This window comes from Stenotrophomonas sp. PUT21 (genome assembly GCF_052232875.1).
In the GTDB taxonomy this organism is placed as follows: Bacteria; Pseudomonadota; Gammaproteobacteria; order Xanthomonadales; family Xanthomonadaceae; genus Stenotrophomonas; species Stenotrophomonas maltophilia_N.
In genome coordinates, this window is the sequence record NZ_CP197645.1 from 115356 (window position 1) to 170343 (window position 54988).

General features: G+C 67.6%; 54 protein-coding genes and 1 riboswitch (2 of these 55 only partly in view). Of the genes, 28 read left to right on the top strand and 26 right to left on the bottom strand.

The genetic code is table 11. The features are described from left to right. From ACTT2I_RS00535 to ACTT2I_RS00555, 5 genes are all read left to right on the top strand, one after another. Positions 1 to 1162, top strand: the 3' portion of a protein-coding gene (locus tag ACTT2I_RS00535) for an RNA polymerase sigma factor (RefSeq protein WP_421100279.1). It extends 92 nt beyond the left edge of the window; the window shows 1162 of its 1254 coding nt (coding positions 93–1254); its start codon lies off the left edge, out of view; the stop codon is at positions 1160 to 1162. A gap of 69 nt (positions 1163 to 1231) precedes the next feature. Further along, the gene (locus ACTT2I_RS00540) at positions 1232 to 2881 is read left to right on the top strand and encodes a M28 family metallopeptidase (protein ID WP_421100278.1); all 1650 of its coding nucleotides are present in this window, start codon (positions 1232 to 1234) and stop codon (positions 2879 to 2881) included. 204 nt (positions 2882 to 3085) lie between these two features. Continuing rightward, positions 3086 to 4345, top strand: a complete 1260-nt coding sequence (locus tag ACTT2I_RS00545; protein WP_421100277.1) for a sensor histidine kinase — start codon at positions 3086 to 3088, stop codon at positions 4343 to 4345. After that, positions 4335 to 5108: a LytR/AlgR family response regulator transcription factor gene (locus tag ACTT2I_RS00550; protein WP_088432747.1), complete on the top strand. Its 774-nt coding sequence runs from the start codon at positions 4335 to 4337 to the stop codon at positions 5106 to 5108. The genes ACTT2I_RS00545 and ACTT2I_RS00550 overlap by 11 nt, the downstream gene beginning before the upstream one ends. Before the next feature lie 29 nt (positions 5109 to 5137). Beyond that, positions 5138 to 5482 carry a hypothetical protein gene (locus ACTT2I_RS00555; RefSeq protein WP_421100276.1) on the top strand — a complete coding sequence of 115 codons (345 nt, stop codon included), beginning with the start codon at positions 5138 to 5140 and terminating at the stop codon, positions 5480 to 5482. Positions 5483 to 5521: 39 nt separating this feature from the next. On the opposite strand, the gene ACTT2I_RS00560 is transcribed toward ACTT2I_RS00555, so the two are convergent. Beyond that, entirely contained in the window at positions 5522 to 6136 is a 615-nt protein-coding gene (locus ACTT2I_RS00560) for a hypothetical protein (RefSeq protein ID WP_026070179.1), read from the bottom strand. Positions 6137 to 6454: 318 nt separating this feature from the next. Here ACTT2I_RS00560 and ACTT2I_RS00565 point away from each other — a divergent pair, with 318 nt between their 5' ends. Then, the gene (locus ACTT2I_RS00565; RefSeq protein WP_421100275.1) at positions 6455 to 7372 is read left to right on the top strand and encodes an oxygenase MpaB family protein; all 918 of its coding nucleotides are present in this window, start codon (positions 6455 to 6457) and stop codon (positions 7370 to 7372) included. A gap of 170 nt (positions 7373 to 7542) precedes the next feature. On the opposite strand, the gene ACTT2I_RS00570 is transcribed toward ACTT2I_RS00565, so the two are convergent. After that, entirely contained in the window at positions 7543 to 9663 is a 2121-nt protein-coding gene (locus tag ACTT2I_RS00570; protein ID WP_421100274.1) for a M13 family metallopeptidase, read from the bottom strand. 306 nt (positions 9664 to 9969) lie between these two features. Between ACTT2I_RS00570 and ACTT2I_RS00575 the strand changes: the two genes are divergently transcribed. Then, positions 9970 to 12918 (top strand): bifunctional diguanylate cyclase/phosphodiesterase, encoded by a 2949-nt coding sequence (locus ACTT2I_RS00575; RefSeq protein ID WP_421100273.1) that lies wholly within the window; start codon positions 9970 to 9972, stop codon positions 12916 to 12918. A 36-nt stretch (positions 12919 to 12954) separates the two neighbouring features. Here the strand turns inward: ACTT2I_RS00575 and ACTT2I_RS00580 are convergent, their stop codons facing one another. Continuing rightward, positions 12955 to 13836 carry a LysR family transcriptional regulator gene (locus ACTT2I_RS00580; protein WP_421100272.1) on the bottom strand — a complete coding sequence of 294 codons (882 nt, stop codon included), beginning with the start codon at positions 13834 to 13836 and terminating at the stop codon, positions 12955 to 12957. 111 nt (positions 13837 to 13947) lie between these two features. Between ACTT2I_RS00580 and ACTT2I_RS00585 the strand changes: the two genes are divergently transcribed. Both ACTT2I_RS00585 and ACTT2I_RS00590 read left to right on the top strand, forming a co-directional pair. Further along, positions 13948 to 14757, top strand: a complete 810-nt coding sequence (locus ACTT2I_RS00585; RefSeq protein ID WP_421100271.1) for a dioxygenase family protein — start codon at positions 13948 to 13950, stop codon at positions 14755 to 14757. Positions 14758 to 14888: 131 nt separating this feature from the next. Beyond that, positions 14889 to 16532 (top strand): Na+/H+ antiporter, encoded by a 1644-nt coding sequence (locus ACTT2I_RS00590; protein WP_088432754.1) that lies wholly within the window; start codon positions 14889 to 14891, stop codon positions 16530 to 16532. A gap of 73 nt (positions 16533 to 16605) precedes the next feature. Here the strand turns inward: ACTT2I_RS00590 and ACTT2I_RS00595 are convergent, their stop codons facing one another. Then, complete coding sequence (locus ACTT2I_RS00595; RefSeq protein WP_088432755.1) at positions 16606 to 16857, bottom strand: DUF3297 family protein; 252 nt, start codon at positions 16855 to 16857, stop codon at positions 16606 to 16608. A gap of 136 nt (positions 16858 to 16993) precedes the next feature. On the opposite strand from ACTT2I_RS00595, the gene ACTT2I_RS00600 reads away from it, so the two are divergent. Then, positions 16994 to 17536 (top strand): DUF6630 family protein, encoded by a 543-nt coding sequence (locus ACTT2I_RS00600; protein ID WP_019185746.1) that lies wholly within the window; start codon positions 16994 to 16996, stop codon positions 17534 to 17536. A 42-nt stretch (positions 17537 to 17578) separates the two neighbouring features. On the opposite strand, the gene ACTT2I_RS00605 is transcribed toward ACTT2I_RS00600, so the two are convergent. The 5 genes from ACTT2I_RS00605 to msrB (ACTT2I_RS00625) all read right to left on the bottom strand — a co-directional run bounded on the left by ACTT2I_RS00605 (position 17579) and on the right by msrB (ACTT2I_RS00625) (position 20842). Then, entirely contained in the window at positions 17579 to 17854 is a 276-nt protein-coding gene (locus ACTT2I_RS00605; RefSeq protein WP_019185747.1) for a DUF4031 domain-containing protein, read from the bottom strand. Positions 17855 to 17868: 14 nt separating this feature from the next. Further along, positions 17869 to 18378 carry a hypothetical protein gene (locus ACTT2I_RS00610; protein ID WP_421100270.1) on the bottom strand — a complete coding sequence of 170 codons (510 nt, stop codon included), beginning with the start codon at positions 18376 to 18378 and terminating at the stop codon, positions 17869 to 17871. Between the two features lie 93 nt (positions 18379 to 18471). Further along, entirely contained in the window at positions 18472 to 19419 is a 948-nt protein-coding gene (gene motB, locus ACTT2I_RS00615) for a flagellar motor protein MotB (protein WP_088432757.1), read from the bottom strand. 9 nt (positions 19420 to 19428) lie between these two features. Next, positions 19429 to 20283 carry a flagellar motor stator protein MotA gene (gene motA, locus ACTT2I_RS00620; protein WP_421100269.1) on the bottom strand — a complete coding sequence of 285 codons (855 nt, stop codon included), beginning with the start codon at positions 20281 to 20283 and terminating at the stop codon, positions 19429 to 19431. A 91-nt stretch (positions 20284 to 20374) separates the two neighbouring features. Continuing rightward, the gene (gene msrB, locus ACTT2I_RS00625; RefSeq protein ID WP_313211764.1) at positions 20375 to 20842 is read right to left on the bottom strand and encodes a peptide-methionine (R)-S-oxide reductase MsrB; all 468 of its coding nucleotides are present in this window, start codon (positions 20840 to 20842) and stop codon (positions 20375 to 20377) included. A gap of 127 nt (positions 20843 to 20969) precedes the next feature. Here msrB (ACTT2I_RS00625) and ACTT2I_RS00630 point away from each other — a divergent pair, with 127 nt between their 5' ends. Together ACTT2I_RS00630 and ACTT2I_RS00635 are read left to right on the top strand one after the other, a co-directional pair. Next, positions 20970 to 21392 (top strand): classical arabinogalactan protein 4, encoded by a 423-nt coding sequence (locus ACTT2I_RS00630; protein WP_421100268.1) that lies wholly within the window; start codon positions 20970 to 20972, stop codon positions 21390 to 21392. A gap of 174 nt (positions 21393 to 21566) precedes the next feature. Next, positions 21567 to 21737 (top strand): hypothetical protein, encoded by a 171-nt coding sequence (locus tag ACTT2I_RS00635; protein WP_019185753.1) that lies wholly within the window; start codon positions 21567 to 21569, stop codon positions 21735 to 21737. 68 nt (positions 21738 to 21805) lie between these two features. Here the strand turns inward: ACTT2I_RS00635 and ACTT2I_RS00640 are convergent, their stop codons facing one another. Then, complete coding sequence (locus ACTT2I_RS00640) at positions 21806 to 22285, bottom strand: Lrp/AsnC ligand binding domain-containing protein (RefSeq protein ID WP_046272909.1); 480 nt, start codon at positions 22283 to 22285, stop codon at positions 21806 to 21808. Positions 22286 to 22434: 149 nt separating this feature from the next. Between ACTT2I_RS00640 and ACTT2I_RS00645 the strand changes: the two genes are divergently transcribed. Both ACTT2I_RS00645 and alr read left to right on the top strand, forming a co-directional pair. After that, a complete protein-coding gene (locus tag ACTT2I_RS00645) occupies positions 22435 to 23745 on the top strand; it encodes a D-amino acid dehydrogenase (protein ID WP_293980337.1) in 1311 nt (436 codons plus the stop codon). Continuing rightward, the gene (gene alr / locus ACTT2I_RS00650) at positions 23724 to 24797 is read left to right on the top strand and encodes an alanine racemase (protein WP_421100267.1); all 1074 of its coding nucleotides are present in this window, start codon (positions 23724 to 23726) and stop codon (positions 24795 to 24797) included. Before ACTT2I_RS00645 ends, alr begins: the two co-directional genes overlap by 22 nt. Positions 24798 to 24874: 77 nt before the next feature. On the opposite strand, the gene ACTT2I_RS00655 is transcribed toward alr, so the two are convergent. Next, positions 24875 to 25441, bottom strand: coding sequence for a DUF3016 domain-containing protein (locus tag ACTT2I_RS00655; RefSeq protein ID WP_088432762.1), 567 nt, complete (start codon positions 25439 to 25441; stop codon positions 24875 to 24877). 218 nt (positions 25442 to 25659) lie between these two features. On the opposite strand from ACTT2I_RS00655, the gene ACTT2I_RS00660 reads away from it, so the two are divergent. Further along, complete coding sequence (locus ACTT2I_RS00660; RefSeq protein WP_421100301.1) at positions 25660 to 27660, top strand: hybrid sensor histidine kinase/response regulator; 2001 nt, start codon at positions 25660 to 25662, stop codon at positions 27658 to 27660. Positions 27661 to 27741: 81 nt separating this feature from the next. Beyond that, entirely contained in the window at positions 27742 to 28032 is a 291-nt protein-coding gene (locus ACTT2I_RS00665) for a DUF3247 family protein (RefSeq protein WP_088432764.1), read from the top strand. A 28-nt stretch (positions 28033 to 28060) separates the two neighbouring features. Here the strand turns inward: ACTT2I_RS00665 and ACTT2I_RS00670 are convergent, their stop codons facing one another. Continuing rightward, a complete protein-coding gene (locus ACTT2I_RS00670) occupies positions 28061 to 28324 on the bottom strand; it encodes a hypothetical protein (RefSeq protein WP_088432765.1) in 264 nt (87 codons plus the stop codon). Positions 28325 to 28466: 142 nt separating this feature from the next. Between ACTT2I_RS00670 and ACTT2I_RS00675 the strand changes: the two genes are divergently transcribed. Genes ACTT2I_RS00675 through ACTT2I_RS00685 form a run of 3 tightly spaced genes read left to right on the top strand, consistent with a single transcriptional unit; the run spans position 28467 to position 30978 of the window. Beyond that, the gene (locus tag ACTT2I_RS00675) at positions 28467 to 29588 is read left to right on the top strand and encodes a class I SAM-dependent methyltransferase (protein ID WP_088432766.1); all 1122 of its coding nucleotides are present in this window, start codon (positions 28467 to 28469) and stop codon (positions 29586 to 29588) included. Continuing rightward, positions 29585 to 30289 (top strand): pseudouridine synthase, encoded by a 705-nt coding sequence (locus ACTT2I_RS00680; protein WP_421100266.1) that lies wholly within the window; start codon positions 29585 to 29587, stop codon positions 30287 to 30289. The genes ACTT2I_RS00675 and ACTT2I_RS00680 overlap by 4 nt, the downstream gene beginning before the upstream one ends. Continuing rightward, positions 30286 to 30978, top strand: coding sequence for an HAD family hydrolase (locus ACTT2I_RS00685; RefSeq protein ID WP_421100265.1), 693 nt, complete (start codon positions 30286 to 30288; stop codon positions 30976 to 30978). Before ACTT2I_RS00680 ends, ACTT2I_RS00685 begins: the two co-directional genes overlap by 4 nt. A gap of 77 nt (positions 30979 to 31055) precedes the next feature. Here the strand turns inward: ACTT2I_RS00685 and fabB are convergent, their stop codons facing one another. Then, the gene (gene fabB / locus ACTT2I_RS00690; RefSeq protein ID WP_421100264.1) at positions 31056 to 32264 is read right to left on the bottom strand and encodes a beta-ketoacyl-ACP synthase I; all 1209 of its coding nucleotides are present in this window, start codon (positions 32262 to 32264) and stop codon (positions 31056 to 31058) included. Continuing rightward, positions 32264 to 32779, bottom strand: coding sequence for a 3-hydroxyacyl-[acyl-carrier-protein] dehydratase FabA (fabA, locus tag ACTT2I_RS00695; protein ID WP_070471641.1), 516 nt, complete (start codon positions 32777 to 32779; stop codon positions 32264 to 32266). The genes fabB and fabA overlap by 1 nt, the downstream gene beginning before the upstream one ends. Before the next feature lie 231 nt (positions 32780 to 33010). On the opposite strand from fabA, the gene dinB reads away from it, so the two are divergent. Next, the gene (gene dinB, locus ACTT2I_RS00700) at positions 33011 to 34093 is read left to right on the top strand and encodes a DNA polymerase IV (protein ID WP_421100263.1); all 1083 of its coding nucleotides are present in this window, start codon (positions 33011 to 33013) and stop codon (positions 34091 to 34093) included. A gap of 284 nt (positions 34094 to 34377) precedes the next feature. Here the strand turns inward: dinB and ACTT2I_RS00705 are convergent, their stop codons facing one another. Further along, entirely contained in the window at positions 34378 to 35292 is a 915-nt protein-coding gene (locus tag ACTT2I_RS00705) for an MBL fold metallo-hydrolase (protein WP_421100262.1), read from the bottom strand. Positions 35293 to 35409: 117 nt separating this feature from the next. Beyond that, on the bottom strand, positions 35410 to 36048 hold the full coding sequence (locus ACTT2I_RS00710; protein ID WP_088432018.1) for an NAD(P)-dependent oxidoreductase: 639 nt from the start codon (positions 36046 to 36048) through the stop codon (positions 35410 to 35412). 96 nt (positions 36049 to 36144) lie between these two features. On the opposite strand from ACTT2I_RS00710, the gene ACTT2I_RS00715 reads away from it, so the two are divergent. Next, positions 36145 to 37047, top strand: a complete 903-nt coding sequence (locus tag ACTT2I_RS00715; RefSeq protein WP_421100261.1) for a LysR family transcriptional regulator — start codon at positions 36145 to 36147, stop codon at positions 37045 to 37047. Between the two features lie 185 nt (positions 37048 to 37232). Continuing rightward, positions 37233 to 37883, top strand: a complete 651-nt coding sequence (gene gph, locus ACTT2I_RS00720) for a phosphoglycolate phosphatase (protein ID WP_421100260.1) — start codon at positions 37233 to 37235, stop codon at positions 37881 to 37883. 154 nt (positions 37884 to 38037) lie between these two features. On the opposite strand, the gene btuB is transcribed toward gph, so the two are convergent. Beyond that, a complete protein-coding gene (gene btuB / locus ACTT2I_RS00725; protein WP_421100259.1) occupies positions 38038 to 39879 on the bottom strand; it encodes a TonB-dependent vitamin B12 receptor in 1842 nt (613 codons plus the stop codon). A 124-nt stretch (positions 39880 to 40003) separates the two neighbouring features. Continuing rightward, positions 40004 to 40235, bottom strand: a riboswitch (cobalamin riboswitch). Between the two features lie 152 nt (positions 40236 to 40387). On the opposite strand from btuB, the gene ACTT2I_RS00730 reads away from it, so the two are divergent. Then, complete coding sequence (locus ACTT2I_RS00730; RefSeq protein ID WP_088432022.1) at positions 40388 to 40966, top strand: histidine phosphatase family protein; 579 nt, start codon at positions 40388 to 40390, stop codon at positions 40964 to 40966. 37 nt (positions 40967 to 41003) lie between these two features. Here the strand turns inward: ACTT2I_RS00730 and ACTT2I_RS00735 are convergent, their stop codons facing one another. After that, the gene (locus ACTT2I_RS00735; RefSeq protein WP_421100258.1) at positions 41004 to 41375 is read right to left on the bottom strand and encodes a TfoX/Sxy family protein; all 372 of its coding nucleotides are present in this window, start codon (positions 41373 to 41375) and stop codon (positions 41004 to 41006) included. Continuing rightward, positions 41372 to 41854: a GAF domain-containing protein gene (locus ACTT2I_RS00740; protein ID WP_088432024.1), complete on the bottom strand. Its 483-nt coding sequence runs from the start codon at positions 41852 to 41854 to the stop codon at positions 41372 to 41374. Before ACTT2I_RS00740 ends, ACTT2I_RS00735 begins: the two co-directional genes overlap by 4 nt. A gap of 118 nt (positions 41855 to 41972) precedes the next feature. Between ACTT2I_RS00740 and bioD the strand changes: the two genes are divergently transcribed. Further along, entirely contained in the window at positions 41973 to 42656 is a 684-nt protein-coding gene (bioD, locus tag ACTT2I_RS00745; protein ID WP_421100257.1) for a dethiobiotin synthase, read from the top strand. 3 nt (positions 42657 to 42659) lie between these two features. On the opposite strand, the gene ACTT2I_RS00750 is transcribed toward bioD, so the two are convergent. The 4 genes from ACTT2I_RS00750 to msrB (ACTT2I_RS00765) form a co-directional block, all read right to left on the bottom strand. Next, positions 42660 to 44090, bottom strand: coding sequence for an aminotransferase-like domain-containing protein (locus ACTT2I_RS00750; protein WP_421100256.1), 1431 nt, complete (start codon positions 44088 to 44090; stop codon positions 42660 to 42662). 153 nt (positions 44091 to 44243) lie between these two features. Beyond that, a complete protein-coding gene (gene msrA / locus ACTT2I_RS00755; protein WP_421100255.1) occupies positions 44244 to 44987 on the bottom strand; it encodes a peptide-methionine (S)-S-oxide reductase MsrA in 744 nt (247 codons plus the stop codon). Positions 44988 to 44998: 11 nt separating this feature from the next. Further along, positions 44999 to 46759 (bottom strand): cytochrome c biogenesis protein DipZ, encoded by a 1761-nt coding sequence (locus ACTT2I_RS00760; protein WP_293979645.1) that lies wholly within the window; start codon positions 46757 to 46759, stop codon positions 44999 to 45001. Between the two features lie 36 nt (positions 46760 to 46795). Further along, the gene (gene msrB, locus ACTT2I_RS00765) at positions 46796 to 47302 is read right to left on the bottom strand and encodes a peptide-methionine (R)-S-oxide reductase MsrB (RefSeq protein WP_088432029.1); all 507 of its coding nucleotides are present in this window, start codon (positions 47300 to 47302) and stop codon (positions 46796 to 46798) included. Positions 47303 to 47447: 145 nt separating this feature from the next. On the opposite strand from msrB (ACTT2I_RS00765), the gene ACTT2I_RS00770 reads away from it, so the two are divergent. Together ACTT2I_RS00770 and ACTT2I_RS00775 are read left to right on the top strand one after the other, a co-directional pair. After that, complete coding sequence (locus ACTT2I_RS00770; protein ID WP_088432030.1) at positions 47448 to 48170, top strand: response regulator transcription factor; 723 nt, start codon at positions 47448 to 47450, stop codon at positions 48168 to 48170. Next, a complete protein-coding gene (locus ACTT2I_RS00775) occupies positions 48167 to 49633 on the top strand; it encodes a sensor histidine kinase (protein WP_421100254.1) in 1467 nt (488 codons plus the stop codon). The genes ACTT2I_RS00770 and ACTT2I_RS00775 overlap by 4 nt, the downstream gene beginning before the upstream one ends. Positions 49634 to 49649: 16 nt before the next feature. On the opposite strand, the gene ACTT2I_RS00780 is transcribed toward ACTT2I_RS00775, so the two are convergent. Both ACTT2I_RS00780 and ACTT2I_RS00785 read right to left on the bottom strand, forming a co-directional pair. After that, a complete protein-coding gene (locus tag ACTT2I_RS00780) occupies positions 49650 to 50981 on the bottom strand; it encodes an ATP-binding protein (RefSeq protein WP_172407447.1) in 1332 nt (443 codons plus the stop codon). A gap of 4 nt (positions 50982 to 50985) precedes the next feature. Then, positions 50986 to 51675 (bottom strand): winged helix-turn-helix domain-containing protein, encoded by a 690-nt coding sequence (locus ACTT2I_RS00785; RefSeq protein ID WP_088432033.1) that lies wholly within the window; start codon positions 51673 to 51675, stop codon positions 50986 to 50988. 339 nt (positions 51676 to 52014) lie between these two features. Here ACTT2I_RS00785 and ACTT2I_RS00790 point away from each other — a divergent pair, with 339 nt between their 5' ends. Both ACTT2I_RS00790 and ACTT2I_RS00795 read left to right on the top strand, forming a co-directional pair. Beyond that, positions 52015 to 52626 (top strand): porin family protein, encoded by a 612-nt coding sequence (locus ACTT2I_RS00790; RefSeq protein ID WP_293985089.1) that lies wholly within the window; start codon positions 52015 to 52017, stop codon positions 52624 to 52626. 150 nt (positions 52627 to 52776) lie between these two features. Further along, on the top strand, positions 52777 to 54621 hold the full coding sequence (locus ACTT2I_RS00795) for an asparagine synthetase B family protein (RefSeq protein ID WP_443096758.1): 1845 nt from the start codon (positions 52777 to 52779) through the stop codon (positions 54619 to 54621). 94 nt (positions 54622 to 54715) lie between these two features. Here the strand turns inward: ACTT2I_RS00795 and ACTT2I_RS00800 are convergent, their stop codons facing one another. After that, positions 54716 to 54988: the 3' portion of a phasin family protein gene (locus ACTT2I_RS00800; protein WP_088432036.1), read on the bottom strand. The gene runs 93 nt beyond the window's last position; only the last 273 of its 366 coding nucleotides appear in the window; its start codon lies beyond the right edge, outside the window; it ends in the stop codon at positions 54716 to 54718.

The window sequence follows — 54988 nt, forward strand, 5'->3', positions numbered from 1 at the left end:
CGTCGGCCGTGCCGAAGAGCTGGTCCAGGACACCTGGCTGGCCGCGCTGGAGCGCTGGCCCAGCCAGGGTGTGCCGGACAATCCCGGAGCGTGGCTGATGACCACCGCGCGCAACCGCGCCATCGACGTGCTGCGCCAGCACCAGCGCGTCGCCGGCCAGCATGCGCAGTACGGCAGTGAGCTGGAGCCGCTGCCATTGCCGGCGCCGGACGACAGCGACGCGCTGGAAGACGATATCGGCGATGACCTGCTGCGGTTGATGTTCGTCGCCTGCCATCCGGTGCTGGCCGCCGATGCGCGTGTGGCGTTGACGCTGCGGCTGCTCGGCGGGCTGACCACCGAGGAGATCGCGCGCGCGTTCCTCGCCCCGGAGCCGACCATCGCCCAGCGCATCGTGCGTGCTAAACGCACCCTGGCGCAGAAGCAGGTCCCGTTCGAAGTGCCGCGCCAGGCCGCCTTGCCGGAGCGGTTGGCGTCGGTACTGGAGGTGGTCTACCTGATCTTCAACGAAGGCTATGCGGCCAGCGCCGGCGACGACTGGATGCGCCCGGCCTTGTGCGATGAAGCGCTGCGGCTCGGCCGCGTGTTGGCCAGCCGCCTGCCAACCTGGCCACAGGTGCACGGGCTGCTCGCCCTGATGGAACTGCAGACGTCGCGGACCGCCGCACGCACCGATGCGGCCGGCACGCCGATCCTGCTGCCCGACCAGGACCGCACGCGCTGGGACTGGTTGCAGATCGGCCGCGGCCAGGCCGCCCTGCAGCAGGCGGTCGCGCTCGGCGGTGGTGACGATCCCTATGCACTGCAGGCGGCCATCGCCGAGTGCCATGCGCGCGCGCGCCGCGCCGAAGACACCGACTGGGCGCGGATGACCGTGTTGTACGCGCGGCTGGCCCAGCGCCAGCCCTCGCCGGTGGTCGCGCTGAACCATGCAGTGGCCGTGTCGCGGGCCCAGGGTGCGGCGGCCGCATGGCCACTGGTCGACGCGCTCGGTGGGGATGCGCGCCTGCGCGACTACGCACCGCTGGCCGCGGTGCAGGGCGATCTGCTGGCCCAGCTGGGCCGTCCCGACGAAGCGCGGGCGGCCTTCGAGCGCGCCGCCGCGCTGACCGCCAACGCACGTGAGAAGGCGATGCTGCTGGCCCGCGCCGCGGCTGTGTAGACCGGCACTGCACTGCGCGGCGGCTCTGGCCTACACTCGGGCGATTGTCGGTCAGTCATGAGGTGCAGCGTGAAGCGTGTGGTAATCAGCCTGTTGGCGTTGTCGGTGTCGTCGGCCTTGATGGCCGCCACCCCCAAATTCGATGGCGCGCGGATCTCCGCCGACGTCAAGGAACTGGCATCGGACGCCTACGAAGGCCGCTCGCCGGCCACCGCCGGTGAAGAGAAGACCATCGCCTTTCTGAGCAAGCAGTTCGCGGCGGCCGGCCTGCAGCCGGGCGGCGACCTCAAAGACGGCAAGCGCCTGTGGACCCAGGCCGTGCCGCTGCTCAAGGGCGATATCGTCGGTACCCCGAGCCTGTCGCTGAGCAGCAAGGGCACGCCGCAGACCCTGAGCCAGGGCAAGGAAATCGCCGTGCGCGCCGCGATGAACGGCGCCAGCGACGTGGACATCAAGAACGCGCCGCTGGTCTTCCTCGGCTACGGCGTCAAGGCCGCCGAGCGCAACTGGGACGACTTCAAGGGTGTGGACCTGAAGGGCAAGATCGCGGTCGTGCTGATCAACGATCCGGATTTTGAAACCGGCCAGGGCGACTTCGACGGCAAAGGCATGACCTACTACGGTCGCTGGACCTACAAGTACGAAGAAGGCGCGCGCCAGGGCGCCCTCGGCGTGCTGATCGTGCACGAGACCGCACCGGCCTCGTATGGTTGGGCGACCGTGGCCGGCTCCAACACCAACACCATGTTCGATGTGGTCCGTGACAACCCGGCCGAAGCGCATCCGCTGCTGGAAGGCTGGATCCAGCGCGATCTGGCGGTGGAGCTGTTCAAGCGGTCCGGCCTGGATTTCGAGGCGCTCAAGAAGCAGGCGCAGACCCGCGAGTTCAAGCCGGTGGAACTGAAGGGCGAGACCTTCTCGGCCAAGTATGCGGTCAAGACCGAGGTGATCACCTCGCACAACGTGGCCGCGCGCCTGGAAGGCAGCAAGCATCCGGATGAGACCGTGATCTACAGCGCGCACTGGGATCACATCGGTGTGGGCAAGCCGGACGCGAACGGTGACACCATCTTCAACGGCGCGCTGGACAACGCCAGCGGCACCGCTTCGCTGATCGAACTGGCCCGTGGCTTCGCCAAGGGCAAGCGTCCGGAGCGCTCGGTGCTGTTCCTGGCGGTCACCGCCGAGGAAAAGGGCCTGCTGGGTTCGGAGTACTACGCCACCCACCCGCTGTACCCGCTGGGCAAGACCGTGGCGCTGATCAACATGGACGGCATGGCGCCCTTCAGCCCCTCGCGTGATTTCGGCATCTACGGCTCGGCCAAGCTGGAGCTGCTGGACCAGCTCAAGGACGCCGCCAAGGGCTGGGACATCCGCTACACGCCGGACCCGAAGCCGGAAGCTGGCCTATTCTTCCGCTCCGATCACTTCCCGTTCGCCAAGCGCGGCGCGCCGGCGGTGTCGTACTCGGCGGGCCAGGACTGGGTGGAGGGGGGCGTGGCGGCCGGCAAGGCCGCTTCGGATGACTACACCGCCAAGCGCTATCACCAGCAGGGCGACGAGTGGCAGCCGGACTGGACCTTCGCCGGCGCCTCGCGCGATCTGGAAGTGCTGTACACGCTGGGCAACCAGTTGGCCAACTCGCGCGCCTGGCCGAACTGGAGCGAAGACTCCCAGTTCCGCGCCCCGCGTGACGCCAGCGCCGCCGAGCGGAAGTGAGACCGGGTCCGGCCGGCATCGCCGGCCGGACCTCCAACCCGGCGCCACGCCATGCGTGGCGTCGCGGTTCCGGAACGAACGCCAGCCACCCATGGGGTGGCTCTACGCGGCTTCGTCCCACCAAACCCCGCCTTCGTCGCATGCCGCTTGTTCCCGCTGGCAGCAGGGCTATGCTCGCCTCACTTCCTCTGTGATGACGCCACCGTGTTCGCCAGCCTCGCTCTGATCTTCCGCATTCTGTTGGCCTGGGCCGCTGCCATCGTGGTGGCGGGGTTCGTCTGGAGTGGCTTCTTCCACGGTATGGATGAAGGCCCCGGCTGGGTGTTCGGCTTGCTGGCCCTGTTCGTGATGGTGACCGCGCTGGGCAGCTGCATCGCCCATATCCGCCGGGTCCGGCACGCCGCCGGGCGCCTGGACGCGACCACCCTGTCCAGCCGCCAGCGCCGCCAGATCGAGGTACCGATGGATGCCGGCCCGGCCTTCGCCCTGGTCGAAGCCGCCATCGCCGAGCTGCCACGGGTGGAAGACATCGAAAGCGCACCGGGCAGCCTGCAGGTGCGCGCCTACGTGCGCCGCGTGGATCCCTACAACGGCCGCCCGCCGTCCCGCTGGAACCTGCCTGCGCGGCTGGCGATCAAGCGCAACAGCGTGCTAGCCACGGTCACCCCGGGGCAGGGCACCAGCAGCGTGACCCTGCTGTTCGAGCCCGATGCCGGGGTCTGGGCGGACCTGCTGGCGGTGGACGAAGGCAGCAACCATGAGAACGCCGAAGCGGTCAGCCGCGCGATCACCCGCCGGGTGGCCGAACAGCGCCGCGACGAGCAGGCCGCCGCCGAGCAGACCTCGACCGAGAAGGAGCTGTCGGTGGCCAAGCTCAACCTGCTGCATGCCCAGGTCGAGCCGCACTTCCTCTACAACACGCTGGCCAACGCGCAGGTGCTGACCCGTACCGATCCACCGCGCGCCGACCAGATGCTCGGGCACCTGATCCAGTACCTGCGCAGCTCGCTGCCCAGCGTGGAAGAGTCGATGTCGACCTTGGGCGTGGAGCTGGAGCGCACCCAGGCCTACCTGGAAATCCTCAAGATCCGCATGGGCGCACGCCTGGCCCTGCAGGTGGATGTACCCCCGGCCCTGCTCAGCCTGCCGCTGCCCTCGATGGCGCTGCAGACGCTGGTCGAGAATGCGATCAAACACGGCCTGGAGCCCAAGCCCGGCGGTGGCACGGTGTGGATCATCGCGCGCGCCTTCGAGGACCATGTCACCCTCACCGTGGCCGATGACGGCCTCGGTTTCGGGCAGGGCACCAGTGGCACCGGCATCGGTCTGAAGAACCTGCGCGAACGCTTGCGCCTGACCTGCGGTGAGCGCGCCAGCGTGGCCATCGTGTCCAACTTCCCCAGCGGCGTGGCAGCGACCATCACCCTGCCGCGCGACGCACGTGAGGCGACCCATGCAGCTTGATGCGCTCATTGCCGAAGACGAAGACCTGCTGCGCCAGTCGCTGGTCGCGCAGCTGCAGCGGCTGTGGCCCGAACTGCGCCTGGTGGCCGAATGCGAGGATGGCGCCAGTGCGCTGGAGCGCTTGGCTGAACTCAAGCCGGACCTGGCCCTGCTCGACATCCGCATGCCCGGCATCACCGGCATCGAGGTGGCCCGCGCGCTGCCGGAGATCAGCCCGCGCACCCAGGTGGTGTTCGTCACCGCCTACGACCAGTACGCCATCGACGCCTTCGAACAAGGGGCGATCGACTACCTGCTCAAGCCGGTCAGCGACGAGCGCCTGCTCGCTACGCGCGAGCGCATCCTGGCCCGCATGCAGCTGGGCCGCCCCGACAGCGGCATGCTCGAGCAGCTGCTGCAGCGCCTGGGCCAGCAGCCCGCCGCTGCCTCGAGTACACCGCCGTTGGCCTGGATCACGGCCAGCAACGGCCGCGACACCCAGCTGATCATGCTCGAAGATGTGATCTACTTCCGTGCGGACAGCAAATACACCACCGTGGTCACCGAGCAGGGCGAAAGCCTGCTGCGTACCTCACTGCGCGAGCTGCTCGATGCGCTCGACCCACAACGGTTCCGCCAGATCCACCGCTCCACCATCGTCAACATGAAGGCCGTCGCCGCGGTCACCCGCGATGACACCGGCCGCGGTCAGCTGCGCTTGAAGCATCGCACCGAGGTGCTCAATGTCAGCCAGCCGTTCATGAGCCTGTTCCGCGGGATGTAACGCGCCTTTCCTTTTGTCTGGAGCCTGCCATGCGTATCGCCGTTCTCGTCAGTCTCTGCGTGCTGGTGCTGGCCGCCTGCCAGCAATCGAGCAACACCTCCGTCACCCGGATCCGCGCCAATGGTGTGGATACGCTGTACAGCAAGACCACCGTCGACAACGGCGTCGCCCGCTTCGACTGCATCGCCAGCAGCAGTGGCCGCTGCCATTACCTGGTGCTGGATGCGCGGTGCGCGAAGGACAAGGACTGCGGCTATCCCCCCCTGCACCGGTTGGCGGTGGCGGTGGGCAAGACCGAGCAGATGGCGGGCTTGCCAGCCGGCTTCCAACACTGCGTCAGTGCGGTCCAGAAAGAACAATGCCACCGTGAATGATCACGGTGGCATCGTGGCTCCCCCCGCTTTTCAGTAGGGTCAGAACGCGGGCTGCAGATGCAGGTTGGTGCCGTTGGGCTGCTCGCCGACGTGGTTGAGCTGCCCGACCAGTTCGGTGTGCTGCTTCATCCGGCCGATCTCGCGCATGATGCGGATATCCTCGTGGCGCAGCTCGCGCTTGGCGCTCACGGCCTGCTTGTAATCCAGGACTTCCGGATAGTGCTGGGCCATGTCCAGCGCTTCGGCCACGCATTCCACCGTATCGGCATCGGAGGTGATCCGGGCGCGGCTGTTGAAGGCCTTCATCCAACGCTCGAAGCCGGCGGTGTGATCGAACATGTTGGCCATGAACCAGATCACGAACAGGATCGAGACCCATGAGCCGAACACGATCACCACGCGGGTGAAGGTGATATGGAAGTCATCCTTCCACAGGTAGTTGCTGATCAGGCCGAGGATGAGCAGCGAAGATGCCTGCCAGCCCACGATCGAGGCCATCAGCCATTGGCCCTTGGCTTTGGCGAGCACCGCGACTTCTTCGCGGATCTGCTGTTCACTCTTGTTACGCCAATGCGCGACCTGTTTTTCGAACGGGCTGCTGTACAGCTCGTTGTCCTGCAACAGCAAACCCAAACCTTTGAACAAAGCGATCATGACGAGCTCCTTCTGGAACGTGCGGCAGCGCATTGGACGACGTTGTGGCGCATCCAGTTCTAGCACTTTCACGGCGCTTGGCAATGGGCAAAGCGCAAAGATCCGGCGTCGTTTCTGCCTGAATGGGCAAACTCGCAGCGGATTTGCGCACTGCGGCACGCAAATCGCCGGGTAAATACGGCGCGGACGGCGGCTCCCATGCTGCATCTGCACAATGCCAAGGCCCTGTCGGGCCGCGTCCTCGCCAGCCCCGTCGGTATCACGCAGAATTGACGCATCCGCGCGAAACGCCGGTCCGCTCCGCCCTCGGTACTGCTGATGTCTTCCCTGCTGCGTTCGCTTGCCCGCCCTGCCACCGCCCCGATCCGCCGCTGGGTGCTGGGCGCCTTCCCCCGCGGCCAGAGCGGGATCGACTACGACCACCCGCTGGGCGACCCCGGCTGGTTCGGCCCGGACAGCATCACCTGGCGCGTGCATTCCGAGTTCCCCGGCATGCTCGCCGGCGGCCTGTGTGCCCTGATGCTGCAGACCCTGCATCCATTGGCACTGGCCGGGGTGTACGACCACTCGAACTTCCGCGATGACCTGGTGGGCCGCCTGCGCCGCACCACCGCGTTCGTCGCCGGCACCACGTACGCACCGACCGCGGAAGTAGAGGCGTTGATCGCCAAGGTGACCCGCATCCATGCACAGGTACGCGGGCACACCGCCGACGGCCGCGCGTATTCCGCCGACGATCCCGCGCTGCTCACCTGGGTGCACGTCACCGAAGCCTACGGCTTCCTGCAGGGCTGCCGACGCTATTGCCGCGACGTGCCCACGGCGGTCGCCGACCGGTATTACCGTGAGTACAAGCGCGTGGCCGAAGAGCTCGGTGCTGTAGACGTTCCGGCGTCGGAAGCGGAGGTGGACGCGTACTTCGCGCAGCAGCAATCGCACCTGATGTTCGATGCACGCTCGCGCGAGGTGCTGGCGGTGCTGTCAGGCATCCGCCTGCCGGTGCCGATGGCGGGCCTCTCGCGCGAGTTGTTCCTCGGTGCCGGCGCTGCGTTGTTGCCTCACTGGGCGACGACGATGATCGAGCGCACGCCGATGCAACGTGCGCAGTCGCGCGCGTCTGCGGTGATGCTGAAAGGCATGGCGCCGTTGTTCCGGCGTGCGCTGCAGGATGGCCTGGCGACGCGGGCGTGCACGCGGATGGGTGTTCCTGCCAGCGTGCTTGCTGATTGGCCTTGAAGCGGTAGGTGCCCTGTGTCCGCTGGTTGGGTCGGGCACGCACAGGTCCCGACACCCCATCCATGCCCGCCCAAACCAGAGCAGCCGCAAACCAAAGCCGTTGCTCTGCTCCAAAAAAACGGGCGCCGAAGCGCCCGTTCTCTCATCTCAGCACAGTGCGATGAACCACCTCACCACACCTTGACCCGCTTCTCCGGCGCCAGATACAGCTTCTGGCCTTCCTTCACCTCGAAGGCCGGATACCACGCATCCAGGTTGCGCACCGTCAACGCACGGAACTGGCCCGGCGCATGCACATTCGTCAACAGCGAATTACGCAGCGCCTGCTCACGCGCCTTGCTCCGCCATGCCTGTGCGAAGCCCAGGAAGAACCGCTGATCCGGCGTGAAGCCCTCCAGCGTCTGGCCCGGCTTGCCCTGCAACGACAACTGATACGCATCGTATGCCGTCGACAGGCCCGCCACGTCCGCAATGTTCTCGCCCAGCGTCAAACGACCATTCACCGATACCCCCGGGAACGGACTGTAGCTGCTGAACTGCGCCGCCAGCGCATCGCCGGCCGCGTTGAACTTCTTCAGATCTTCCGCCGTCCACCAGTTCTGCAGCTTGCCCGTCTCATCGAACAGCGCACCGGCATTGTCGAAACCGTGGCTGATCTCATGGCCGATCACCGCACCGATCGCACCGTAATTCACCGCATCGTCGGCCGCGCCATCGAAGAACGGCGGCTGCAGGATCGCGGCCGGGAACACCAGGCGGTTTTCCAGCGGCACGTTCATCGCATTGATGGTCTGCGGCAGCATCGCCCACTCGCTGTGGTCCACCGGCTTGCCCAGCTTGGCGATGTTGCGCCGGTACTCGAACAGCTCGGCACGCTCGGCATTGCCCAGCGCGTCATCGCGCTTGATCTCCAGGCCGGCGTAATCGCGCCACTTGTCCGGGTAGCCCATGCCCACCGTCAAGCCATCAACCTTGGCCTTGGCACGGGCCTTGGTCTGCGGCGACATCCACTCCAGCGCATCGATGCGCTTGGCGAACGCGGCGATGATGTTCTTGGCCATCTCATCGGCACGGGCCTTGGTGGCCGGATCGAAGTGACGCTCGACGTACAGCTTGCCGATCGCTTCGCCAACGGCATGGTTGCTGTCATCCACTGCACGCTTCCAGCGCTCGCTCTGCTGCGGGGTGCCGTTGAGCGTGGTGCCGTGGAAGGCGAAGCGCGCATCGGCGAACGACTTGGGCAGGTAGGGGGCGGCGCGGTCCAGCGCGTGGAAGGCCAGATAGTCCTTCCAGACCTCCAGCGGCTCGGTCGCGACCAGGCGCGAAATGCCGGCCACGGCCTTGGGCTGCCACACGATGAAGTCCTGCTGGGCGTCCAGGCCGGCCGAGGTCAGGAAGGCGCTCCAGTCCATGCCCGGCGCCTTGGCGCTCAGGTCGGCCTGCTTCCAGGCGTTGGCACCCTTGGCGACGTCGTTGGTCTCTTCCTGGGTGGCATGGGCCTGGGCGATCTTGGTCTCCAGCGCGACGATGCGCTGCGCCTTGGCGGCCGGATCGGCGACGCCGGCCAACTGCAGTACCTGGGCGATGTAGGCCTGGTACTGCTTGCGGATCTCGGCCATGCGGCCGCCCTGCAGGTAGAAGTCACGGTCCGGCAGGCCCAGGCCGCCCTGCACCAGGTACGGCGCGGTGCGGTCCGGCTGCAGCAGGTCCACCGAGACCCACACGCCGAACAGGCGGTCGGTATAGAAGTTGGTGGCGTTGAGCAGGTCCACGTCGGCGCGCAGCGTCCCACCCAGTGCGGTGGCCAGCGCGGCCTTGTCGCTGATCCCGGCGATGGCGTCCAGTTCGGGTTTGACCGGGGCGGCGCCGCGCGACTCGATGCCGGTCTCGTCCATGAAGGCGGCGTAGTAATCGCCGATCAGCTTGGTCTCACCCTCGGCCTTGGTGTCGGCCGCGGCACCTTCAAGGATGGCGCGGGTGTCGGCCAGGGTCTTTTCGGAGATGACGTTGAAGCTGCCGTAGCTGGAGCGGTCGGCCGGGATCTCGGTGTTCTTGACCCAGGTCCCGTTGGCGAAGCCGAAGAAGTCATCGCCGGCGGCGATGCTGCGGTCCATGCCGGCGGCGTCGAAACCGAAGCTGCCCAGCTGCGGCTTGGGCGCGGCCGGTTCGGCCGGGGCGGTCTCGGGTGCGGACGCGGCCGGTGCAGTGGCCTCGCGGTCGCAGGCGGCCAGGCTCAGCGACAGGCTGGCGGCAATGGCGAGCATCAGGGTGGGGCGGCGCAGCTTGGACATTGAGCTTCTCAGCAACGGAAACGTCCAAGTCTAATCCTGTCCCGGCCGCGCGGTTATGCCGGCTTCGGCGGCATCGGGTGCCGGGGTTGCCCATCCCCGGATTCACCGTTGTGAACTGCCCGCCGCCGTATCTTCCCGTGCCGCGCGCGCTGGTGCATGCTGGGTCGCCACGGATTCCGCAGGCGCCGGTGGGCGCCGGTGTGACGATCAAGGCGTCAAGAATCCCGGGCAGCGGCCGCTCAGGTTTGGGGAAACCAGGAAGCGTTTACAGATGAAGTCAGCCTGTCGTGCGGGAAAAGGGTTGCGATGCCCGCGTTGAACCGTGCCTTGGCGCGGCCACTGCGGACGTTCGTGTGGCTCGGGGTTTCCCTGGGCGTGCTGCTGGCCGCAGGGCTGGTGGCGATGCTGCTCAATGACTGCCAGCGGCGGCAGGAGGCCGCGCAGCGCCAGAGCTCGGCGCTGGCAACCGGCGCCCAGCGCCTGCTGCGGCTGGAACTGCGCACTCTGGAGCGGGTGATGCAGGGCATCTCCCGCGATGGCGCGCTGCTGTTCCAGCGCGTGCCGGAGCAGGCGCCGGACCTGCTCGATGCCAGCATCGCCGGCGCCCTGCAGCGCCATGCCGAACTGCACAGCATCGTGGTGGTCGACCCGTACGGGCGTGCCCTGACCAGTGGCAGCGGTGACCTGCAGCTGCCGCTGTGGGCGGTGGACGACAACCGCGGCCAGGACAGCCAGGTGTTCCTGGGGCCACCGCAGGCGCTGGACGCCACGCAATGGATCCTGCCGCTGGCGCTGCCCATGGGCGGGGACCGCTGGCTGTTGGCACGGCTGCGCACGGCCGAGCTGCAATCGATCATCGGCGGCATGGATACCGGCGATGCCGGGGTCATCTCGATCACCGACCCGCATGGCTACATCCTGGCGCGCAGTCCCGATCCGGCCGGGGTGGTCGGGCATCGCTTCGGCCTGGCCAAGCGCGAGCTGCTGCGCCGGGATGCACTGACCCCGCTGGGCACCGAGACCAGCGCCGTCGATGGCATCGAGCGCATCTCCAGCCTGAGCACGCTGGCCCAGTACCCGCTGGCGGTCTATGCGGGGCTCGGCCGGCGCGATGTGCTGGCCGCGTGGTGGCCGTATGTGCAGGCCTCGGTCGGGGTCTATCTGCTGTACTGGCTGCTGTTTGCCGCCGTATATGTCAGCCTGCGCCGCGCCACCCGCGACCAGGACAGCCTGAGCGAAGAACTGCGCACCGGCCATACCGAGCTGCGCATGGCCCACCAGGTCGGCAAGGTGTGTACCTGGTACGTGGACGAGGATGCCTGCCTGCTGCGCTGGTCCCCGTTGGCCCGCGAGATTTTCGGCATCGACATCGAGAGCCTGCCCGTCGCGGATTTCTTCGCGCGGGTGCACCGCGATGACACCGCGCGCATGCAGCAGGCCTTCGACGCCGCGTTCGCCGGCAGCGGCGTGCTGGATGAAATGTTCCGGCTGGTGTTGCCCGGCGGTGCGATCCGCTGGGTGTCCGCACGCGGCCAGCGGGTGGCGGTGGTGGACCGCGAGCGCCGCATGATCGGTGCCTTGACCGATGTCAGCGAGCGGGTCGATGCACTGGCCCGCGTACAGCAGGCCGAGCGCCAGTTCCGGCTGCTGTTCGACCGTAATCCGGCACCGTTCTGGGTATTCGATCCAGACACGCTGCGCTTCCTGGAGGTCAACGAGGCGGCGGTGCGCCAGTACGGCTACAGCCGCGATGAATTCCTGGCGATGAGCATCCTGGACATCCGCCCGCGCGAAGGCTGGGATGAGATCCGCGGGGCGATCGCACAGGCGCGCATCGGCGATGTACAGGATGCGCAGGTCCGCCTGCACCAGCGCAAGGACGGCAGCGTCTTCGAAGTGCGTGCGCATCTGGCCCGGCTCGACTTCGATGGCCGCCAGGCGTGCCTGGTGCTGGCCGAGGACGTCAGCGAACGCTTGGCCTACGAGCGCGATCTGGCGTATCACGCCACCCACAACCCGGCGACCGGCCTGCTCAACACACGCGCGCTGGCCGCGCAGCTGGACGAGGAGGGCGGTGCCTACACGATCGCCTATGTACAGTTCCGCGGTCTGCAGCTGGTCTCCGATACGCTCGGCCGCGAGGTCGGCGACGTGGTGCTGCAGGCGATGGCCAAGCGCCTTGGGGGACTCGGCGTGCGGTATGGCCTGCTGGCCTTCCAGCCGGCGGAGGATTTCATCTTCGCGATCCGCGACGACCATCAGCGCCAGACCGCGCTGGACACTCTGGTGCAGACCGTGTCCGAACCGGTGCGTGGGCAGGACTGGCTGCACCAGTTCGAACCGCGCATCGGCGTCGCGGTGAAGTTCGACGACGATGCCAGCACCGCCGAGCAGGTGATCGGCATGGCCGCGCAGGCCGCGCATGCCGCGCGCGACGAAGGCAACGTCATCGCCTGGTACGACGCCACCGTGAGTTCGCGCCTGGCTGAGCGGCTGCGCCTGGCGGGCCGCATCCACAGTGCGATCGATACCGAGTTCGAGCTGTACTACCAGCCGATCTGCCACGCCAGCGACAGCAGCCCGGCCGCGCTGGAAGCCTTGCTGCGCTGGCCGCAGGCCGATGGCAGCTTCATTCCCCCGGGCGAGTTCATCCAGCTGTGCGAAGACACCGGCCTGATCCTGGCGCTGGGCCGCTGGGTCATCCGTGCCGCCGCGCAGGCACAGCGGCAGCTGGTCGATGCCGGCTGGGACCTGCCGATCGCGGTGAATGTCTCGGCGGTGCAGTTCTTCAACAGCGACCTGGTCGCCGAGTTCACCCGTGCCAGCCAGGAGTTCGGGCTGGCCCGTGGCGCGCTGCAGGTCGAGCTGACCGAAAGCAGCCTGATGCGCAAACCGGGCCAGGCCAAGCAGACCATGCAGCGCCTGCACGAGCAGGGCATCTGCATCTCGCTGGACGATTTCGGCACCGGTTATTCCAACATGTCCTATCTGCAGCACCTGCCGCTGGACATCCTCAAGATCGACCGCAGCTTCGTCGCCGACGTGGAAACCAATCCGCGCAATGCCTCGATCTGCCGCGCGCTGCTGTCGCTGGGCCACAGCATGGGGCTGACCATCATCGCCGAGGGCGTGGAAACCCCGGGCCAGCTGCAGTGGCTGGCCGCGCATGGCTGCGACCAGGTGCAGGGGTATCTGCTGGGCCGGCCGATGCCGTTGGCCAGGGTGATCGCGCAGCTGGATTCGGTGGAGGCCTAGCGCCGGGTGGGGTCTGGTGGCAGGTGCCGCGCGGCATCACGCCAGGGCGTCCACCAGGTAATCGATGAAACTGCGCACCTTCGGGGCCAGGTGGCTGCGGCTGGTGTATACGGCATGGATGCCGATGCCGGGCACCGTCCACTCCGGCAGGACGCGCTCCAGCCGCCCGTCGGCAAGCGCGTCGGCGACCAGGAAATCCGGCTGCACGATGATGCCCATCCCGGCGATCGCGGCCTCGCGCAGCACATCGCCGTTATTGGCACGCACACCGCCGTGCACGGGCACCGAGACCTCCCCGCGCGGACCGTGCAACAGCCATGCATCGCCGCCGGCCCAGTAGCTGTAGTGCAGGCACTCGTGCGCGGAGAGATCTTCGGGCTGCTGCGGACGGCCACGCGCATCCAGATACGACGGCGCCGCGCACAGGCTGATCTGCGCGTCGGCCAGCCGGCGCGCGATCAGGGCCGGGCTCGGCTGGCGGGTGATGCGGATCGCCACGTCATAGCCTTCTTCGACCATGTCCACCAGGCGGTCGGACAGCGACAGGTCCAGTTCCACCTGCGGGTAGCGCGCCCGATACCCGGCCAGCAGCGGGCCCAGCCGGGCGATGCCATAGCTGACCGGCGCGTTGATCCGCAGCCGCCCGGACGGCTCCAGTGCCTGCGCGCTGATGCCGGCCTCCAGCGCATCGAACTCGGCCAGCAGCCGTACGCACTCGGCGTAGTAGGCCGCGCCCGTGCTCGTGGGGCTCACGCGGCGGGTCGTACGGTTGAGCAGCCGGGTCGACAGGCGCTTTTCCAGCGCGGCGATCTGCCGGGTCACCCCCGCGGTGGAGAGGTCCAGGGCCTGCGCGGCGGCACTGAAGCCGTTGCGCTCGACCACGGCGACAAACACACGCATGGCGTCCAGAGTGTCCATTGTTGCTCTTTGCGAAATAAACAGCGTCGATGCATCGTATTTATTGGCTGATCTGTGCGCAATAGTCTGGTCGGTAGAGTGACCCGTCGGGTCCTGCACCTGGAGTCCGTGATGTCCCGCTTGCCCTCCCTGTATATCTCCCACGGCTCACCGATGACCGCGCTCAACCCCGGTCTGGTGGGCGAGCGTTTGGCAGCGCTGGCGGCGCGCCTGCCGCGACCGCGCGCGATCGTGATGGCCTCGGCGCACTGGCTGACCCATCAGCCGGCGGTGGGCGGGCATGCCCAGCCGCCCACCCTTCACGATTTCGGCGGTTTCCCGCAGGCACTGTTCGACCTGCAGTATCCGGCACCGGGCGAGCCCGCGCTGGCGCAGGAGATCGCGCAGCGGCTGAGCGCGGCCGGCCTGCCGGCTGCCATCGACCCGCAGCGGGGTCTGGACCACGGTGCGTGGGTGCCGCTGCGCTTTCTGTACCCGCAGGCGGACATCCCGGTCGTGCCGCTGGCGATCCAGCCCCTGTTCGGCCCGGCCCACCAGTTTGCGCTGGGTCGCGCGCTGGCACCGCTGCGCGGGCAGGGCGTGCTGTTGATCGGCTCGGGCAGCATCACCCACAACCTGCACGACTGGCGAAGCTACCAGGACGGCAAGGAAGCGCCGTATGTGCGGCCCTTCATCGAGTGGGTGGAGCAGCGCCTGCAGGCCGATGACAGTGCCGCGTTGCTGGACTATCGCCGCCAGGCCCCACACGCGGTGCAGGCGCACCCCAGCGACGAGCACCTGCAGCCGCTGCACTTCGCGATGGGGGCGGCCGGTGGCGATGCGCTCGGCGCGCAGCGCATCGATGCCGGGATCGATGCCGGTTTCCTGGCGATGGACATCTATCGCTTCGACGGCGCCGACGCGCAGCAGCGCGCCGCATGAGCGTGCTGCTGTCCGCGAACTGAGCCTGCCGCGCCGCGCGCATTCGCGTGGCGGCGCACGTGTGGTACGTTTTTTCCTGTTTCCGGCGCCGGCTGTCCGCAGCCTCCCCCGCGCTGCTTACTGGAAAATGCATGCATACCATTGAAGTCGTTCTGGCGATGCTGGTGGCGGTGGTCGCCAGCGGCTACCTGGTCCGCGTCCTGCCGTTGTCGCTGCCGTTGCCGCTGGTGCAGATCGGGCTGGGCGCGGTCATTGCTGGGGTGTTCAACCGCGGCCACGCGCTGGAGCCGGAGATGTTCTTCCTGCTGTTCCTGCCGCCGCTGCTGTTCCTGGATGGCTGGCGCATCCCCAAGCAGGGCCTGTTCCGCGATAAAGGCGTGATCCTGGAACTGGCCTTTGGGCTGGTGGTGTTCACCGTGATCGGCGCCGGCTTCCTGATCCACTGGATGATCCCGGTGATGCCGCTGGCGGTGGCTTTCGCGCTGGCGGCGATCATCTCGCCGACCGATCCGGTGGCGGTCAGCTCGATCGCCTCGCGTGCGCCGATTCCCAAGCGGCTGATGCACATCCTGGAAGGCGAGTCGCTACTCAACGATGCCTCCGGCCTGGTCTGCTTCCGGTTCGCGGTGGCCGCGGTGATGACCGGCACGTTCTCGCTGGCGAGCGCCTCGCTGACCTTCCTGTGGGTGGCGGTGGCCGGTCTGGCGATCGGCGTGGCGGTGACGCTGGGCGTGTCCACCTTCCAGCGTTGGCTGTGGCGGCGCTTCGGCGAGGAGCCCGGCGCAGCGCTGCTGGTCAATCTGCTGATCCCGTTCGCCGCGTACCTGCTGGCCGAAGAACTCAATGCCTCGGGCATTCTCTCGGCGGTCGCGGCGGGCGTCACGATGAGCTACGTGGAGCTGACCGGCCGCGTGTCGGGCAGCATGCGCGTGCAGCGCACGGCGGTCTGGAACATGCTGCAGTTCAGCTTCAACGGCATCATGTTCGTGCTGCTCGGCGAGCAGTTGCCGGGCATCGTGGAACGCGCGATCAAGACCGTCAGCGAGAGCGGGCACCACAGTGCGTGGTGGCTGCTGGTGTACGTGGTGGTGATCAACCTGGCGCTGGTGCTGCTGCGCCTGGCCTGGGTGTGGCTGTCGCTGCGCTGGAGCCTGCTGCGTGCGCGGCATCGTGGCGAGGCCCGGCAAGGCACCTCCTGGCGGATCGTGGTGGCGACCTCGGTCGCCGGCGTGCGCGGTGCGATCACCCTGGCGGGCGTGCTGACCCTGCCGCTGTTCCTGCCCGACGGAAGCGCCTTCCCCGCACGCGATCTGGTGATCTTCCTGGCCGCGGCGGTGATCCTGATCTCGCTGGTCGGGGCCAGCATCGCGCTGCCGCGCCTGCTCAAGGGGCTGGAACTGCCGGCCGATTCGGGCGAGCGCAAGGAAGAGGATCTGGCCCGCAAGCTCGCCGCCAAGGCCGCGCTGGCCGGCGTGGAGCGCACGCGCCAGCAGCTGGTGCAGAACCAGACCACCGAGAATGTGCAGCTCTACAACGATGCCGCCTCGCGGGTGAGCCTGCTGTACCAGCGCAACCTGGAGAAGGAGGCCGGGCCGGATGCGGATCCGGAGAAGGTCAAGCGGATGGAGCAGGGCTACCGCCAGCTGCGCACCGCCGGGTTGACCGCCGAGCGTGAAGAACTGTTCCGCCTGACCCGGCGCGGCAAGATTTCCGATGAAATTTCGCGCAGGCTGATCCGCAATCTGGACCTGCTGGAGACGCGGCAACGCGATTGAGGCCGCACCCGCGTGGGTGCCGCGCTACGGTTGGAGCCACCCCATGGGCGGCTCCAACCCGGCAACTGTGGAATCAGGCGTCCGGCTTCTGATCCAGGAAGTAGGCCACCACGGTGCCCTTGATCTTGATCGTCATCGGGTTGCCGCGGCGGTCGCGGGCCTTGCCGGCCTGCACGCGGATCCAGCCTTCGCTGACCGAATACTCTTCAACGTTGTCGCGTTCGACATCGTTGAAACGGATGCCCACGCCGCGCTCCAGCGCAGCGGCATCGTGGAAGGGGCTGGCCGGGTTGATCGCCAGGTGATCGGGAGGGGTATCGCTCATGGTCACAGGATGCTGGCGACCACCAAGGCCGCCTTCTGCCGTACAGGATAAACCGCAGCGGGCCCCGCGCCGAATTTCGCTTCCTGCCAACGCCCTTGCACGGCAGAATGCGCCCCTGTCTCCAGGAATACCGGCCATGCCCGACAACAGCGATTATTTCGACTTCGAAGAAGAGGAACGCGATTTCGACGAAGACGATTTCGAGGCGCGGATCTGGAATCTGTTCGTGCTGATCAACCCGGGTGACGAAGAACTGGCCCTGCAGCAGTTCAACCGCTGGCGCGAGGCGCTGCTGGAAAGCGGCGAAGGCATCGATGAGGACGCCGACTGGCTGCCGCCGATGATGGCCGCGATTGCCTGGCAGTCCGGGTTCGAGGTGGAGCGGGGCGATGCCGATGCGCTGATGTCGGCGGTCAACGAGCTGTCCGCGCGCTGGAACCTGCAGATCGACTGGGGCGGCGACCTGGACGATGAAGACTTTGCGGCGGAAGTGGATGCGCCGATGTTGATGACCACCGCCCACGACCGCCTGCGCGAGCACAACTACGCGCTGTGGAGCGTGGATACCGGCAATGACACGCTGGCCGGCTGGATGGCGCTCAACCGCGATGACGATGCGATGCTGGCGCTGTGCTCGCTGCTGGGCGTGGAAGTGCGGCCGGGCAGCGATCCGTTCTGACGGCGCGATTGCGGCCTGCGGATGCCGACCAACGGTCGGCACCTACGCCTGATACTGGCTTCTTGCGTTGGCGATCACGGCTTTGACCCGTTCGCGGTCCGTATGCCGTGAGATGGCCTGTGCGCCCAGGGCGATCGCCTGCAGGCGCAACGGGGCGGGCACGTCGTAGTGCGCGCCGCTGCGGCGGTTCTGAAACGCCCGCCGCGGGATCCCGAGCTGCGCCGCCATGGCGTGCAGCTCGGGCAGGGTGTCGGCCATCAGATGCGCCCAGCGCTCGCCGCGCCAGGGATGTACCGCATCGTCGATATAGACCGTCACCCGATTGCCGTGGCTCAGGCCTGCGGCTTGTCGTCGCTGGCAGCCGGGGTGGCGTCGGCGGCATCGGTGCCGGCCTCGTCTGCCACCACGGCGTCGTCGCCGGCATCGGCAGCGCTGTCGGCGTCTTCGCCTTCTTCGCCTTCCACACCTTCGAACTCGGCGACCAGCTGCGACAGGTACTCGTCGGCGGTCTTGCCTTCGTCAGCGGCCAGGTCGTCGATCAGCTGCTGCAGCTGGGTCGAGTACTCCAGGTTGACCTTGCGGCCTTCCTTTTCCTGGACGTTGGACAGGTGCTTGAGCATGGCCAGCATCGGCACCGGGTTGTCGGCGTTGCCCATGGTCTGACCGCCGATGGCCAGCAGCCATTCGGTGCCCTGCAGGCCGATCGCAGCGACGACCTGGCCTTCTTCGTTGGTCAGCACGGCATGGTTCTGCACCGGCTGCTGGGCGTTGAGGCGGTTGATCGGGCGCTTGGGCTGCTGCTTCTTGCGCTTGTCGCGCTTGGCCTTGGACTGCTTGGACATGGGTGCGGTCTATCTACAAAAGGAAAGACCCATTGTAGTGCCGGCCGCCGGCCGGCTCCACGCATTCCATGAATCACCCGCCGCGGCCGCGCCTCAGGGCGAGGCCGGTGGCGCGCTGGCGGCCTGCACGTCGGCATCGGCGGCCGCGGGCGACAGCGCCACTTCCTGCCCGGCGCCGGCCAGGGCCGCCGCTTCGGCCGCCTTGGTCATCACCACGATGCTGATCCGGCGGTTGATCGGGTTGTCCGGCTGGGTCCGGTCGAACAGCACGGAGGAGGACAGGCCGACCACGCGGGTCACCTTGTCCTCGGTCATGCCACCATCGAGCAGCGCCCGCCGCGCGGCGTTGGCGCGGTCGGCACTGAGCTCCCAGTTGCTGTAGCCGTGGGCCGCGTTGTAGGCGGTGATGTCGGTATGGCCGGTGATGCTGATCCGGTTCGGCACATGGTTGATGAACTGCGACAGCTCGCGCAGGATCTCGCGCGTATACGGCTTGAGCGAGGCGCTGCCCATGTCGAACATCGGCCGGTTCTGCTTGTCCACGATCTGGATGCGCAGGCCTTCCGGGGTGAGGTCGAGCAGCAGCTGGTCCTTGAACGGCTCCAGCGCCTGGCTCTTGCTGATCGCTTCTTCCAGCTCCTGCTTGAGCGCTTCCAGCTGGCGCTTTTCGCGCTCGCGCTCGTCTTCCTGCGGCACCGGCTTGGAGGCCTGCTGGTTCTGGAAGGGGTCGTTGCTGTTGCCACGCGAGATATCGGTGGCGCCGCCCAGCTTGATCATCGAGGTGCTGGCGCCGCCCGGGCCGGCCATGCCCGGGGCCGGGGTGGAACTGCTGCCGGCCAGCGGGCTGGGGTTGCGGAAGTATTCGGAGATCGCCGCGCGCTCGGGTTTGCTGGTGGCGGCCATCAGCCACAGCACCAGGAAGAAGGCCATCATCGCGGTCACGAAGTCGGCGTAAGCCACCTTCCAGGCACCGCCATGGTGCGCGGCGTGGCCGGCCTTCTTGACCCGGCGGACGATGACGGTGGGTTTGGTCTCGGCCATGGCGCTGCCTTACTTGACCGTCTTGAGGTGCTGTTCGAACTCGCTGAAGCCCGGGCGCACATTGGACGGCAGGGTCTTGCGGGCGAATTCCAGCGCGATCTTCGGGTTGTAGCCGCGCAGGCACGCCAGCAGGGCGGTCTTCACCGATTCATAGATGCGCGCGTCCTGTTCGGCGCGGGCTTCCACGGCCGAGGCCAGCGGGCCGACGAAACCGTAGGCCAGCAGGATGCCCAGGAAGGTACCGACCAGCGCGCCGGCGACGTGCGCGCCGACCTCGGTGATCTCCCCGCCGATCGAGCCCATGGTGATCACGATGCCCAGCACTGCGGCGACGATGCCGAAGCCGGGCAGGCCGTCGGCGACCTTGTTGAGCACCGCGGCCGGCTGCATCGCCTCGCCATGGTGCTTCTCCAGTTCCAGCTCCAGCAGCGGCTCCAGCTCGTGCGGCTCGATGTTGCTGCCGATCATCAGGCGCAGGCAATCGGTGATGAAATCGACCAGGTGGTGGTCGGCCTGCACCTTGGGATAGTTGGCGAAGATGCTGCTTTCGGTCGGGCGCTCGACGTGGTCTTCCAGCGCCATGAAGCCTTCCCGGCGCGCCTTGTTGAGCAGTTCGTAGAGCAGGCTGAGGACGTCGATGTAGTCCTGCTGCTTGTAGCGCGGGCCCTTGAACACGCCCACGGTGGCCTGCAGGGTCTGCTTCACGGTTTTGACCGGGGTGCCGACCAGGAACGCGCCCAGCGCCGCACCGCCGATGATCACCAGTTCATAGGGCTGCCACAGCGCGCCGAGTTTGCCGTGCGCGCCGACGTAGCCGCCGAGCACGCTGAGGATGACGACGAGAAGTCCAACGATGATGAGCATGGGGCCGACGCGGGAAGGGGATACCTCCATGTCGGCCCCTTCACACCCTTTCTGAAGGGGGGCGTTCGCTCGATGTCACACTTTTCCGGATTCAGGCCGCCGGCTCGGCTTCGGCCCCACCGCGCTGCAGCGGATCGGGATAGGCCTGCCCGTTGGGCGTGAACGACAGCGAGACCGAGTTCAGGCAGTGGCGTTCGTGGGTCGGCGGCGGGCCATCCGGGAAAACATGGCCGAGATGGCTGTCACACCGCGCGCAGACGATTTCGGTACGGACCATGCCATGGCTGGCATCGCGGATCTCACGGACATGGGCCGGATCGAAGGGCGCGAAGAAGCTCGGCCAGCCGGTGCCGGAGTCGAACTTGGTGCTGGAGCGGAACAGCGGCAGGCCGCACAGCCGGCAGCCATAGACCCCATCCTGCTTGTTGTCCAGGAACACCCCGCAGAACGGCGCCTCGGTGCCATGGTGCAGCAGCACCCGCTGCTCATCGGCGCTGAGGCCGGCGACCAGGGCCTGACGCTGGGCGTCGGTGGGCGGGGAGAGGTCGAAAGCGGTCATAAACATTCCCTATTGATGTGGCACGTAGATTGGGCCGTTGCCTCTTGAGGTTCAAGCTGGGGCATTCATCGTGCTGATACCCGTGCCGGTGCATGGTGAAGACCTGAACCGTCGCCGGGAGATCGCCATGTACCGCCCACGTCGCCTTGCCGCTGCCCTGTTGGTGCTGCTGCCGTTGACCGCGGCCGCGCAGATCGGCCCGCCGCCCCGTCCCACGGCGACCCGCCCGGTCGTGCCCCCGTCGCCCGCGCCCGCGCCGCTGCCGATCCCCGTGCAGCCGGCCCCGTCCGACAGCCTGTCCGGGCAGATGGCGCCGGTGAAGTCGTCCTCGCAGACCCAGCAGCAGCTGCGCACGCACCCCATCCAGAGCAAAGGCCCCTCACAGCCCGCACCGATGCAGGGCCCTGCCGTGCAGAGCAAGGTCTACGACCGCCAGGGCCGGATCATTCCGGGCGTGAAGCAGGTGGGCCCGAACCGCGTGCTCGATACCCGCACTGGGCGTTACTACGATGCCATTCCCAGTGGGGATGGACAGCAGATCAAACCCTGAGCGGTGCGGTATTGGGTGGCAGAAGATGAATGGTTTACATCCCGTCGCCCGCAGTCATCGCCGTCAACGCAACGCCTCACTGTTTTTTCGCCTGTGATTAACCGGATCGGCGGGACCCTGTACACGCGCCGCAACACAGGCGCATCCCCGAGGTTTTTCGAGAAGAGTGCAATCATGGCTAACCAGCAGAACCGCAGTCCCGGCAAATCGCCGCAGGAGCAGCAGGGCAGTCAGCAACAGAACCAGAAGCCCGGCCAGCAGAACCAGCAGCAGTGGGACCAGCAGAATCAGAAGGGCGGCAAGCAGCAGGACCAGAAGCATCAGGACCAGAAACAGCAGCGCTGATGCGCTTGACGCAATGAACGAAGGCGGTGCGCACCTGCGCGCCGCCTTTCTGCTGTATCGGCCCGACGTCAATCCGGGATCGGCAGGGTCAGGGTCTCCTTGACCTCTTCCATCACGATGTAGCTCTTGGATTCGCGCACGTGCGGCAAGGTCAGCAAGGTACTGCCAAGCAGCTTGCGATACGACGCCATCTCGCTGATGCGTGCCTTGAGCAGGTAGTCGAAATCGCCCGAAACGAGATGGCATTCCAGCACGTTGGGCAGCTTCAATGCGGCACGCCGGAACTCTTCGAAGATGTCGCCGGATTTGTAGGCCAGGCTGATCTCCACGAACACCAGCAGGCTGGCCTTGAGGTAATGCGGATCGAGCTTGGCGTAGTAGCCGGTGATCGCCCCGTCGCGCTCCAGCCGGCGCACGCGCTCGGTGCAGGGCGTGGTCGACAGTCCGACCCGTTCACCCAGTTCAGTGAAGGAAATCCGGCCCTCGGCCTGCAGGATGCGCAGGATCTTGCGGTCGATCTTGTCCAGTTCGCGGGCGCGCGTGGCCATCGGCGTCAGCCTCTCAAGGAAGTTCGCGAGACAATACCCTGCCTGATGCGGGAAAAACAGGCGAATTGATTGGTTGCGGCTGACTATACTTCCTCAATTATGGTCCCGGCGTGCTCCTGCGCAGGGAATGATCGGGTTGGAGAGGTGTCATGCGCGTTCTAGTCCTTGGCAGCGGTGTGATCGGCACGACCAGTGCCTGGTACCTGCGGCAGGCCGGATTTGAAGTCACGGTCGTCGACCGCCAGCCCGGTCCGGCGCTGGAAACCAGTTTCGCCAACGCAGGCCAGCTGTCGTTCGGCTACACCTCGCCGTGGGCCGCGCCGGGCGTACCGCTGAAGGCGGTCAAGTGGCTGTTCTCCGAACATGCCCCGCTGGCGATCCGCCCGGGCCTGGACTGGCACCAGTACCGTTGGCTGGCGCAGATGCTGCGCAACTGCACGCATGAGCGCTATGCGATCAACAAGGCGCGCATGGTGCGCATGTCCGAGTACAGCCGCGACTGTCTCAACGAGCTGCGCCGCGAGACCGGCATCGAGTTCGAAGGCCGCGATCTGGGCACCACCCAGCTGTTCCGCACCCAGCAGCAGCTGGATGCCTCCGCGCAGGACATTGAAGTGCTGGCCCAGTACGGCGTGCCGTATGAGGTGCTCGACCGCGACGGCATCATCGCTTACGAACCGGCACTGGCGGGCGTGGCCGACAAGCTGGTCGGCGCGCTGCGCCTGCCGCGCGACCAGACCGGCGATTGCCAGCTGTTCACCCGTCGCCTGGCGCAGATGTGCGTCGATGCCGGGGTCGAATTCCGCTTCGACCAGGATATCGCGGGCCTGCAGAGCGATGGCGACCGCATCACCGGCGTGCGCATCGACGGCACGCTGGAAACCGCCGATCACTACGTGGTCGCGCTGGGCAGTTACTCGCCGTCGCTGGTCGCGCCGCTGGGCCTGCAGCTGCCGGTGTACCCGCTCAAGGGCTACTCGCTGACGCTGCCGATCACCGATCCGGCGATGGCCCCGACCTCGACCATCCTGGATGAAAGCTACAAGGTGGCCGTGACCCGTTTCGACGACCGCATCCGCGTGGGTGGCATGGCCGAGGTGGGCGGGTTCGACCTGTCGCTCTCGCCGCGCCGCCGCGCCACGCTGGAGAAGGTCGTGCGCGACCTCTATCCGGACGGCGGCGACCTGTCGCGCGCCGAGTTCTGGACCGGCCTGCGCCCGGCCACGCCGGACGGCACGCCGGTGGTCGGCGCCACGCCGTACCGCAACCTGTTCCTCAATACCGGCCACGGCACCCTCGGCTGGACCATGGCCTGCGGCTCCGGCCGCTACCTGGCCGACCTGATGGATGCCCGCCAGCCGAAGATCAGCACCGAAGGCCTGGATATCTTCCGCTACACCCACCACGCCGCCTCTGTCCGTCACCGTGAGCCGAGTTCATGCGCCCAGCCCGTGCGTTGATTGATCTGGACGCGCTGCGCAGCAATTACCGGCTGGCACGCGAACTGGGGGGCGGCAAGGCCGTGGCCGTGATCAAGGCCGATGCCTACGGGCACGGTGCGGTGCGCTGTGCCCGCGCGCTGCAGGCCGAGGCCGATGCGTTCGGCGTGGCCTGCATCGAGGAAGCGCTGGAACTGCGCGCGGCCGGCATCACTGGCCCGATCCTGCTGCTGGAAGGCTTTTTCGACGCCGACGAACTGCCGCTGATCGTCGAGCACGACCTGTGGTTCGCGGTCGGCGCGCCGTGGCAGGTCGAGGCGGTCGCCGCGTTCCAGACCCCCGCCACGCTCAACGTGTGGCTGAAGCTGGACAGCGGCATGCACCGGCTGGGCCTGTGGCCGGACGAGTTCCGCGCCGCGCACGCCACGTTGAGCGCGTTGGCGCATGTCGGGCCGATGGTGCTGATGACCCACATGGCACGCGCCGACGAACTGGACAGCCCGCGCACCCGCGAGCAGGCCGACGTCTTCGCGGCCACCATCGAGGGCCTGGCCGGGCAGACCAGCCTGTGCAATTCGCCAGCGCTGCTGGGCTGGCCGGACGTGCGCAGCGACTGGGTGCGCCCGGGCCTGATGCTGTACGGGATCAACCCGATGCCGGCGCATACCGCGCTGACCGAGCGCCTGCGCCCGGTGATGAGCATGCGCTCGAAGATCTTCGCCGTGCGCGACATCGCGGTCGGCGAGCCGGTCGGCTATGGCGCGCGTTTCGTCGCGCAGCGGCCGACCCGGGTCGGCGTGGTCGCACTCGGCTATGCCGATGGGTACCCGCAGTTCGCGCCGAACGGGGCACCGGTACGCATCGATGGCCAGCCCGGCATCGTGATCGGGCGCGTTTCGATGGACATGCTCACCGTGGATCTCACCCACCTCCCGCAGGCCGGCATCGGCAGCACGGTGACGCTGTGGGGCGATGCCCCGCGCATCGAGGCCCTGGCGCCGCTGTGCGGGGTCAGTGCCTACCAGCTGCCGTGTGGGGTCAAGCGGGTGGTGCGCGAGTATGTCGACGGCTGAGGCGCCACCGGCGATACCGCGTGCATCAAAAAAAGGCGGCGCTGATGCGCCGCCTTTCTCATCTGGGGGGCAACGGCTCAGGTGCTGGCCGTGGCCTCATTGCGCAGGTCGCGCCGGATCCAGTCATCCAGCAGGCGCTTCTCGTAGCGCAGCGGGTCGGTATCGCTCTGCCGGCCGATGTTGTGCAGGTAACCGGTGTCCTGCAGCTTGCGCTCGCCCTGGCCGATCACCTGGCCCTGCGCATCCTTGAGCGTATAGGTGAGCGAGACGCGCGGCGGGTAGATATCACGCATCACCCGGATATCGTTGGCGCGCGGGCCGTGCCACGGCTCGTAATCCCCGGCGCGCTTGATGTCGGTGAAGGTCACCTCCAGCGTCTGGCCGGGCTGCAGCTCTTTGCCGGCCGTGGTCTGCACGTACTTGGCCAGCTGCTGGACCCAGTCGCCGCGCTCGGCTTCAAAGCGGTTGTTGCTCTGGCGGATCTCGGTGAACTGGGCCGGGTCGGTCCAGCTCACCTGTACCGGACCATCGGAGGTGAGCTCCCGCGGGGCCTGCGGGTCGGTCACGGTGCGCGGCGCGGCCGCAGCGCTGCCGACGAGCAGCAGGCCGGCCAACGCCCCGGCGATCAGGGATGTGCGGTTCATGACAGCTCCTGGGTCGCGATCACAAGTGGGATCAGGTGCTCAGTGTGATCCCGATCCGGGTCGCCCACAATGCAGGCGTGTATGCTCCGCCTCTGCGGTTGGCGTCAATTCACCCAGGCCGCCCCCCGACCCTCGGCGCTTGACGCTGCGAATACGCGCGTTGGCCGATCCTGTCTTCCTCTGTTTCGCCAGTTGCCTCATTGAAGCCCTTGCCCAGCCTGCCCACTTCGACGTTGGAACGCGCCTCTTTCCTGGCTTCATCGCCGGATCCGGCCCTGTATCGCACGGTCCTTGAGCGCCTGAATGCGGGGTTCTGCATCATCGAGGTGATCTTCGATGACGCCGGCGTGGGGGTGGACTACCGCTTCGTGGAGGTCAACGAGGCCTTTTCACGCAATACCGGCTTGAGCAATGTCTGCGGGCAGCGGATGACCAGCCTGCAGCCGGGCCATGAGACGGACTGGTACCGCACCTATGGCGAGGTGGCGCTCAGCGGCCAGGCCCGGCAGTTCGAGATGGAAGCGCGCGCGCTGAACCGGTGGTACTCGGTCGAGGCGGTCAGCGTGGGCGAACCGGACGAGCACCTGGTGGCCGTGGTCTTCTTCGACATCACCAACCGCAAGCACATCGAAGTGGAACTGGCCGAAAGCGAGGCGCGCTTCAGCGCGCTGGCCGATGGCCTGCCGATGCCGGTGTGGGTGCTCGATGAGCGCGGCCATTCGCGCTTCGTCAACAGTGCCTTCAGCGAATTCTTCGGCGGTGATGAGCAGCGCGTGCCGGATGACGTCTGGCGCGGCTTGGTGCATCCCGACGATGCCTCGGTGTTCGATTACGAACTGCAGGAAGCGCTGAAATCCCAGCGCTCCATGCATGCGCTGGTCCGCGGCCGCCGCGCCGATGGCCAATGGCGCTGGCTGGAAATGAACGCGCGCCCGCGCTTCTCGCGGATGGGCCGTTTCATCGGCCTGGCGGGCAGCAGCCCGGACGTGACCGAGCGCCGCGAGATCGAGATGGCGCGCGAGGAACTGCTGCAGTCCGAGCGTGCCGCGCGCAGTGCCGCCGAGAACATGGCGCGTTTGAAGGACGAATTCCTGGCCACGCTGTCGCACGAACTGCGTACGCCGCTGACCACCATCCTGGGCTGGAGCGAACTGCTGCTGCAGCGCATCGACAACACCAGCCCGATGTACAAGGGCCTGGGCGTGATCGCCAACAGCGCGATGGCGCAGAAGCGGCTGATCTCGGACATGCTGGACCTGAGCAGCATGCTGCTGGGCAAGGTCCAGCTGGAAGTGGAAATGCTGGATCTGCGGGCGCAGCTGGAAGAGGCGATGCGCGCGCAGGAGCTGGTGGCCGAAGGCAAAGCGTTGTCGATGGAACTGGTGATGCCCGACGAGCCGTGCCTGGTGCTCGGCGATGCCACGCGCCTGCAACAGGTGCTGTGGAACCTGCTCTCCAACGCGATCAAATTCACCCCAGCCGAAGGGCGCGTGGTGCTGACCCTGGCCGCCGATGGCGGCCATTGGTCGATCACCGTGACCGATTCGGGCGACGGCATCGCGCCGGAATTCCTGCGCCATCTGTTCAGCCGGTTCCGCCAGGCCGATGGCACCACCACGCGTCGCCATGGCGGCCTGGGGCTGGGCCTGGCGATCGTGCAGCAGCTGGTGGAACTGCATGGCGGCGCGGTGGCGGCCAGCAGCGACGGCCACGGGCAGGGGGCGAGCTTCAATGTGCGCCTGCCGCGTTACCAGCCGCAGGCTGATGGTCGCCCTCTGCGCGAAGTGTTCAGCGGCCCCATCACCGAGCAGATCATCGAGCCGTATCCGCTCAAGGGCCTGCATCTGCTGGCCGTGGAAGACCAGCCTGAAGTGCTGGAGTACCTGCGGCGGCTGTTGGAAGAGCAGGGCGCTTCGGTCACTACGGCATCCTCTGCCGGCGAAGCACTGGCACTGCTCAACGAGAACGGCCATGACGGCATCGATGCCCTGCTGACCGACATCGGCATGCCGGGCATGGATGGGTACGGGCTGGTGCGGACGCTGCGCGACAACATGGGCGTCGAGCCGGAGGCGCTGCCTGCCGTCGCGGTGACGGCGCTGGCGCGTGCGGACGACCGCAAACGCGCGCTGGCGTCGGGCTTCCAGGAACATGTGGCCAAGCCGTATTCGGTCGCCCAGCTGGTGGCCGCGGTGCGTGGCGTGCTCGCCGGCCGCTGAGGCCACCGCGTAATCGGCGGTTGTTGGCAACGTGTTGACGCTGCCACGGGCACACTGAGGGCGTACGCCACAGGAGTTGCCATGTCCCGTTACGCCCCTCGCATCCACACCGATCCCGCCGCCATCGCGGCCCTGGAAGCACTGCTGCCGCAGCTGCACGGCCAGACCCAGGTCGAGCTGACGCTCGAGGATGGCAGCCGCCTGCTGGGCACCGTGGCGGTGCAGCCGACCCTGCAGCAGTACCGCGACGCTGAAGAGAACGAGGGGAGCAATGGCCAGCTGCGGCTGGACGATCTGGATACCCCGGTCCAGCAGCACGTCATCTGGCTCGATCAGATCAAGGCCATCCGGCAGCTGCCCTACCGCGAGTGATCGCGGCGGGCAGGCGCGGGTGGCCGGCTCAGTGGGTGAATTCGCTGGGTTCAGCCTCGAAGCGGCGCGCGTAGGCGCGTTCATCGGCAATCCGGGCCACCTCTTCATCGGCCAGGTCCGGGGCGCCGTAGACCGCATAGGCCACGTTGCCATCGGCGGTCTTGCCGACCTGGTGCAGGCGGTAGCGCGAGTGGCCGCCGCCGGTGTCTTCGGGGTAATGCACCGGTGGCTGGCTGCCCTCCATGTCCATCTCGCTGTTGTCGACTACGCCACCGACGAACAATGCACGCATGAGCCATCTCCACGGGAAGTGAGGCTCCACCCTGCCGGTTTGGATGTTGTCAGGGCATCAACAGGACGTTGAATAAACGCAAATCCGGGCCGGGCGGGCGAACCGGTAGAATGGCGGCCTCTTTTCAAGATGTGCCCCCCGCATGGCTGCCCAGCACGACGCTCCCCTGGAAACCCTGTTCCTGCCGTTCGCCAGTGGCGCACTGTCCTGGCCGGCCGGCCCCGTGCTGTTCCTGCGCGCCCGCGATGGCGCCCCGCTGCGCGAGCATGCCCAACCCGCGCAGCTGGTCTGCGAGCAGAGCTTCCGCCCGTTCGCCGATGCCCTGGAAGCCAGTGGTTGGACGGTGCGTGATGAGCAGCAGCTGGCCGCCGATGCCACCCGCTACGCCGTGGTGCTGGTGCTGCCGCCGCGCCAGCGCGAGGAAGCCAAGGCCCTGTTCGCCCGTGCGCTGGCGCTGGCGGCCCCCGGCGGCATCGTGGTGGCCTGCCAGCACAACAACGAAGGTGCCCGCTCCGGCGAAGGCGACCTGCAGCAGCTGGCCGGCCTGGGCGGCAAACTGACCAAGAACCACTGCCGTGCCTACTGGACGGCGCCGCTCAACGGCCAGCACGACGCCGCGCTCGCGCAGCGCTGGGCAACATTGGACGCGCCGCGCGCGATCCTGGGCGGCCGCTTCCAGAGCCGCCCCGGCATCTTCGCCTGGGACCGCATCGACCCGGCCTCGGCGCTGCTGGTCGAGCAGCTGCCGGCCGATCTGGCCGGCCGTGGCGCCGACCTGGGTGCCGGCTTCGGCTATCTGTCCGCCGAAGTGCTGGCCCGCTGCCCGAACGTGACCGCGCTGGACCTGTACGAGGCCGAAGGCCGCGCGCTGGCCCTGGCCCGCGAGAACCTCGCCGCGCTCGGCAAGCCGGCTGCGCTGGCTTACCACTGGCAGGACGTCACCGCCGGGATCGAGGGCGAGTACGACTTCATCGTGACCAACCCGCCGTTCCACACCCCGTCGCGCGCGGACCGTCCCGACATCGGCCAGCGCTTCATCGCCGTGGCCGCGCAGGCGCTGCGCCCGGGGGGCCGGATGTGGCTGGTGGCCAACCGCCACCTGCCGTACGAGCAGATCCTCAACGAAAGCTTCGGCCAGGTCCGCGTGGCTGCCGAGCGCGATGGCTTCAAGCTGATCGAAGCGACCAAGGCGAGCAAGAGCGCCACCCCGGCCCGTGCCCCGCGCAGCACCGAGCCGAAGTGGGGCCGCGGAGGCCGCGCATGAAGCTGGTCAAGCTGTTGGCCAACCTGGGCTATGGCAGCCGCAAGCAGGTGCAGGGGATGTTCCGCGCCGGCCTGATCACCGATGCCGAGGGCGAGGTGCTGTACGCCGACGACGCGGTCGCGCATGAGGCGATCCGGGTCGAGGGCGAGCCGCTGGACCCGCCGCAGGGGCTGACCCTGATGCTGCACAAGCCGCGCGGCTACACCTGTTCGACCAAGGACAAGGGCCGGCTGATCTACGACCTGCTGCCGCCGCGTTACCGCGACCGCGCGCCGGTGCTGTCCTCGGTGGGCCGCCTGGACCGCGACACCAGCGGCCTGCTGCTGATGACCGATGACGGCGCGCTGCTGCACCGGATCGTGTCGCCGAAGTCGCGCTTGGACAAAGCCTACGAGGTCACCCTGGCCGAAGACCTGCGCGGCGATGAAACCGCGCGCTTCGCCAGCGGCGGGCTGCTGCTGGAATCGGACGACAAGCCGTTGCTGCCGGCCGAGCTGCACGTGAATGGCCCGCGCCAGGCGCAGCTGGTCCTGCATGAGGGCCGCTACCACCAGGCACGCCGGATGTTCGCGGCGGTCGGCAACCACGTCGAGGCGCTGCACCGCAGCCGCATCGGCGGGCTGTCGCTGGGCGAACTGCCTGAAGGCGAGTGGCGCACGCTGGATGCGGCCGATCTCGAGACGCTGTTCAACGTCCCATGAGTGCTTTCGCCGCGCTGCCGTTCCTGCCCGACGCCGTCATCTTCGACATGGACGGCCTGATGATCGACAGCGAACGGGTCTCGATCGCGTGCTGGTCGCAGGCCGCACAGGAACTGGCGCTGCCGTTCCCGGAGGGGTTCTGGCTGCGCATGGTGGGCTTGGGGGATCGCGACTGCGAACGCCTGCTGCTGCAGACGGTGAATGCCGAGCAGGTCGCCGCATTGTTCGCCCGCTGCCATGACCTGTATGAAGCGCGCACGCAGCAGGGTCTGCCGCTGCGCCCGGGCATCCTGGAGATCCTGCAGCTGCTGCGCGATCACGGTGTGCCGCGCGCGGTGGCGACGTCCACGCGCCAGCCGCGCGCCTCGCGCAAGCTGGCGGCCGCCGGCCTGCTGCCGTTCTTCGAGGTGGTGGTGACCAGCAGTGACGTGTCGCGTCCCAAGCCGGCGCCGGACATCTACCTGCTCGCGGCGCAGAAACTGGGCAAGGACCCGGCGCGCTGCCTGGCGTTGGAAGATTCGCCCGCGGGCATCCGCGCGGCGGTGGGTGCGGGCATGACCGCGATCCAGGTGCCGGACCTGGTGCACCCGGATGAGGAACTGCGCGCGCTGGGGCATCGCATCGTGGGTTCGCTGCTGGATGCGCGGCAGTTGCTGGTGCCGCTGCTACCGGAGGCCAGTGGGCGCTGACACCTGGCGGTGGCGGTCGCGCTGCACGAAAAAGCCCGGCACATGGCCGGGCTTTTTCATATGGTTTCGTGCAGGAATCAGATCCGGCTGAAGACCAGCGCCGCGTTCGTGCCGCCAAAGCCGAAGCTGTTGGACATCACGGTGTTCAGCTGTGCCGGCTGCGTCTCGCGCACGATCGGGAAACCTTCCACCAGCGGGTCCAGCTCGCCGATGTTGGCCGAGCCGGCGATGAAGCCATCGCGCATCATCAGCAGGCAGTAGATGGCCTCGTGCACGCTGGCCGCGCCCAGCGAGTGGCCGGACAGCGCCTTGGTCGAAGACAGCGGCGGGATGGTCTCGCCGAACACTTCACGGACCGCCTTCAGCTCGGTGACATCGCCCAGCGGGGTCGAGGTACCGTGCGTGTTGAGGTAGTCGATCGGGGCAGTGAGGTGTTCCATCGCCATGTTCATGCAACGCACCGCGCCTTCACCGGAGGGGGCGACCATGTCGGCACCGTCGGAGGTGACGCCGTAGCCGACCAGCTCGGCGTAGATGCGCGCACCACGGGCCACGGCGTGGTCGTAATCCTCCAGCACCAGCATGCCACCGCCACCTGCGATGACGAAGCCGTCGCGGTCCTTGTCGTACGGGCGCGACGCCGAGGCCGGGGTCTCGTTGAAACGGGTCGACAGCGCGCCCATCGCATCGAACATCACGCTCATCGACCAGTGCAGGTCTTCACCGCCACCGGCGAACATCACATCCTGCGCGCCATGACGGATCAGGTCCGCGGCGGCGCCGATGCAGTGGGCGGAGGTGGCGCAGGCGGCCGACAGCGAGTAGCTCAGGCCCTTGATCTGGAACGCGGTGGCCAGGCAGGCCGACACGGTGGAGCACATCGTGCGCGGCACCATGTACGGGCCGACCTTGCGCACGCCACGGGCGCGCAGGATGTCGGCCGATTCCACCTGCCACTGGCTGGAGCCGCCGCCGGAGCCCGCGATCAGGCCCGTACGCGGGTTGGCGACCTGCGCCTCGTCCAGACCGGCATCGGCGATGGCGTCGCGCATGGCGATGTAGGCGTAGGCCGAGGCGTCGCTCATGAAGCGCTTCACCTTGCGGTCGATCTGCGCGTCCAGGTCCAGCTCGATGTTGCCGCCAACGTGGCTGCGCAGGCCGGCTTCGGCGTGATCAGGCAGGTGGCGGATGCCGGCGCGGCCTTCACGCAGTGCCGAGGACACGGTGTCCAGATCGTTGCCCAGGCACGAGGTGATGCCCATTCCGGTAATGACGACGCGACGCATCAGAAGTTCTCAGTGGAGGTGAACAGACCTACACGCAGGTCTTTGGCAGAGTAGATTTCGCGACCGTCGACGAGCATGCGGGCGTCGGACTGGGCCATCACCAGCTTGCGGTTGATGACGCGCGAGATATCGATTTCGTAGGTGACCCGCTTGGCGCTCGGCAGCACCTGGCCGGTGAATTTGACTTCGCCACAGCCCAGGGCGCGGCCGCGGCCGGGTGCGCCGATCCAGGTCAGGAAGAAGCCGGTCAGCTGCCACATGGCATCCAGACCGAGGCAGCCGGGCATGACCGGGTCGCCAAGGAAGTGGCAGTCGAAGAACCACAGGTCGGGGCGGATATCCAGTTCCGCGCGTACCATGCCTTTGCCGTGTGGGCCGCCGTCCTCGCGGATATCGGTGATGCGATCGAACATCAGCATCGGATCATTGGGCAGGCGACCGCTGCCCGGGCCGAACAGTTCACCGCGGGCGCTGGCCAGCAGCTGGTCACGCGAGAACGCGTTGAGACGAGTCATGGAAAACGCAATCCTGAAGAAGTTGTCGTCGGGGTGAGCCGACCACAGGTCGACTGCTCTTGCTTGAAGCAAGTGCTCAAGAGTGCATGAGAAAAAGTGATTCAATCAAACGTTTTAACCGTACGCCGCCGTAGTGTTTTCAGGTTCAAAAACGCATGTTGTTGTTATCCAACAACCATACTGCGGCGTGTGGCTGTAATCTTGTTCATCTGAATCCGAGTGCCAACGCCCGTGTCCCGCCCCCGCAAGATCATTCACGTCGACATGGATGCGTTTTACGCGTCCGTGGAGCAGCGCGACGATCCCTCGTTGCGGGGCAAACCGGTGGTGGTGGCGTGGCGCGGCATGCGCTCGGTGGTGTGTGCGGCATCGTATGAGGCGCGCGTGTTCGGCGTGCGTTCGGCGATGCCCGCGGTGCGCGCGGAGCGGCTGTGTCCGGATGCGGTATTCGTGCCGCCGGATTTCGCGCGCTACAAGGCAGTGTCACGCCAGGTGCGCGAGATTTTCCTGCGGCATACGGATCTGGTGGAGCCGTTGTCGCTGGATGAGGCGTATCTGGATGTGACCGAGCACAAGGGCGGGATGACGGTGGCGACGGAGATCGCGCAGATCATCCGCGCGCAGATTCGTGAAGAGACACAGTTGACCGCCTCGGCGGGGATCGCGCCGAACAAGTTCCTTGCCAAGATCGCCTCGGATTGGCGCAAGCCCGATGGGCAGTTCGTGGTGCCGCCGCATCGCATCGAGCAGTTCCTGACGCCGTTGCCGGTGAACCGCGTGCCGGGCGTGGGCAAGGTGATGGCGGCCAAGCTGGCCGAGCTGGGCATCGCGACGGTGGGCGATCTGCGTGCGCTGCCGCTGGAGGAACTGGAGGCGCGGTTCGGGACGTTCGGCGGGCGCTTGTTCAATCGTGCGCGTGGCATCGATGAGCGGCCGGTGGAGCCGGATCAGCCGGTGCAGTCGATCTCGTCGGAGGATACGTTCGCGGAGGATCTGCTGCTGGAGGATCTGGCGCCGGCGATCGTGCAGTTGGCGGAGAAGACGTGGCAGGCGACGCGGAAGACGGACCGTGTGGGGCATACGGTGGTGTTGAAGTTGAAGACGTCGCAGTTCCGGATCATTACGCGCAGTTTCACGCCGGAGTCGCCGCCGGATTCGTTGGAGGAACTGCGCGATATTGCGTTGGGGTTGCGGGCGCGGGTGGAGTTGCCGCTGGAGACGCGGTATCGGTTGGTGGGGGTGGGGTTGGGGGGATTCCGGGAGCGGGAGGTGGTGCGCCAGCCGGGGTTGTTTGATCATCTGGGCGATGTGTAGTTGGTCGTTTTTTTGGCCTTTTTCAAGATCGATATCAGCGTTGACCCCAACGCTAACGCTAACGTCAACGTCAACGTCAACGTCAACGGGGATGCGCTGGTGTTCGGGTGATGAGGGTTTGGGACGACGCGGGTGGGGTAGCGGGACCCGCTGCAAGTACGTCCCTGTAAGCTCGTGTGTTGCCATCCATGGCAACACACGGTCCCGATACCCCACCCGCGCCGTCCCTCCGACACAGGGTCGGTGCGCATGGAAAATTCGCGCTGCGCGCTACTTCTGCGCCTTTACGGCCACTGCATTTCGCCCTTGGCTACTTTCGCGCTCAGTTCCAGTGAGCTCTCGCCAGCCAAGGTCGGATAGCGTTTTTTCATCGCGGCGATGAGTGCGGTGGCGTCTTTGCTGCGTGCGGTTTCTTCGTCGAACGCGCGGATGTAGTTGGCGGTGAAATCCACGGCGCTGATGTCCAGGGTGGCATCGGCTGCGTAGTGGCCGGGGATGACGCGGGTGGGGTTCAGGGCCTTGATGGTTGCCAGTGTCTGCAGCCAGTGCGTGTGCGATTGCGTGCTTGGGGTGTCGGCCATCCAGACGTGTTCGCCGGCGACGATGGGGATGCCGCCGAGGATCGTGCGCAGGGCGGGAATCCACAGGACGGTGCGGTCCGGGGTGGGGCCGGTGAGGCCGATGATCTTGATCGGTTGGCCTTCGAGGGTGAGGGTGTCGCCGTCCAGCGGTTCGGGGATGACGATGCGGGTCGGTTTGCCTGCGCCCATCTGGGGGCCCCAGTACGCGAGTTTGGCGGCCTGGGTGGCGTTGATGTGGGCGACGGTGGCCGGGGTGGCAAGGATGCGGGCGTCGGGGAAGGCGTCCTGCAGGGTGGCCAGGCCGAAGTAGTAGTCGGGGTCGCCGTGGCTGATGTAGATGGTGGTCAGGCGTTTGCCGGAGGCGCGGATGCGCTCGACGAGGTGGGCGGCATCGGTGGCGGCGAACTGGGCGTCGACCAGGATGGCGTCGTGGCGGCCGGTGATCAGGGTGGACGCAACGGAAAACAGCGCCTTGTCGCCCGGGTGGTAGGGCTGCACCTGCAGCGCGTGGGCTTCGGCGGTGGCCGCAGCGGCGTGGCTGATGGCCGGTGCGCTCACGGCGAATGCGGTACCGAGCGTCAACGCCAGGGCCAGGGTGGTGCGGGAAACGTTGGGCATTTCAAGAAGTCCTGCGCAGTGCGGCCCTGGCATCACACCGGGGCGGGATGGCCCCGACATGACACCGGGGCCGGTAGAGCCGATCGTTGGTCGGCTGCGTCCAGACCGGCGGCCTGGTCAGTACGCAACCGTGGCGATCTGCCGCACGTACTGCGGGGTTTCGATCTCGTTGATGAAGGCGTCGGCGTAGTCGGGGTAGCTGATCCGACTGTGGCCATCGGCACCGACCAGGAAATTCCTTGCCTGGGTGCGGAAACCACCGCGCTGCGGGCCGGGGCCGATTTCGGCGGCGGGGGAGTAGAAGGTCCAGTCGAGGTCGTCGACGGCGCGCAGCTGCTTCAGCGTCTCGCGGGCGGCGAGGGCAACCGGCTTGTAGGCGTCGGGGAAGCCCTCGGTGTCCACCAGTTGCACGCCGGGGGCGACTTCCAGGCTGCCGGCGCCACCGACCATGATGAAGCGGGGCACGCCGGCCTGGCGTGCGGCGGCCACCAGCGCGGCGGTGGTGGTGGTCACCGTGCTCGGGGCATCGCCCGGGCGCGGGCCGAAGGCGCTGGCCAGGACATCGTGGCCGGCGATGACGGCGGCCAGCGCATCGGTGTCGTCCAGCGCGGCAACGGCCAGCTGGGCGCCGTCCAATTCGGCCGGAAGGCCGGTCTCGCGGCGGACGATGGCGGTGACCTGATGGCCGCGGGCGAGGGCCTGGCGGGCGATCTCACGGCCGATGTTGCCGGTGGCACCAACAAGCGCGATTTTCATGGGGGAGGTCCGTTGAGGAAGGAAGGCCAGCGTATGCCTCTGGAATCGGCCGAAAAACCGCGTATAACGGCCTAATTTGTTGCACGGATCGATCAAATGGACCGGATGACCGCCATGAACGTGTTCGTCGAGGTCGCCGAGCGCGGCAGCCTGACGGCCGCAGCCGACGCGCTGGAGATGTCGCGGGCCATGGTGACGCGCTATCTGGCCGAGGTGGAGCGCTGGCTGGGCGCGCGGCTGCTGCACCGGACCACGCGGCGGATCAGCCTGACCGGCCCGGGCGAAGCCGCGCTGCTGCGCTTCCGGCAGATGCTGGCGATCAGCGATGAGCTGCGCGGTGAGCTGGCTACCGACAACCCCGAGCCGCACGGGCTGCTGCGGGTCACCGCGAGTGTCTCGTTCGGGCAGATCCATCTGGCGGCAGCGGTGGCGGCGTTCGTCAAACGGCACCCGCTCACACGCGTGGAACTGCTGCTGGTGGACCGCGTGGTCAATCTGGTGGAGGAGCGCGTGGACATCGCCGTGCGCATCTCGCGCGCGATCGATCCCAGCCTGATTGCGCGGCCGTTGGCGCCGTGCCGTTCGGTACTGTGCGCAGCCCCGGCGTACCTGGCCGAGCGCGGTACACCGACCACCGCCGATGCGCTGGCCGCGCACAACTGCCTGACCCACCACTACGTCGGCAAGAGCGTGTGGCATCTGCAACGCGAGGGGCGGAAGATCGCGGTGGCGGTGGGCGGCAACATCAGCGCCAATGAGGCGTCGCTGCTGCTCGAAGCGGTGCGCGCCGGTGCGGGTATCGCAATGTTGCCGACGTACCAGATCGCCCCGTTGCTGCGCAGTGGCGAACTGATCGAAGTGCTGCCGGATTACGACGTGGAAGGCCTGGGCATCCACGCGGTATACGCGTCGCGTCGGCAGCTGCCGACGATCATGCGCAGCTTCCTGGATTTCCTGGTGGAGCGTTTTGCCAGCCCGGAATTCCTGGCGCAGCTGTAAACGCGGCGCCGGTAGAGCCGACCGTTGGTCGGCTGCACCAGACTAGCCAACCTCGCATCAGCACGCCGCGCAACCGCAGCGGGCGCGTGCAGCCGATCAACGGTCGGCTCTACCCGGGCGTGCATCGGCATCACACACGCACCTCCGTACAATGGCGCTTCCCTGCTGTTGAAGTGAGCATTGCCTTGTCTTACCCGTACCCGTTGGTGGTGTTCGATCTGGATGGCACGCTGGTGGACAGCGCGGCCGATATCGCCGAGGCGCTCAACCGCACGCTGGAAGATTGGCAGTTGCCACGCGTGCCGGAAGCGACGGTGCTGACATGGATCGGTGATGGCGTGCGTCGGCTGGTCGAGCAGGCGTTTACCGCAGCCGCCAGTGATATCGATCTGGATAAGGTGATGCCGGGGTTCATGCGGCACTACGAGGCGTGCCTGTTGCGCAGCCCGCGTCTGTTCGATGGTGTGAGCGAGACGTTGGCGGCATTGCGCGCGCGTTCGGTGACGCTCGCGATCTGCACCAACAAGCCGTCCACGCTGGTGGCACCGTTGCTGCAGCATTTCGGGCTGCAGGATCAGTTTGCGTTGGTGCTGGGTGGAGATTCGCTGCCGGAGCGCAAGCCCAGTGGTGCGCCGTTGCGGCATATCGCCGCGCACTTCGAGGTGGCCGTCGAAGACGCCTTGATGGTGGGCGATTCGATCACCGATTACCGCGCTGCCGTGGATGCCGGGATGCCGGTGGCGCTGGTGCGCTACGGCTATCCGCGCGGGCTGGATCTGGACAACGTTCAGGCCGTTGCCGTGGTGGATGATCTGCGGGGATTGTTGGCGCTGTAACGCGTCAGGGCGTCTGCCGACCAACGGTCGGCAGCTACCGAGGATGATGGGTGTGCCGACCAACGGTCGGCAGCTACCAGGTTCAATGATTGTGCCGACCAACGGTCGGCACCTAACGAGGGTGGGACGGCGGCGTGGCCGCCGTCCAGATCCCTTATTTCGGCTGGTAACGCACGCTCAGGCGGTACTCGCGGCCCGGCTGGTTGTACCAGGCCACCGTTTCGTAGTCGCGATCAAAGACGTTGCTGACCCGGCCCAGCACGGACCAGTCGCGGGTCAGTGCGTATTCCAGTCGCAGGTCCACGGTGCCGTAGCCACCCAGGCGCACCGTATTGGCCGCATCGTCGTACCGCTTGCCGGCGCCGTTGGCGGTGATGCCGGCGCGGAAGGCACCGAAGCGGCGATCGACGTCCAGGCGCGCGGTGTTCTGAGCGCGGCGGGCCAGCCAGTTGTCGAACTGCGCGCTGCCGTCGGTGCGGTTGCGCGGATCGGTGTGGCTGAGCTGTGCATTGAGGTCGAACCCGGCCACGGTGATCGCACCGGTCAGTTCGGCGCCGCGGATGCGGGCCTTCTCGACCTGCGACATCATGAAGGTGGTCGCGTCATAGGTGATCAGGTCATCGATGCGCGTTTCGTACACATCCAGGCCCCAGCGCCAGCCATCACCCTGCTGGGTGATGCCGACATTCGCGCTCTTGGACTTTTCCGGATCCAGGGTCGGCACGCCGCTCCACGGGTCGTAGAGATCGCTGAAGGTCGGGGCCTTGAACGCAGTGCCGTAGCTGGCGTTGAGGCGGAACGCGCTGCCCAGCTCCAGGCCCCAGCCGAGGCTGCCGGTGGTGTGGTTGCCGAACTGTTCGTTGTCGTCGTTGCGCACGCTGGCCTGCAGGTGGTGCGCGCCGAAGCGGCCCTGGTACTGCACGAACACGCCGGTGTTGTCGCGGCTGTCGACCAGATACCCGGCACTGCTGCCATCCAGGTTGTCCTGGCTCCAGTCCACGCCGGCGCTCAGCAGCTGGCCCTCGGCGATGCCGATATCGGCCTGCACCGAGGCGCTGTCGCGGTGGGTCTGCGCGTTGCCCAGCCAGGTATCACCGTTGAAGTTGTCCGATTCGTTGTCGGCACGGCCGACATTGACGGTCAGGTTGAAGCGCTCGCTGGGGGTGTAGCGCAGCTTGCCACCGAGCACCTGCTGCAGGGTCTCGGAGTAGTTGTAGTAGCCGTCGTAGTGGTTCTCGCCTTCGGCGCGCAGCGCGGTGCCTTCCAGGCTCAGCGTGTCGGTCAGGGCGTAGCCGCCGCGCAGGCTCATGGACAGGTTGCGGTAGCCATCGCGGTCGGGCTCATTGGCGCCGCAGCCGGCGAACGGCGAGACCGAGCCGCGGCAGGCGTTGATGCCGTCGGTGTGCTGGTAGGCGATGTCGGTGCCGAACCAGCCACGCGCGCCACTGCCACCGAAGCCGCCGCTGGCTTCGCGCAGGCCGTTGCTGCCGCCGCCGAGCTGCAGGTGTGGCGCGAACTGGCCGGCATTGCGGCGGGTGAAGATCTGGATCACGCCACCGATCGCGTCGGCACCGTACAGGCTGGACTGCGGGCCACGCACGATCTCGATGCGCTCGATCTGCGCCAGCGGCAGGTCCTGGATCATGGCCAGGCCGAGGTCGCCGGTGTTGATGCGCACGCCGTCGATCAGCACCAGGGCGTGGGCCGAGTTGGTGCCGCGCAGGAACAGCGAGCTCTGCTTGCCCAGGCCGCCGCTGTTGTTGAGGTTGATGCCGGCCCGGCCGCGCAGCAGATCCTGCAGCGAGGGTGCCTGGCTGCGCTCGATCTCGGCGCGGTCGATCACCTGCGCCGGCGAGATGCTGTCCTGCAGGGCGATCGGGGTACGGGTGGCGGTGACCAGCACCTGGTCCAGTGCGGTGGCCTGGTCCTGGGCGGACGCCAGCAGGGGCAGGGCCGAGAGCACAGCCAGGGAAAGAACGCGGGTTTGCAGCTTCATCGATGACTCCATGCACCGCGCACGCCCGCGCGGCAAGGGGTGGGGATGATCGCGCTGCAGGGGTGTTCGACGGTGGGCGGGCGCACGCAGGCGCCTGCTTGCCGCCGCCATGCCCGCCGCATCGCAACCAGTCGTCTTCCAGGCCGGTCTCCGGGCTCGCGGGTCGATGGGGGTGCCATCGTGCCAGGCGCCTTCCCATGCCGGAGCACAGTGGCGTGTTGCCTGGTGTTTCCTCGCTTACCGTTGCGGGGGCAGCGCCGGAGTGGCGGCATGGCACAAGGCCTGACGCGTCACCGGCTTCCCGTTTCAACCTGGCGGCATTGCAGCCCCGGGTCACCTGAAAGTGGGCGCAGTCTAAGCCATCGGCCGGGCCGGTGGCGCGCGCCGGTTAGAATGCGCCTCGCTTTTTCGATGTGATCCCCATGACCCCAACGTGGTTGCAGCACCCCGGCGCCGACGCCCGTGACCCGCACTGGCCGGCTGCAGCGGGCAGCAGAGGGGGCCTGGCGTGATCCTCGATCTGATCCGCCATGCCAGCACCGGCCGCGACGATCATCTCGATGGCCGCACCGATCCGCCGCTGCAGGAGGGCGCGACCGACGCACTGTGTGCGCGCTACGCAGGGCTGTCCTGGCAGCGGGTGCTGTGCTCGCCGCGGCAACGCGCCGTGGTCACCGCCGAGGCGCTGGCCGCGCCGCTCGGGCTGGCCGTGGCGACCGATGAGGAATGGGAAGAGCTGGATTTCGGCGACTGGGACGGTGCCGCGCTGGAGGCGCTGCCGATGGATGCGCTGTCGGCCTTTCATCTGGACCCGCACGCCAACCCGCCGCCGCATGGCGAAAGCTGGGGCCACTTCGAGCGCCGCATCGCGCGTGGACTGCATCGGCTGCTGGATGAACCCGAGCCGGTCTCCACCCTGATCGTCAGCCATGGCGGCGCGCTGCGGATGGTGCTGTCCCAGGTATGCGGGCTGCCGATGGCAATGTGCTGGGCGCTGCGCATCGATCATGGCACGCGGCTGCGCCTGCGCGTGGAGCGCGAGGACGATCACCTGTGGGGCGAGCTGCTGGAACTGCAGCAGGTATGAAGCGCGCAGGTACCGACGGTGTGTCGGTACCTGCGGATCAGCGATGCTCGTCGTCGATATCGAACGGCGGTGCGTCGTCGCCGTCATCATCACGATGCTCGACCGTGCGGTCGTAGACCGGGCCGGAGGCGGGCGGCGCCTTCTTCAGCGGCTGGTCGGCGATGATCGCTTCGTACTCGGCCACCAGCACGGTGCGGCGTGCTTCCGGCAGTTCCTGCCAGTGGCAGTCCTGCAGCGCGCCTTCCAGCGAATACAGCAGGTTCAAGCTCGGTTTGAAGCCGGCGCGGCGCACCTTGACGAAGGCCCCGACGGCCCCGACGGCCACCAGGTCTTCCGGCGTACGCAGACCGACCTGACGCAGCCATGCTGCACTCTTCGGGCCGATGTTGCGCAGCTTGGCGGCACTCATCCCAGTGCCTCGACGAACACGGCGGCGATTGCTTCCAGGCCGGCCTGGTCCTCGGCATCGAAGCGGGCCAGCGACGGGCTGTCCAGATCGAACACGCCGACCAGATCACCGTTGTGGACCAGCGGCACGACCAGTTCCGAGCGCGAGGCCGAGTCGCAGGCGATGTGACCGGGGAACGCATCGACGTCTTCGATGCGCTGGGTCACCCGCTGCGAGGCGGCGGCGCCACACACGCCCTTGTCGAGCGGAATCCGCACGCAGGCGGGCAGGCCCTGGAACGGGCCGACGACCAGCTCCTTGCCATCGAAGAAGTAGAAACCGACCCAGTTCAGGTGCGGCAGGGCGTGGTAGACCAGCGCCGACAGGTTGGCCGCATTGGCGATGCGGTCGCGCTCGCCGTGCACCAGGGCGCGGGCCTGGGCCAGCAGCTGGCCGTACTGTTCCGGCTTGCTGCCGGTGAGCGTGGAGGTATCGAACATGGCCGCAGTCTACCAAGCCGAACGTCCGCCTGCGCCGGGGCCCGGCGGAACGCAGCGGACCGCATCGCAACGCGGCCGGGAGGCGGATAATGGCGCGTTTCCGCTCCCGGTGGTCCCCATGTCCCTGCCTGCGCCGCGCCCTGCCGCTCTGTTCGTTACCGGTACCGATACCGGCATCGGCAAGACCTTCAGCAGCTGTGTGCTGTTGCATGCCCTGCGTCGGCACGGCGGCACCTCGGTGGGCATGAAGCCGGTCGCCAGTGGATGCGAGCGTACCCCCGAGGGCCTGCGCAACGAGGATGCCACCGCCCTGCTGGCGGCCAGCCTGCCGGCGCCGGCGTACGACGACCTCAACCCGTTTGCCCTGGAGCAGCCACTGGCCCCGGAGATCGCCGCTGCCGAGGCGGGCGTGCAGCTGTCATTGGCGCCGATCGAAGCGGCCTTCGCGCGCCTGCGCGCCAGCGCGGACACGGTGGTGGTCGAAGGTGTCGGCGGTTGGCTGGCACCGCTGTCGGCCACGCTGGACCAGCGTGATCTGGTGCAGGCGCTGGAACTGCCGGTGGTGATGGTGGTTGGGCTGCGGCTGGGCTGCCTCAACCATGCGCGGCTGACCGCCGAGGCGATCGCCGCCGGTGGCGCGCGCTGCGTCGGCTGGATCGCCAATGAGGTGGACCCGGCGATGGCGCGCCGCGATGAGAACGTCGCACTGCTCAAGGCGCGGTTGCCGATGCCGTGCTGGGGGCGCCTGCCGTATGCGCCCGGCGCGGACCCGGCCAGCCTGGCCGATCGCCTGGTGTTCTGAGCGTCAGCGCTCTGCGCGTGCCTGCAGTGCGGCGGCGAGCCGCCCCACCGTGGCGATCGCGCCGACGAAGCGCTCGTCCAGTTCCTGGCAGCACGACAGGCGCAGGCAGTGCCGGTACCGTGCGCCGCGCGAGTACACCTGGCCGGGCATGAACACGACGCCCTCGGCCAAGGCCTGCTCGAACAGTTCCCCGGTATCGATCGCGGCAGGCAGCTCCACCCACAGCAGGAAGCCGCCGGTGGGCTGGGTGGCCGAGGTGCCCGGGGGGAAGTGCTGGGCGATCAGGCCACGCACGTGGCTGACCTGGTCGCTGTAGAGCCGGCGCAGCCCACGCAGATGGTGCTCGTAGTTGCCCGCCTCCAGGAACGCCGCCACCGCATCGCCGAGCAGGCGTGATTCGGCGCCGGAGGAATGGAACTTGAGCAGTTGGATATCGGCGGCGAAACGGCCCCCGTCGAGCCAGCCGATGCGGTAATCCGGGGCGAGCGTTTTGGAGAACCCGCTGCAGACCATGATCCAGCCATCGCGGTCGAAGCTCTTGGCCAACGGCTCCAGTGGCTCCTTGAACTGCAGTTCGGCGTACACCGCATCTTCGATCAAGGGCACCTGGTAGTGGTTCACCAGTGCGGCAAGGCGCTGCTTGTTCGGCACCGGCATGCTGCTGCCGAGCGGATTGTGCACCGTCGGCATGGCCATGATCGCGGCGATGCCGCCGGTCTCGAGCAGGGCTTCCAGCGCATCCAGATCGAGCCCGTCGCGCGGATGGGTCGGCAGTTCGATCGCGCGCAGGCCCAGGCTGCGCAGCAGCGGGTAGATGTTGAAGTAGGAGGGCGCTTCGATCGCGACCGCATCGCCAGGTGTTGTCACCACGCGCAGTGCCAACTGGAGGGCCTCCATCGCGCCATGGGTGAGCACCAGCCGATCCACCGTGGTGTGCAGCCCCAGCCGCGGCCCACGTTGCACGATCTGGGTCAGCAGCCGCGCGGCGCCGTTCGGGCGGGCGTAGGTCTCCACCGTGGTAGCGGCACGACGCAGCACCTGCGCGGTACTGCGGGCCAGCTGCGCACCGGGGTAGAAACGCTTGCCGCGCGGGCCGGCGAAGGCCAGGTCGACGATACCCGGCTGCTGCTGCGCGGCCAGCACGCGCGCCATCATCGCCTGCTGGGCGGGGGCGGTCGGCGGCGACGGTGCCTGCCGCAGTGACTGCGTGGGTTCGGGCAGGCGCGGGCTGACCACGAAGCCGGCCTTGGGTCGCGGCAACACCAGCCCGGCATCCTCCAGCTGCCGATAGGCCGCGATCACCGTGTTGAGGCTGAGATTGCGTTGCGTCGCCAGCCCGCGCAGCGACGGCAACCGGGTGCCGACCGGCAAGCGTCCGCTGCGGATCGCATCGGCCATCTCATCGGCCAGGGACTGGTAAAGGTTGGTCGCCATCGGCAGCTGCATCCACGGGATCTGTAACCGTGCGGATGCCAGCCATCTGCATCTGTATCCGCGCCTGGCGCCAGCCTACCATGCGCGTCCCGACTTCCCTCGCGCACGGCAGGGCGATGTGTGCCGTGCGTTTTTTCTTGTTTTTCAGCGTACTCAGCGGGCCGATATCGTGGTGCTGACCAGGCGCGGCTGCTCGCGGTACAGCGCCGGGTACTGCTGCTTCAGCGCGGCCACCTTGGGCAGGTCGTTGATGCGGATGTACAGCGATTCCGGATGCAGCGTGAGGTAGTTCTGGTGGTAGCCCTCGGCGGCGAAGAACGGCTTGCCGCCGTCCACCTGGGTGACCACCGGCGCGGCGTAGGCCCTGGCCTGTTGCAACTGGGCGATATAGGCGCGGGTGGCATCGCGTTGGGCCGCGTCGTTGGCATACACGGCAGAGCGGTACTGCGTGCCGCGGTCCGGGCCCTGCCGGTTGAGCTGGGTCGGATCGTGCGCCACCGAGAAGAACACCTGCATCAATTGGCCGTAGCTCACCTGCGAGGGGTCGTAGGTGACCTGCACGGCCTCGGCATGGCCGGTGCTGCCGCTGCCGACGCGCGGGTAGGTGGCGTTCGCCGCGCTGCCGCCGATATAGCCGGACAGTGCGCTGTCTACGCCCTTGATGTGCTGGAACACCCCCTGCACGCCCCAGAAGCAACCGCCGGCGAACACCACCTGGGCGCGCTTCACGCCGGGTTGGTGCAGGTCCGCCTTGCCTGTGGGCGCCGGCACCAACGCGCTCGGCGCAGCGGCTGCGGCCTGTGCAGGCCGATCCAGGCCAACCACCACGCTGGCAGTGAGTGCGGCGATGGCGACGGCGATGCCGCCGGCAACGAGTTTGTCGAACGCGATCTTCATGCGATAGCTCCTCAACCAAACGTAAAGGCGTAAGCGCGCACGCCCGGATCGAGGAACTCGATCTCGAAGGTGCGCTCCTGCACGGCGCCGGACTGGCGGATCAGCTGATACAGGCGGTTCTCATCGACGTGGCCATCGCCGTCGGCGGAAACATCTCCACCGGCCGCCGCGCCCGGCGCCTGCCCATCGATGCGCACGCGGAACCGGACCGGCTTGCCCTCTTCGCCCGGGGCCATCACCAGGTGCAGGTCGCGCGCATGGAAACGGAAGGCGATGCGGCCGCCGCCCGTTTCCAGCCGGGCAGCTTCGTTGCCCACGGTCCAACGCCCGGCCAGCGCCCACTGGTTGTGCTGCAGCGTGGCAGGCACGGTGTAGTCGGCGGGCTGATCCTGGCGCTGGCCACCGGGCGAGGCGAAGTTCTCGGCCCGCGCATGGCCCAGGTAGGTCTCCGGCGATTTGAGGTTGTCCATGTCGGCCTGGCGGGCCACGCCCTCCAGCGTCATTGCCACCGGTGCATCGTCACCGGGCAGCGTGTTGCCGGCCTCACGCAGCAGCTGGCGGATGATCTGCTCGGACTGCGCATAGTTGCCTTCGCCGAAGTGATGCGCGCGGATCCGGCCCTGCGCGTCGATGAAGTAGTGCGCCGGCCAGTACTTGTTGTTGAAGCCGCGCCAGATCGCGTAGTCGTTATCGATCGCGACCGGGTAGGTGACCTTCAGATCCTTTACCGCGCGCTGCACGTTGGCCAGGCTTCGCTCGAACGCGAACTCCGGCGCGTGCACGCCGATCACCACCAGCCCGTGGTCGCGGTAGCGCTGGGCCCACTCACTCACGTAAGGCATGGCACGCAGGCAGTTGATGCAGGAGTAGGTCCAGAAATCGACCAGCACCACCTTGCCGCGCAGCGCCTGCGCATCCAGCGGCGGGCTGTTGAGCCAGCCGGTGGCGCCCGCCAGCGAGGGCAGGGTGCCTTCCACCGGCAGCGGCTGACCGGGTGTGTTTGCCGCGGCACTGGTCATCGCGGTACCCGCCGCGGGCGGTTGGGCCGGCAGCACGTCGAGCAGGCCCTGTTCCAGCCTGGCGGTGCTGACCGTGGAGAGCCGGGTCAGCACGCCGGTGTCCCAGCCCATCGCGATGGCGACCACCGCCAGCAGCGCGGCGATGCCGAGCCCGCGACGCACCCACTCGCCCACGCCGAGGCGACGCTTGAGCGCAGCGAACACGCGTCCGCCGATCCAGATCGCCAGCGCCAGCGAGGTGGCCGCACCCAGCGCATACGCCAGCAGCAGCCCGCTGGTGCCGACACTGGCACCCTGCAACGCCGCGCCGGTGAGGATCAGGCCGAGGATCGGGCCCGCGCAGGGTGCCCACAGCAGGCCGGTGGCGATGCCGATCAGCAGCGAGGTGCCCACGCCCCCACGGCCGGCGTCACTGGCCGCGTCGGCCGAGGCACTCAGCCGCGCGCCGAGGCGCTGGAAGGGCGACAGCAGGCGGTCGGCCAGCGCCGGCCACAGCAGCGCCAGCGCAAACACTGCCATCACCACCAGCGCGATCCAGCGCCCGATCTGGTTGGCCTGGGCGACCCATTGGCTGCTCACCGCAGCCAGGCTGGCGACCACGGCAAACATCAGCGCCATGCCGATCAGCAGCGGCAGCCCACTGCGCAGGAAGGGGCGGTCGGACCGCGCGAACACGAACGGCAGCACCGGCAGGATGCAGGGGCTGAGGATGGTGAGCACGCCACCGAGGTAGGCCAGCACGAGCAGAAGCATGGAGAGGTCCTTCTATGACGCAGGGAAGTGCAGCGCTCAGGCCGCGACGAAATTCATGGCCACGCCGTTCATGCAATAACGCAGTCCGGTCGGGCGGGGGCCGTCATCGAACACGTGGCCCAGATGGCCCCCGCAGCGCCGGCAATGCGCTTCGACCCGGACCATGCCTAATGTGGTGTCGCGGTCTTCACCGACGGCATCGTGCAGCGGCGCCCAGAAACTGGGCCAACCGGTGCCGCTGTCGAACTTGGTGGAGGAGGAGAACAGCGGCAGCGCGCAGCCGGCGCAGGTGAAGGTGCCGCGCCGATGCTCCTTGTTGAGCGGGCTGCTGAACGGCCGCTCGGTGCTCTGCCGGCGCAGCACGCTGTACTGGGCCGGCGTCAGCTGCTCCCGCCACTGCGCATCGCTGCGCATCACCTCGAACTGGCGCACGGGCGCGGCAGGGGCTGCCGGGGCCGGGCCGCTGCAGGCGGTCAGACCGAACAGGCCGGCGGCGGCCGCCATGCCACCCATTCCAAGCACATTGCGACGTGTGTAACGCATGGCCGATCTCCGGGCAGGGGGACGATGCGGCCATGCTGCGCCCGGCCCGGTCAACGAATCCTCACGCAGGGTTAAATTTTCCGTGACACATTCAGGCCGTGATCCGTCGACAATGCGCCATGCCCTCCTGCCGCCTCCCGAGCCGATGAGCAGCGCCAAGCGTGTCCTGATCGTCGAAGACGATGTCCACATCGCCAACCTGCTGCGCATGCACCTGCGCGATGAGGGCTATGAGGTCACCCATGCCGCCACCGGCGATGAGGGCCTGGCCCTGCTCGAGGGGCAGCCATGGAGCGCGCTGGTGCTGGACCTCATGCTGCCCGGCGTGGACGGCCTGGAGATCTGCAAGCGCGCCCGGGCGATGACGCGCTATACCCCGATCATCATTACCAGTGCGCGCGCCAGCGAAGTGCATCGCATCCTCGGCCTGGAGCTGGGCGCGGATGATTACCTGGCCAAACCCTTCTCGATGCTGGAACTGGTGGCCCGCGTGAAAGCGCTGCTGCGCCGGGTGGAAGCGATGGCGCAGAACGCGCGCATCGATGCCGGTGAAACCGAGGTGGCCGGGCTGCGCATCGACCCGGTCGCACGCACGGCGGCGGTGGAGGGACGGCCGCTGGAACTGACCCCGCGCGAGTTCGATCTGCTGTACTTCTTCGCCCGTCATCCGGGCCAGGTGTATTCGCGCATGGACCTGCTCAACCAGGTCTGGGGCTACCAGCACGACGGCTACGAACATACCGTCAACACCCACATCAACCGGCTGCGCAACAAGATCGAACGCGACGCGGCCAATCCGCAGCGCATCCAGACGGTCTGGGGCCGCGGCTACAAACTGGTCGATGGCAACGAGGGGGGCGGCGCATGATCCGGCTCACGCTGTCCCAGCGCCTGTCCGCCGTGTTCTTCGCGCTGCTGCTGCTGTGCTGTGGCGCGTTGGTCTGGATCCAGATGCGCAGCACCACCGTGCATGAGCAGGAAACCGTGCAGCGCCTGTCGCGCGGGTTGGCCGAACACATCGCACGCAGTGGCGAACTGATGGATGGCCGTGGCATGCGCAACGGCGAAGTGCGCGCGCTGTTCGGCAAGCTGATGGCGGTCAACCCGAGCGTGGAGGTGTATCTGCTCGATGACCAGGGCCGCATCCTCGGCCATGACGCACCGGACGGTCATCTCAAGCGCAGCCGGGTCGATCTGGCGCCGGTGCAGGCGCTGCTGCGTGACGAGCCGTTGCCGATCCTCGGCGACGACCCGCGCAGCACGACCGGCCGCAAGGTATTCAACGCGGCCCCGCTGTGGGTGCAGGGCCATCAGGCCGGCTACATCTACGTGGTGCTGGTCGGTGAGCAGCGCGAAGCACTGGCGGCCAACATCGCCGCCAACAGCACATTGCGCACCACGCTGTGGTCCTTGGCCATCGTTGCGGTGGTAGGGCTGCTGGCCGGCCTGGTCGCGTTCCGCTGGGTGACCCGCCCGCTGCGCCAGCTGACGCGGCGCATCCAGTCCTTCGATGTCGACACGGCCACACCCGATGCCGCGCCGCCGCCGGCCCCGCTGCGCCCCGGCGAGCGTGACGAGCTGGCCATCCTGCAGCACAGCTTCGGGCACATGGCCCAGCGCCTGGGCGAGCAGTGGCAGCAGCTGCGGCAGCAGGATCTGCAGCGCCGCGAGCTGGTCGCCAATATTTCCCACGACCTGCGCACCCCGCTGTCCTCGCTGCACGGCTATCTGGAGACGCTGGCGCTGAAGGACGCCACACTGAGCGCCGACGAGCGCCAGCGCTATCTCTCGATCGCGCTCTTGCAGAGCCACAAGGTCGGTCGCCTCGCCCAGGCGTTGTTCGAGCTGGCCCGGCTCGAGCACGGCGGTGTCGTGCTGGACCGCCAGGCGTTCTCGCTGCCGGATCTGGTCCAGGATGTATTCCAGAAATTCGAGTTGGCGGCCCAGTCGCGCCGGCAGTCGCTGAGCGCCGATATCGCGCCCGGGTTGCCGCCGGTGGTGGCGGATCTGGGCTTGATCGAGCGGGTGCTGACCAATCTGCTGGACAACGCGATCCGGCATACGCCTGAAGGCGGCCACGTCACGGTGACGCTGCGCGCGGGCGACGGCGAGGTGCAGATCAGCGTGGCCGACAGCGGCCCCGGTATCGCGCCGGAGCGACGCGACAGCTTGTTCACCGCGATGCCTGCGCTGGGCAGCCAGCGGCCGGACAGTGGTGGGCTGGGCCTGCTGATCGTGCATCGCATCCTGCAGCTGCACGGGCGTGACATCCGCCTGCTGGAGAGCCGGGAAGGCGCGTTGTTCGTGTTCTCGCTGCCGGCCGCGCGCTGAGCAGCGCGCGGCCGGCTCAGGCCTGTGGCAGCCGCAGCCGGAAGCGCGCGCCGCCGAGCACCGAATCGCACACATCCGCGCTGCCACCGTGCTTGGTGGCGATGATGTGGACCAGGGCCAGCCCGAGTCCGAAGCCGTCGGGGTGCCGCTGCAGCTGCACGTAAGGCTGGAAGATGCGCTCACGGTCGGCCGGGGCCACGCCCGGCCCATCGTCATCCACGGCGATGACCAGCCCCGGTTCGGCGACATGCAGGCTGACAACCACCTGACTCACGGCGTGACGCCGTGCGTTGCCGATCAGGTTGCCCAGCGCCAGCATCAGCGCATCGCGGTTGGCCACCAGCGTGCGCTGATGAGGGGGTTGGAAGCAGAGCCTGGGGCCGTTGCCGCCGGTGGCTGGAAAGCGCTCCTCGAGCGCCTCGAACAACCGCAGGATGTCCAGCCGGTGCGTGGTGACCCGGGGGCTGCGGCCGAACTGTGCGTAGGTCACGCCAGCGGTGGCCAGTTGCTCCAGCCGCGCCACATCGGTCTTCAGGCCGTCCAGCAGCTCCACCCCTTCCGGGTCCTCCTCGCCGATCTGCATCATGGCCAGGGCGAAACGCATGCGTGCCAATGGCGTACGCGTTTCGTGGGCGACCGCCTGGGACAGGATCCGCTGCCCATCCATCACGTCCTGCAATTGCGCAGCCATGCTGGACAGCGCCTCACGCAGCGGCCGCACGAGGTGGGTACTGACGGCAGGCGCCGCGACGGCCAGCTCTCCCTGTTGGATCGCCAGTGCCATGTGCCCAAGCGCATAGACATCGCGCCACAGCCGGTACACCAGGAAATACAGGGGCAATGCGATGGCGATGATGAAGATGCTGATCATCACCGCCGTATCCACGTTTTCACTGTCGTACCAGGCAACATCGGCCTGCTCGGGCTCGGAGAAATCGCCCAGCACCAGGACCTGTGCGGAGCCGGGAAGCCGCTGGTAACTGAAGCGTCCGTCCGGCGAGAGCACCAATCCACCCTGGTCCAGATGCTCCAGCGACGGCGCATCCAGGACGTGCGGCGCCTCGGCCAGCGCCATGACCTGCAGCGGGTAGGCGAACTGCATCTGCAGGTGCCGGGTGAGCTGCGGCCAGTCTGCCTGCGGCGTATCGGCATAGCGTGCGTGCAGAAGATGCTGTGTGCCCTGCAGCTGTGTTCGGATCTGCTGGTCTTCGCCCTGCTCGGTGAGGGTTGCCCATAGATACAGCCCCGAGGCGATCAGCACCAGGTAGGCCAGCACGAAGCCCAGGCAATAGCGCAGGAACAGGCGGAAGTGACCCTTGCGCTGTGCGGATGGGCGGCGTCGCACCATCCCGTCAGCTCCATCCGGCGCGATTGAACAGATAGCCCTTGCTGCGGATGGTCTTGATCCGGTCGGGCACTTCCCCCACGTCGCCGAGCTTGCGTCGCAGCCGCGAGATGCGGGCATCGATCGAACGGTCCAGGCCGTCAAAACCGATCCCGCGCAGGTCGCGCAGCAGGTCATCGCGGCTGAGTATCGTGCCTGCGCTGTCGGCCAGGCACAGCAGCAGATCGAATTCGGCCGTGGTCAATTCAACCCGTTCGCCCAGCAGCGTCACCTCGCGGGTATCGCGTTCGATGCGAAGCTGCCCGAAGCACAGGCTCGGGCGCGTCTGGCGCTGGCTGCTGTCGCGACGCAGGTGCGCGCGCACACGCGCCAGCAGCACCCGCGGCTCGATCGGCTTGCCGATGTAGTCATCCGCACCCAGCTCCAGCCCAAGCACTTGGTCGATATCGTCGGTGCGGGCGGTCAGCATGCAGATCACTCCGCTGAAACGTGGGCGGATCGCGGCGCAGACGGCGAACCCATCCATGCCGGGCAGGGTCACATCCAACAGCACCACCGCCGGGTCCAGGCCGGGAATGCGCTCCACCGCGCCTTCACCGCTGAGCTCGTGCACCACGTCGTAGCCATGGCGCGAGAGATAGCCGCTGACCAGAGCGCCCAGACGCTCGTCATCCTCCACCAGCACGATATCCACCATTGCGGCCCAGCCTTGTCTTCCTGACCTGGCGCGATCCTAAGGCAGCACGACAGGGCGCCGAGGCCTGCGCTGAACGGACCCGTCAGCCGGTTCATCCAGGCAGCACGCGTGGTGCAGGGAGGCGGCGAATCTGCGGTGGATAGCGTCCATGGATGTCGTGATCGGGCGATTTGATGGCGTGCCCGCGACAGCACGGAACAGCTGCCCGAGTGTCGCGTCCGGCCCGCTGTCACGCCCGGTTACACACGGTCGAGAACGGTTGCGCGGGACACACGCGCGCTGCACTGACATGGTCCTGCCGCGAACCCACGCTGTGCACTCCCAACCACGGAGTCATCCATGTACCTCAAGCGTTCCCTCATTGCCCTCTCGTTGGCCCTGGTCGCCACCGCGGCCCAGGCTTCTCCCGCGGATCGCGAGGGCGCCTACGTCTACGGTGGCCTCGGCAAGACCCAGGCCAGCTGGAAGATTCCCGCCGCCGACGTGGCACCGGGTACCAAGCGCAAGCAGCGTAGTTCCGGGGCGAGCTACAGCGTTGGCGCTGGGTATCGCTTCAGCCCGTTCCTGGCGGCCGAAGGCTCCTTCGACAACACCATCGGCAATCGTCGCAGCAAGGATCCGGGCACGGCGAATTTCTCCAGCCGTTCGCTCAACGTGGGTGGCCTGGCCTTGATGCCGATCGGTGAACGTGTCGAGTTGTTCGGCAAGGTGGCCGTTGGCAGCCGCCAGCAGAGCTTCCTGCCGCCCAAGGGGACCGACGTCAAGACGACCCGGCAGAGCAAATTTGCGACCACGCCCAGCGCCGGTGCCAACGTGTACCTGACCGATGCGCTCGCGTTGCGCGCCGAGTACACGATCCCGATGTCGGCCAACAAGAAGGTCCAACAGGCGGCCGGCGTGGAAAAGATGCGCCTCAACACCTGGAACGTGGGCATGTCCTACGCCTTCTGATCGGCAACGCCATCGCCGCCCCCGACCCGCTGCGGTCGGGGGTCGCCTTTCCGCGATCCTGGCAGGAGAGAGTTTCGTATGAGTGGTATCTGTGGCGTCGTCGTGCGCCCTGGAAAATGTTCCGCTGGCTTGCCGCAACGCTTGGACGCGATGAGTGCGACGTTGCGCCACGGCGGTCGCACGCCGTCGACCTGGTACGACCAGAGCCACGGCGTGGCGCTGGCGCGACTGCACAGCGTGGGGGGCACCCCATCGTCGCCGCAGCAATCCGCCTGCGGGCGCTATGTGTTGTGCCTGGACGGTACGCTGTACACCCGTGCGGCGTTGCAGCGCGAGTTTGCGTCGTCGGTGGGAGCCAGCGAGGACGATACGACGCTGCTGCTGCTCTCCATCGCGGCCCGAGGACTGCAGCGCACGTTGACGGAGTGCGATGGGGACTTCGCGCTGGCCGTATGGGACCGTCAGGAACACGTCCTGTGGCTGGCCCGCGACCGGGTCGGCGCGCGGCCGCTGTACTACGGGTGGTGCCACGGCGATCTGCTGTTCGGCGTGGGGCTGGGCTCGCTGCATGGCTATCCCGGCTTCCAGGCACCGATCAATCGCGATGCGCTGCCGCTGCTGCTGCGCTTTGGCTACATTCCCGCGCCGCACAGCATCCAGCAGGGTGTCTTCAAGGTCGCCGCGGGATGCGTGGTCCGGCTCACCCCGGCCATTCGCGCCGCGGGGGCACAGGCCCACTGCGATCACGCCGGCGGTCGCCGCTACTGGGACGCCCGCGAGGACATCCGAGCGGCCATCGATGAGCGCGCGCACATGCCGGTCTCCAGTGACGATGCGCTGGAGCGGTTGGAGATGGTGCTGCACCAGGCCGTGGCGCGGCGGACGCCACGCGATGGCAACGCGGCGGCGTTCCTTTCCGGGGGGACGGATTCGTCGCTGGTCACCGCGGTCCTGCAATCACAGTCCACCCGACCGATCGACACCTTCACGGTCGGCTTCGATGATCCGCGGCACGACGAAGCCGACTGGGCGGACCAGGTGGCCGCCCGGCTTGGCACCCGGCACACCCGTCACATCCTGCGCCGGGGTGAGGCGGCCACCCTGGTGGCGGCGCTGCCGGACATCTGGTGCGAACCGTTCGCCGATGCCTCGCAGGTGCCGACCCTGCTGGCCAGCATGCTGGTGGCCAATCGCCACCGTGTCGTGATGACCGGCGACGGCGGGGATGAGCTCTTCCACGGGCACGGTGCGTACCAGCGCGCCATTCGGAATGCGGCCTGGAACGAACGTGTGCCTGCGCCGTTGCGCAGCCTGTTGCGGCGGTGGCCTGCGGCGGACCCGGAGCGGGCGCGGCTGGGCGGCTGGCCAGCCCTGCGTTCGGAACTGGGCGCCGACAGCGTGGAAGGGCATTACCTGTTGCGGGTCTCGCGCTGGCGCGATCCGGCGCGGGTAGTGCTGCACGCACGCGAGCCGGGCACGGTGTTCACCGATCGCGGGCGTTGGCTGGAGGCGGGCGATCCGGCGGACCGTGTGCAATACCTGGATTTCCTGATGGATCTGGGCAACGGCATCCTGACCAAGATCGATCGCGCTGGCGCGGCGCATGGGCTTGAGACCCGTTCGCCATTGCTGGACCCGGCCGTGGCACGCTTTGCCTGGTCGCTGCCTGGCCGCCTCACGTTCGCAGACGGCGAACACAAATGGATCCTCAAGCAGTTGCTGTCGCGGCATCTGCCGGAACGGCTGGTGTATCGGCCGAAGATGGGCTTCGGTCCCCCGGTCGCGGCGTGGCTGGCGGGACCGCTGTTTCCGTGGGCCAATGCCTTGCTCGATGAGCAGCGACTGCGCCGCGAAGGCTACTTCGACGCGGGCAAGGTCGCGCGGATATGGGCGGAGTTCTGCGACGGCCGGCGCAAGTGGCACACGCACCTGGGGCCGATCCTGATGTTCCAGGCGTGGCTGGAGCGCCATCGGCGCGCGGTGGCCGAGGCCTGAACAGCGCCCAAAAAAAGACCCGACAGAGGGAGGGTTCTGTCGGGTCTGGGATTGCGTGGGGGGAGGGACCCACGCAAATTCGATGTTGTCCGGCTCAGCCGCGGGTCTTGCCTGCGCTGGGCGTGGCGGCCGCGAACGGCTGCCGGGCGAGTTCGCCGAAGGCTTCGGAGGCCTTCAGCCCCAGGCCGGCCACTTCCTGGCTGGCGCTGGTCCAACGGGCGAGGTTGTCACGTGCCAGTTGCGCGCCTTTGGGCAGCAGCGACTGCAGCGTGCCAGCATCCTGTGACTGCACGATTTCACCGAAAAATCCGCTGGTGGCGGTGATGTTCTTCTCCAGCGTCTTCAGCTGCACCCCGAACATGCTTTC

Coding starts and splice junctions, on each gene's coding strand:
- ACTT2I_RS00550 (WP_088432747.1), top strand. CDS start 4,335: ATGCAGCTTGATGCGCTCATTGCCGAAGACGAAGACCTGCTGCGCCAG.
- ACTT2I_RS00555 (WP_421100276.1), top strand. CDS start 5,138: ATGCGTATCGCCGTTCTCGTCAGTCTCTGCGTGCTGGTGCTGGCCGCC.
- ACTT2I_RS00560 (WP_026070179.1), bottom strand. CDS start 6,136: ATGATCGCTTTGTTCAAAGGTTTGGGTTTGCTGTTGCAGGACAACGAG.
- ACTT2I_RS00565 (WP_421100275.1), top strand. CDS start 6,455: ATGTCTTCCCTGCTGCGTTCGCTTGCCCGCCCTGCCACCGCCCCGATC.
- ACTT2I_RS00570 (WP_421100274.1), bottom strand. CDS start 9,663: ATGTCCAAGCTGCGCCGCCCCACCCTGATGCTCGCCATTGCCGCCAGC.
- ACTT2I_RS00575 (WP_421100273.1), top strand. CDS start 9,970: ATGCCCGCGTTGAACCGTGCCTTGGCGCGGCCACTGCGGACGTTCGTG.
- ACTT2I_RS00580 (WP_421100272.1), bottom strand. CDS start 13,836: ATGGACACTCTGGACGCCATGCGTGTGTTTGTCGCCGTGGTCGAGCGC.
- ACTT2I_RS00585 (WP_421100271.1), top strand. CDS start 13,948: ATGTCCCGCTTGCCCTCCCTGTATATCTCCCACGGCTCACCGATGACC.
- ACTT2I_RS00590 (WP_088432754.1), top strand. CDS start 14,889: ATGCATACCATTGAAGTCGTTCTGGCGATGCTGGTGGCGGTGGTCGCC.
- ACTT2I_RS00595 (WP_088432755.1), bottom strand. CDS start 16,857: ATGAGCGATACCCCTCCCGATCACCTGGCGATCAACCCGGCCAGCCCC.
- ACTT2I_RS00600 (WP_019185746.1), top strand. CDS start 16,994: ATGCCCGACAACAGCGATTATTTCGACTTCGAAGAAGAGGAACGCGAT.
- ACTT2I_RS00610 (WP_421100270.1), bottom strand. CDS start 18,378: ATGTCCAAGCAGTCCAAGGCCAAGCGCGACAAGCGCAAGAAGCAGCAG.
- motB (WP_088432757.1), bottom strand. CDS start 19,419: ATGGCCGAGACCAAACCCACCGTCATCGTCCGCCGGGTCAAGAAGGCC.
- motA (WP_421100269.1), bottom strand. CDS start 20,283: ATGCTCATCATCGTTGGACTTCTCGTCGTCATCCTCAGCGTGCTCGGC.
- msrB (WP_313211764.1), bottom strand. CDS start 20,842: ATGACCGCTTTCGACCTCTCCCCGCCCACCGACGCCCAGCGTCAGGCC.
- ACTT2I_RS00630 (WP_421100268.1), top strand. CDS start 20,970: ATGTACCGCCCACGTCGCCTTGCCGCTGCCCTGTTGGTGCTGCTGCCG.
- ACTT2I_RS00635 (WP_019185753.1), top strand. CDS start 21,567: ATGGCTAACCAGCAGAACCGCAGTCCCGGCAAATCGCCGCAGGAGCAG.
- ACTT2I_RS00640 (WP_046272909.1), bottom strand. CDS start 22,285: ATGGCCACGCGCGCCCGCGAACTGGACAAGATCGACCGCAAGATCCTG.
- ACTT2I_RS00645 (WP_293980337.1), top strand. CDS start 22,435: ATGCGCGTTCTAGTCCTTGGCAGCGGTGTGATCGGCACGACCAGTGCC.
- alr (WP_421100267.1), top strand. CDS start 23,724: ATGCGCCCAGCCCGTGCGTTGATTGATCTGGACGCGCTGCGCAGCAAT.
- ACTT2I_RS00655 (WP_088432762.1), bottom strand. CDS start 25,441: ATGAACCGCACATCCCTGATCGCCGGGGCGTTGGCCGGCCTGCTGCTC.
- ACTT2I_RS00665 (WP_088432764.1), top strand. CDS start 27,742: ATGTCCCGTTACGCCCCTCGCATCCACACCGATCCCGCCGCCATCGCG.
- ACTT2I_RS00670 (WP_088432765.1), bottom strand. CDS start 28,324: ATGCGTGCATTGTTCGTCGGTGGCGTAGTCGACAACAGCGAGATGGAC.
- ACTT2I_RS00675 (WP_088432766.1), top strand. CDS start 28,467: ATGGCTGCCCAGCACGACGCTCCCCTGGAAACCCTGTTCCTGCCGTTC.
- ACTT2I_RS00680 (WP_421100266.1), top strand. CDS start 29,585: ATGAAGCTGGTCAAGCTGTTGGCCAACCTGGGCTATGGCAGCCGCAAG.
- ACTT2I_RS00685 (WP_421100265.1), top strand. CDS start 30,286: ATGAGTGCTTTCGCCGCGCTGCCGTTCCTGCCCGACGCCGTCATCTTC.
- fabB (WP_421100264.1), bottom strand. CDS start 32,264: ATGCGTCGCGTCGTCATTACCGGAATGGGCATCACCTCGTGCCTGGGC.
- fabA (WP_070471641.1), bottom strand. CDS start 32,779: ATGACTCGTCTCAACGCGTTCTCGCGTGACCAGCTGCTGGCCAGCGCC.
- ACTT2I_RS00705 (WP_421100262.1), bottom strand. CDS start 35,292: ATGCCCAACGTTTCCCGCACCACCCTGGCCCTGGCGTTGACGCTCGGT.
- ACTT2I_RS00710 (WP_088432018.1), bottom strand. CDS start 36,048: ATGAAAATCGCGCTTGTTGGTGCCACCGGCAACATCGGCCGTGAGATC.
- ACTT2I_RS00715 (WP_421100261.1), top strand. CDS start 36,145: ATGGACCGGATGACCGCCATGAACGTGTTCGTCGAGGTCGCCGAGCGC.
- btuB (WP_421100259.1), bottom strand. CDS start 39,879: ATGAAGCTGCAAACCCGCGTTCTTTCCCTGGCTGTGCTCTCGGCCCTG.
- ACTT2I_RS00735 (WP_421100258.1), bottom strand. CDS start 41,375: ATGAGTGCCGCCAAGCTGCGCAACATCGGCCCGAAGAGTGCAGCATGG.
- ACTT2I_RS00740 (WP_088432024.1), bottom strand. CDS start 41,854: ATGTTCGATACCTCCACGCTCACCGGCAGCAAGCCGGAACAGTACGGC.
- bioD (WP_421100257.1), top strand. CDS start 41,973: ATGTCCCTGCCTGCGCCGCGCCCTGCCGCTCTGTTCGTTACCGGTACC.
- ACTT2I_RS00750 (WP_421100256.1), bottom strand. CDS start 44,090: ATGGCGACCAACCTTTACCAGTCCCTGGCCGATGAGATGGCCGATGCG.
- msrA (WP_421100255.1), bottom strand. CDS start 44,987: ATGAAGATCGCGTTCGACAAACTCGTTGCCGGCGGCATCGCCGTCGCC.
- ACTT2I_RS00760 (WP_293979645.1), bottom strand. CDS start 46,759: ATGCTTCTGCTCGTGCTGGCCTACCTCGGTGGCGTGCTCACCATCCTC.
- msrB (WP_088432029.1), bottom strand. CDS start 47,302: ATGCGTTACACACGTCGCAATGTGCTTGGAATGGGTGGCATGGCGGCC.
- ACTT2I_RS00770 (WP_088432030.1), top strand. CDS start 47,448: ATGAGCAGCGCCAAGCGTGTCCTGATCGTCGAAGACGATGTCCACATC.
- ACTT2I_RS00775 (WP_421100254.1), top strand. CDS start 48,167: ATGATCCGGCTCACGCTGTCCCAGCGCCTGTCCGCCGTGTTCTTCGCG.
- ACTT2I_RS00780 (WP_172407447.1), bottom strand. CDS start 50,981: ATGGTGCGACGCCGCCCATCCGCACAGCGCAAGGGTCACTTCCGCCTG.
- ACTT2I_RS00785 (WP_088432033.1), bottom strand. CDS start 51,675: ATGGTGGATATCGTGCTGGTGGAGGATGACGAGCGTCTGGGCGCTCTG.
- ACTT2I_RS00790 (WP_293985089.1), top strand. CDS start 52,015: ATGTACCTCAAGCGTTCCCTCATTGCCCTCTCGTTGGCCCTGGTCGCC.
- ACTT2I_RS00795 (WP_443096758.1), top strand. CDS start 52,777: ATGAGTGCGACGTTGCGCCACGGCGGTCGCACGCCGTCGACCTGGTAC.